Raw genomic sequence first — 54,595 nt, 5'->3', positions numbered from 1 at the left:
GGGTCGGACACGTCACGGGCGGGTGGCCCCGGCCTCCCTGTCCACCCGGCACCTGCGACGCAGTGTCCTGCGGATGTGCTTCGCTTCCGCCCACCGGCTCGGCCTCGCCGACACCGACCCCACCCGGGACATCGACCTGCCTCCCCGGGTGACGGGCGAAACCCGCCCTCTGGACGAGGCCGAGGCCGTCGAACTACGGGCAGCAGCCGAGTTCACCCACCACGCCACGCGCCACGCCGCCGCTGCCGCACTCGCCCTTGCCGGCGGATTCAGCGGCGAGATCGGCCACGTCACACCCGCCGACCTCGACCTCACGGGCGCGCGGGTATGGATGCACGGCTCGACCAAGACGAGGCCTCGCTGGTGTCCGCTGGACACCTGGGCCGCCCACGTCCTTGCGGCCCGCGCCCATCACGTCCAGGCCGCAGCCCCGCCGGGGCACGAGCCCGGCTGCCTGAAACTCGCCGTCTCCTCGCGCAACGGCAGCAACGAGCAGATCCAGGCCCGGGTCTGCGTCGCCCTGCGGGACCTGGTCAACCGGATCGGGCTGGGCGCCGACAGCACGGTCCGGCCCGCCTCCATCACCGCCTACGCCGGGTGGGAGACCTTCACCCGCACCCGTCATATCGAGGCCGCGGCCCGCCATCTCGGCATGAACTCTCTCGACAGCACCGCGGCGCTCATCGGACACGACTGGCAACCAGGAACCACCACTCACGACACCTCCCCACAGAAAGGAGACGGCCGGAATGCCTGACGACCTCTTCGGCGACCGCGCCCAGCGCAAGAGGACCGCCCGCCGTGCCTGCGAATCCGACCTGCGCACGGTCTCTCGCCGCGTCAGGGACGTCGCACGGTTCGAAGACCTCTACCGTCTCGCCGCAGCCCTCGAAGACGAACCCGGCCCCCGCCGGGGCCGCCCGCCCCACTACCCGCCCTACGTCTACGTCCTCTTCCTCGCCCTGCGCGGCATCCACGGCTCCGCCCGCTACTGCGCCGGCGACCTCCAGGACGCGACGGTCTGGAACACCGTCCGCGAGGGCGTCGCCCACCACCTGGGCAGCGACGAGGCCAGACGCCTGCCCCAAGCAGGTCCCTCACGCCATCAGTGGCAGCACGCCCAGCGCAAGCTCCTCGTCCCGCGCCTCGAGGCTCTCAACGCGTCCTTCGCCGAACTCGCCCTCACCCAGGCCCTGCGCCAGGGCCTGCTCCCCGCCGACGCCCGCCGCTGCTGGAGCGGCCCGCGACGCCACCAGCTCATCGCCGGCGACGGCACCGTCGCCAAGTCCCCCACCCTCTCCACCACCCCCTACAGCGTCGACCCCACCACCGGCGAGATCCGCCGTCACCGCGTCGACCCCGCCTCCTCCTGGCAGAAGGAGGGCGGCGCCGACCGCAAGCACGCCCCCGGCCAGCAAACCGGCCGGGGCGAGACCTCCCACCAGAACGAACCGGACGGGAGGGAGGAGAAGGAGGAGAAGGACGAGGCGATGGTCCTGGGTACCAAGTTCGTCGTCTTCTCCACCCGTCACCGCGGCTACTTCCGACGCGTCTTCCTCAACTACTCCCACGTCCCCCACGACCAGGAAGGCGGCGAGGCCGCCGTCGCCCTCGAGCTCGCCTGCGGCATCCTGGACGCCGCCGACGGCTGCATGGGCGTCCTGTACGACGGCGCCTTCCGCGGTATGCACCGCGACGTGATCGCCCGCCGCGGCCGGCTCCTCATCAACAAGCAGCACAAGGGCACCAAGCCCCGCTACATCCGCACCGTCGGTTACCGCCGTTGCCGGCACGAACTGTGGTCCTCGGCAGGGCGCGTCCACGAACGCGCCTACCTCGACGACGGCACCAGCGCCCTCGTGCCCCTGCCGGTTCGCAAGCTCGAACGCCGCGCCAGCGCCCACACCCACCGCTGGTACCACCTGCTCACCATCCCCTGCCCCCGCGGCCCGCACGTACACCGCGAGCCCGTCGGCGTCACCACCGCACCGGGCGAACGCGGCGACGGGCAGAGCGACGCCGAGACCGGCTTCCACCGCGCCGAGCACTTGCTGCAGATCCCCGACGACACCGCCGTCCACCAGCAGCTCTACGGTGGCCGCGAAGACACCGAGGCGGGCTTCTCGCAGTTCGACCGCTCGCTGTGGAACCGCCGCATGATCGCCTTCGGCGCCGAGGCCCAGAGCCTCGTCGTCCTCAGCTTCCTCCTTGCCCAGAACGCCACGAGCGCCGCCCGCTACCAAGAAGACCCCACGTACGCCGACGCCGACGCGGAAGCCACCGACACCGGCGACACCACAGCCCGCCCCCGATGACCAACAAGAGCTGACGCCACAGCCCACCGCCCCCACCCGATCCGCTAACCTGTCAGGGACCGCCCTCAGCGGCGGTCCCACTCCTTGCCACGGCACGGCTGTCTGCTCACGCAGAGTATTCAGCCACGTTGTACGCAAGGCCCCGCCTTCGTAGCTCAGGGGATAGAGCACCGCTCTCCTAAAGCGGGTGTCGCAGGTTCGAATCCTGCCGGGGGCACAAGCACAAAGGGCAGGTACGAAGATTCCGTACCTGCCCTTTGACATCTACAGGTGACATCACCGGCGGCGATCACACGACCGGGCCGCCTCCTGAGAAGCCTGTCCATGTGGCTGATCGCCTCGCGCTGCGTGTCCTGGACAACGTGCGTGTACACGTCCATCGTGATGCTGATCTGGCTGTGACCGAGGATCTCCATCCCTACCCGGGGTGCGACGCCTGCGGCGGTGAGTAGCGTCGCCGTACCGTGTCGGGCGTCGTGAAGCTGGATCACGCGGAGGCCGGCGGATGCGGCGACGCGGGTGAAGGAGCAGTACACGTTGCGCGGCTCTACCGGACGGCCGGTGCTTGTGGTGAAGACGTAGCCGCCCTCCTGCCACTTCTCCCCTGCCTTGGCTCGTGATCGTTCTGCTTCATCCGGTCCCACCGGAGGGGCGCGATGCACAGGGCGGGCAGCGGTACGACCCGCCGACGGCGTCCCTTGGGATCGTCGTCGTACAGGACCCCGCGTCGACGCTGGGTCTGCTGGCGGATGTAGAGGACCCGCTTGTCGAAGTCGACGTCCGCGCGGTCGAGTGGATCACCCCGGAAGAGATCACCGAGCGCATGACCGAGGTCTACGCGATCCGCCTCCTGGACGCCCTGGACGACGCGGGCCCTCACCTCCGCAGCCACGCGGCCGCCAGCCGGCCGCACAGCGGTAGGCGTGGAACCGGTGATGATGAGCCGCGAGGAAGCCATCTCCCTGGTGCAACGCCTCATGACGGCCGAGGGAATCAGCGAGGCAGAGCAGGACGAGATGCTGGAGGCCCTTGAGAACGGCCTGGTCTGCCCGCACATCAGCGACTACATCTTCTGGAACCCCACCGAGCTGACCGCCGAGCAGGTCGTGGACAAGGCTTTGACCTACCGCCCGATCGCCCTGTGAGCCCCACAGGACCACTGCGGTAAGAGTTTCCCTACTTCATCAAGCACCCGGCTGCGCTACCGCTCCGCCGGGCGGGCTTCCCGGCTCTGCTCCGCGCGACGCTCCTGCCTTCGGCCCGCTCCGCGCGCGCTGCGCCGACGCCCGCCCCTGCAAGACGGGATAGGCCCAAGGGCATGAGTCGAGCCCCAACGGCCCGTGGTTCTGTCTGTCACCGACATGCCTCCGGCGGGGGCCTCAGTCTCCGGGATGGAGGGGGCGCCGTGCGCGGGTGCTGGCCGGTGGGATGTGGCGGTAGGGAACTCCCATCCCGTCTGCCATCGACCCAGGACAAGCCGAGCAGACACGGCACCGGGCCCGCTCCACATACGTGTGGGCCGACGGCAGACGGGATGGGAGTTGGAGGGGTACACAGGAGTGGTCACGGTTTACGCAAAAAGCGGCGCCCCCGATCGACTGATAGAGGACGCCGCCGCTCAGAGCCCTATCAACTCAGAGCAATTGCGATCTCAGCTTCGGTGCTTGCTGAGGAGAAAGTACGCCAGCGGCAGCAGGGCGGACAGAAGGATGAGACCGGCCTGGAGCTGCCACGGCATCCCCGGCGACACCTGGTGCAATCCACGCGCCATGAGATAGGGGGCGAAAGTCGACCCCCCGATCCCAGTTCCAGCCGCGATGACCCGCATCAGTGTTTGCGAGTGCTCCGCCGGCACCCCCACGGCGAGCGCGGGGCCGTCAGGGAGCGTCGAAAACGTGACGTGGGCCGAGGTGCTCGGCTGATTGTCGTTCTCGGCGGTGCCATTGCCTTGAATTTGCATTTTTTGCCTTAGAGACGGGATTGCCTCTGGCTGCTACTGCTACTCGGACCCAGGAGGCCACATCGGGCCCCAAGGGAGGAGGACCTTCTCACTCGGGCCATCCCCCGTTTGTCCCACACGGATCCGGCCCTACCTCAACAGGTGACTCAGTGATGCGACTAAGCCGGCCGAGGTTGTACAGCGCGACATGACTCGGCTGCGAGGATAGTATCCCTGGTGGTGCGTCCAAGCACCAGATTTCACGCATATGTGATGCGCCGCTCCCAAGGGGAGGACAAGATGCCTGATGCTGGGAGTGAACCTCAGCGTGCATCCAGCGAGCGCTACTCGGTGACGTTCGTTCCGCCCGCCGTCGAGGCTATCGCCGACCTGACCGAGATCACGGGGCTCTCCAAGGCTGACGTGATCAACCGCGCCGTGCAGATCTATGCCTACCTGGAGTCGCAGAAGCAGCAGGGCGCCCACCTCCTGCTACGCGGAGTGGATGGGAACACCGAGCGACTGCACATCGTCTAGCCCTCGGAGTACAGAGCGTCAGAGCCGAGTCGTCCGTTAGGCGTGATCAAGAGTAGGCAACGCATACGAGCCTGCAGCCTCTTGAGTTGATGGCATCCGTGGCCGAACGAGAACCCGCAGCTGGGGCGCCGCAACTCCCGGTGCGCACCCCGCCAAGCCAGTTAGCGGCGAGGTGCGCGCCCGGAGAGTCTCGTTCGAGGTTCAGTCCTCCATTTGGGAGATCGTGCCAGGTCCGAGCCGCAGCGCGGCCGCCGTCCGCCGCAACCCAGATCGCTCCATCTGCTCCAGCACGTCATCCACCGATTCTGGGGGGTTCCGGCGCGACTCCGCGATCTGCTGCACACAGGCATAGACGATGCGGTCGTCCAGGCCGAGCAAATCAAGCAGGAACGAGTCCGCCGACTTCGCCTCGATGTCCCATGGCGTGAGGGCTGCAGCCGGGAAGTGCTTTCGGTTGTCGGTCACAATCACCTGAGCTTGCGCTTTGATCGCAGCAGCCAGAACATGCCTGTCCCCTGCGTCAGGGAGCTTCAGACCTTCCATGAGCGACTCATGACCTGTGACGCGAACATCACGAATCGAATCATTCATGAGCTCCCTCAGGCGTTCCAGCTTGTCGAGATCAGTGCCTCGCTGCTCGTGGAGAGCGCGAACCATCTCGTCCAAGATCTGATCAGACCACTTGGCCTGCACCATGCCACCGAGCGCCACGCGTATCAGCAGGTCCCTCACCACGTTCGGGTAGAGCACGCAGGCGTCGTACACAACGACGAAAGCCATTGATCAGTCCAGCCCTAGTTCCTGTCCAAGCTGCGCCAGCCTGTTGGCTGCATCATGCCTGCGCTGATCATCCTCACGCTTGTAGCGCATGAGGTCCTCGAAGCGGATGCGCCGATGACGTCCTACTCGGCGGTAGGGGATCTTCTCATCGTCAAGCAGACCGATGAGGTAGGGGCGAGAAACATCGAGCACATCAGCCGCTTGTTGCGTTGTGAGCTCCGCGTCGACGGGCATGACCCGCACACCCTTGCCGCTGGCGAGTGCTGCAAGCAGAGCAGCGAACATCTCAGCGACAGGTCGAGGGAGCACCAAAGCCTCCCCTTGTGCGCCGGCCTCCAGGTGCACCCGGATGTCGTCGCTAGCCCCCTCAGTGTGCTCCAGGTAGCTGTTCAGGCGGCGCAGCGCTCGCTCCGCATCCTGGGCCTTGATGACTCCTGGCTCTAGCTTGCGCCCTTGTGCAGCAGTGGCCATCGCAGCCTCTCCCTTCCATAGACCTAAGTGAAGTATTCGCAACAAACGAAGCCAACGCAAGCGGTGTGAGCAAAGAATCAGCCAACCAACTGCGGTTCCAGGCGTGACCAGGACGCCAGCTCACGCCATGATCAGCGTGAGTCCACCCAGCTTCCTTCGGCGATCCAGTATCCGACTCCGACCAGACCGTTTGGCCCGGGTTTGCGCACCTGGCACAGGCCTCGATTGCGTCTCCACGCTGCCGCTACCAGTGGAGGCTTGCTCCACACCAGGCGGCAGACAAGCCGCGGCCCATTCGTGGACCAGCGCACCCAAGTAGGCGGCCATCCGGCTCCTGACCTGCTAAGACGCCTTGGACGCACGCGCCCTCCGGAGCCGTGTGCCGTGCGCGGCATCATGGTCTCCATGACTTCCGAACCCATCTATGCCCCAATTGAGAGCACCCACGTCACGGCAACGGATGGTGCTGCACTCGTCTTCACGTGGGATGCGAACTCACGGATCGAGGTGCGGAACCTCGGGGGCGAGGTTGTCATCGAGGCGAATGCCGCGGGCCTCAGGTCGCTGGCCGCACACCTGCTCGTCCTGGCCGGCGACGGTGTACCCGACGGAGCGCACCTGCACCTCGAAGACGGCAACGGCTTGGAGGACGGTTCTGTCGGTTTGGTCCTGGAGCGAAGCAACGAGCAGTAGATCCGCCGGCGCAAAGGCCCCTGGTTCGTGCCGGGAGGGCTCGGGCTGCGCTGCGAGATGCGGCGCCAAATAGGGTGCCAAGCATGACCGCTTCTCCTGATCACGTCGACAGCAGGGAGGATCTGGCGTCCTTCGTCAGATCTCTGCAGCGCAGTTATGTCGACCGCGGTGAGTCGTGGGACAACGCGGACCTTGCAGGGTTCCTGGATGCCTTGGCGGCGTGGATTGACGACGCTGACGGCTGGTACAACAACACCGGCCTGGAGCTGCCAGCCAACGGTGACTGGCGCTTCTTCGCCCGAGCGCTCCGAGCGGCGACCGTGTACGAGTAGTCGCGGATCAAGCAGGCTCAGGGCACTACCAGAAGAGCAGAGCAGCCCCGGACGTAAGCCGAGGCTGCTCTGTCGTTCTGGTGCGCTGCCGCTATCCGAAGGCCGCTGCTGGCAATCGCGGCTTGTCGTCGCCTCCCTGAGCGTAGGGCAGCGGGGGCGACAGGCGTTGGCCCCGGCTTGTCGCTACACGGAGTGCATCCCGTAGGGCTCCGACCAGCTCTGCGGACAAGTTTCGAAGTTCCTCCGGATCCATCTCCTCACGGTGGAGCACTTCCAGCGCGTGCGACACGAGGTTGGCAGCCAGGTGGAGTTGCGTCGCTTCAGTGCTGTCAGCCAGGGGACAGGTGGCTGTTGTGTCGTCGGTGCTCAGGTAGCAGGGGTTGCCGTCGGGGGTTGTCCACGGGAGGAGGCGGAGGCCGTTGTGGGCCGTCATCCCTCTGCACCTCCTTCCTGGGTCGTGTGGTGGGCGGTGAAGAGGGCTTCGGCGCGGTCGCCGGGGAGGACCAGGCGGGCCGCCTCGATGACGCGGCCGGTGGGGCCGGTCGAGACACGGGTGATGGCGAGGACGGCCAGGGTCGGGGTGATGCGGAGGGTTGCGGCTTCCGCCGGGGTCGGGAGGCGCGCAGTGACCCTGTCCTGGACTTCCGCCGGCCGCTGGCGGCACCAAGGCGGCTCGGCCGCGGCGAGGTCCCGAGGGATGTAGATGCGGGCCAGGCTGTGCGGGGACTCGCCCTCGTGGCCGATGCAGAGGAATTCCGTCAGCGGAGTGCGTGAGGGGACCTTGAGCAGGATGGCCAGCAGGCCCTCGGCGCGGAGTTGAGTTGTGCGGACGGTCACGTGGAGGGTGGGCGTAAGGACGCCGCCCTCGTACGTCAGCCGGCTCAGGGCTCGGCGGACGTAGTTGCCCTTGCCGTGGTGCTTTTCGATCACGCCCTCGGCCTGGAGGAGGGCGAGGGCGTTGCGGAGGGTTGCCGTGCTGACCTTGTAGCGGGCGGCCAGTTGAGGTTCCGAGGCGAGGCGTTCGCCGGGCTTCAGTTGGCCGGTGGCGATCTGAGCGCGGAGGTCTTCGGCGATGGTGTCGCGTAGGGAAGGCACGGGCCGGATCACCACCTTCTGAGGACTCGGAGGGCGACGAGTCGGGTTCGGGGGTGCATGGTCAGCTGCTCGCCCGTCTCGAAGAGAAGACGCCTGGCGCCGCGGGGCAGTTGGCGGAGGTCGGCGACGCGGCAGGGATGGCCGCCGATCTGGATGACGTCGCCGCGCTGCACGTTGGTCGAGGTAATCTCGACGGGGCCAGCCACGGCGCCATCGAGGGTCCGGGTCATCACGCCGTCGCCTCCGTCGGGGCGGGCTGCACGGCCGGCTCGTGACACGGGCAGGCACACGCCTCGTAGATGACCGGGATGCCGACCGGGGCCACTGTCGGGGAGGAGTGGGCGCACTCGTAGTGCGTGCCGATGCGGCAGGGGGTCGAGCGGTACGGGGTGGCTTTCGTAGGCGCCATCAGAAGACCTCCGTCGGCGCCAGGAGGTCCTCGACGGCCGGGACGTACGGGCGGACCAAGATGGTCTCCTCGCCCCGAATGGTGCCCGTACGGAACAGGCAGGCGGACCGTAAGGCCGGTTGAGGGCGAGGTGTTCGGGAGTACCGCTCTCTGGTGCGCGCGATGGCGCGGCGGATACGGTTGAGCACGCTGATCAGCTCCTAACGCTGGTGGCCAGGTCCCCGGACATCGCCCGTCGCGGGGACCGCTTTGCGTACGACGGCCCACAGGGTGCGGCCGCCCAGGCTGGTGGCGAGGAGTCCGAACCGGTCTGCCTTCGCCATGACTTCCAGGACCTCCCGCCATGTCTCGGCAGGGAGGGCTTCCGGTACCTCCGCTTCGATCGATGTGTGTCGGGCGTGCTCCTGCGTGCGCGTGGTGAGCCCGACGGCTGACAGCCGGCCGGCGATGGCCTCCGCGCTTACTTCTGGAGCAGGCACAGGACAGCCTCCGTCACCGGCGATCACTTTCAGTGAAGCTAGTTAACTAGATTAGAGCTAGTGGACTAGATTTTCCATATGCCTGAGCAGCCGCCCTACCTCCGCATCGCCGACGAACTGCGGCGGCGGATCGCGGAGCACGAGTGGACACCTGGAGACCGGCTGCCCTCTCGGGCACAGATCGGCCAGGAGTGCGGAGTAGGCGAGAACGTCGTCCGTCGGGCCCAAGAGCTCCTGATCTCCCAGGGCGTGTTGGAGGGGCGGGCCGGCTCCGGAACCTACGTGGCCGAGCCCCGGCAGCGCGTGCGGATGGTTCGCTCCGCGGCACGTGAGCAGCCCGACGGGTCGCCGTTCCGCGCGGACATGAAGGCCGTGGGCAGAAATGGCGGCTGGGAGAGCCGGACCGACGCCAAGGTGCCGGCGCCCGCAGAGATCGCGGCTCGGCTCGGCATCGCCGAAGGGGCCCTGTGCGTCCGCACCGTGTACGAGTTCCTCGCCGACGGTCGGCCCGTGCAGCTGTCGACGAGTTGGGAGCCGTACGACCTCACTGGCGGCACCCTTGTCATCCTTCCCGAGGGCGGGCCGCATGCCGGGGCCGGCGTCGTGAACCGGATGGCTGAAATCGGCGTCATCGTCAGCCATGCCGTCGAGCAGCCCGAGCCGCGGCAGGCCACCGCCGAGGAGGCGTCGCTTCTCGGGATCCAGAAGGCCGCGCTCGTCACGCACATCCGGCGGACGTACTACAGCGACCAGGGGCGGCCTGTCGAGACGGCGGACATCGTCGTCCCCGCAACCCTGTGCGAGATCGTCTACGAGATTCCGATCAACCGGTAGCCGGGGGCGACATGCACAACGAGCAGCACGACGAGCGGCTATCGGACGACGAGCTGAAGCTCTTCATCCAGTACCTGCATCGGTACGCGAACCACGACCTGGACCTCTTCCAGCTCCTGGAGGTCGGCGACCCCGAGCACCCCGTCTACGTGGTGTTCAGCAGGGACTATCCCCCGGTCGCGGAGGCCTCTGACTACCAGCGGCCGTTCGCGGAACGGCGACCGCCGACGTCCACACCTGACATCAACGACGGTGGATGACAGCAGTCCACGACGGCTCCGCAGGGCAGACGCGAGCAGCGGTCCGCCCCCACGGACGACGCCCCGACCGAACTCCTAAAGCGGGTGTCGCAGGTTCGAATCCTGCCGGGGGCACCGGGGAACACAGATCAGGGGCTCTTCCGTCCAGCGGACGGAAGAGCCCCTGATTGCGTCAGTGCCCCCTTTTTCCCTGTGCGACCGACGGCCGACGGGTATATTCGTCGGTCGAGTCACAGGGGAGGCTTTTCATGTCCAAAGCTGCGCAGCCCGTTTCCAACGAGGTGATGCTCCTGACGGAGCGGCTGAAGCAGAGCAAGGCCGAAACGTATCCGGACATCTCCGACCAGGATTACTTCCTGATCAGTTCCACGGACACCGTTCTCCGGCACAAAGGCCTCTCCTCGCGGCAGATCGAGGACGGAATCACCGACGGCACCAACGACGGGGGGATCGACGCCGTCTACCTGTTCGTCGACGGGCAGATCGTCGAGGACGCGTCCGAGGCCACCCACGGCACGAACACGCCGCAGCTCGAGCTCGAGATCATCCAGACGAAGGACGAGAGCGGATTCAAGGAGATTCCGCTCCAGCTCTTAATCGACCATCTTCCGGTACTGCTCCGGCTCGACAGGCCGGACGGTCTCGAGGAGGAATTCAATCCGCGACTCCTGGAGCGGTTCGACTCGTTCCGGGACATCTATCTGGCCGCCTCCAGCCGTTTTCCGGCGCTGTCCATCAGCATTCGGTACGTGACGCGGTCATCGGAGATTCCGCACACGAAGGTGAAACGCAAGGCCGCCCGTCTCGAGAAGAGCATCGCGGAGCTCTTTCCGGACGCCAAGGTCGCCGTGGACCTCATCGGGGCGGGTGACCTGAACACCCTGGCGCGGCAGCGGAAGTCGAACACGCTGACGCTCCGGCTGTCGGAGAGCCCCATGTCGCCCGAGAAGGGCGGATTCGTCTCCCTGGTGCGCCTCGAGGACTACAACAGCTTCATCACCGACGAGAACGGCCGCCTGCGGGACGAGATCTTCGAGGAGAACGTCCGCGGCTACGAGGGCGCCACGGTGATCAACCGCGGCATCGCGGAGTCCCTGCGGCAGGGGGACGACGCCGACGCCGACTTCTGGTGGCTCAACAACGGGGTCACCGTGATCGGCAAGCGGGTGCAGCCCTCGGGGAAGATGCTGCACATCGAGGATCCGCAGATCGTCAACGGCTTCCAGACGTCCCGGAACGTCCACGAGTACTTCCGCCCGCACCGGCCGTCGCCGGAGAGCGTGGGCACCCGTCCCGAGGGGCGGATGCGGCAGATCCTCGTGCGCGTCGTCGAGACCAGGGACGAGGCCATCACCGCGCAGGTCATCAAGGCCACGAACAGCCAGAACCGCGTCTCGGCGGCCTCGCTCCGGTCCGGGGACCCCTTCCAGCGCAGCATCGAGGAGTACTTCCAGCGCCAGGGCTTCTACTACGAGCGGAAGCGGAACCACTACAAGAACCTCGGAAAGCCGCGCACCCAGATCGTCGAGGTCCTCGAACTCGCCCAGGCCGTAGGGGCGATCCTGCTCCAGCAGCCGCACATCGCCCGGGGCGCGCCGTCCTCCCTCGTGCGCGGGAAGTACGAGCGGGTCTTCAAGAACACGACTCCCCTGGAGGCGTACCTCCGCAGCGTCCTCGTGATGCGCGCGATCGACGACTTCCTCCCCTCGGTGGCCGGCCTGAGCGGTGCGTACGACCGGTCGAACGTCCGCTTCCACCTGGCGAGGGCGGCCACCGCGTTCGCGCTCAGGTCGTCCCGCCCGCAGGGCAAGGCCGTGGCCGGCCTCGACATCTCCCTCCTCGACGCCGCGTTCCTGGAGCGCGTGTACGAGTGGGTGGTCGAGCGCAGGGACGCCGCCGCGAAGGCCACCGACGTGCACGACCTGGGCGTCCTCGCCAAGGGCGGCGAGTGGGCGACCGAGATCGACAAGCGGCTGAGCAAGTACACCGACAAGACGCGCTGGCCGGTGACACTGACGCCTCCGCGTTCCGCCTGAGGCGTCGTCAGCGGGCGGCGCCGAGGCCCGGCTGGTCGAAGGTCTCCGGGACCGGGAGGGTGGACCAGTGGGGCACCGGCCAGGCGACGACCACCGCGCGGCCCACCACGTCCGCCTCGGGGACCATGCCGCCGTGCGGGTCGTCGCGGTGGTAGCGGGAGTCCAGTGAGGCCTGGCGGTGGTCGCCCATCACCCAGAGGTGGCCGGCCGGGACGGTGACCTTGAACTGGCCGGCCGGGTCGGGGCTGCAGGCCGTGTTGCCGGGGTAGACGTACGGCTCGGCGAGCGGCTTGCCGTTCACCTTCAGGGGGCCGTCGCCCTTGCACTCGACGGTGTCGCCCGCGACGCCGATGACCCGCTTGATCAGGTGCTTCTCCCCGACCGCCGGCATCAGGCCGATGAAGCCCATGAACCGCTGCGCCGCGTTGGGCTCCTCCGTCGGCAGGTTCGACAGCCAGTCGGCGGGGTCGCGGAAGACCACGACCTCGCCCCGGGCGGGCTCCGAGCCGAACCACGGGGTGAGCTTGTCGACCAGGACCCGGTCGTCCTCCTGCAGGGTGTTCTGCATGGAGCCCGAGGGGATCAGGAACGCCTGGAGCAGGAAGGTCTTGATCAGGAAGGCGAGGACCAGCGCGATGACGACGAGGAACGGGAGCTCCACCCAGAACGGGCGGCGCCGCTTCGGGGCCGCCGCGCCGGGGTTCTCCCGGTTGCCGGTGTTCTCCCTGTCCTCCTTGTCGTCCGCACCCGATCGTGCGTCCACCACCATGTCGCCCACTGCCACCGCCGACCTCGTCACGTACGTGCTGTCCGCAAGGAGCCTATGCCCGACGGGGCGCCGCCCGGCCGTCACCGGCCGCCCCGCACCCCGTACGGGTGACCCCGCCGGGGCTAGGCCGTCTCTTCCGGATCTTGGCCGGGTCCGCGACGCCTGGCACGGCACCTCGCCGCGTTGCCAGAGCGCCCCGATAGCTCCGCTATCGCGACACTCCGGCGCCTTGCGATGCTTCCCCTCGGCCCTGGCGGGCCTGGGGAGACCCCATGCACCAGACGCCGCGGCCTATCCGGCCCTGATCCGAAAGAAACGGCCTAGCGGGGGAGGTCAGCGGAGTTCCTCCGGGCAGGTCGTGCCGCGCGGGAAGAGCTTGTAGGGCGCGGCGAGACGGTAGGTGCCGGCCTTCGGGGCGAGGAGTTCGGTCCACTCGTCGCCCTCCGCGTCCGGCTCGGCCTTCAGGAGGCAGCCCTCCTCGTTGGCGAACACCTTCGGGATCTCGGTCTCGGAGGCCTCGCGGGCCTCCTTCGACGCCTCCGTCTCCTGCGGCGGCTCGATCTTGCCGCCGTTCTCGTCGACGAGCGCGAGCCACGGCGAGTAGGGCACCCGGATCCTGACGCGCGCGGGCCGGTCGAGCTGCAGCACGACCTCGTTGGCCTCGGCGCGCTGGACCCGTGCCGGCGGGTCGGCGAGCGGTGTGGGGTCGGTGACCTCGTACAGCCGCCAGTTGGCGTCGGACCACACCTGCTTCAGGTACGGCAGCCCGCCGTCGACCAGCTCGGCCTCGGCCTCGGCGCCCGAGTCGGGCGCGCCGGTCGGCAGGACCACGTAGCGCACGGCCCAGCGGCCGAGCCAGTCGTGGTAGTTCACCGCGTTGAGGGTGTCGTCGTAGAAGAGCGGGTTGCGCTCGATGTCGGCCTGCCGGTTCCAGCCGCGCGCCAGGTTGATGTACGGGGCGAGCGCGGAGGACTCGCGGTGGCTGGAGGCCGGCACGACCTCCACCCGGGCCTGCTCGGCGCCCCGCTCCTGGAGCTGGTTGATCAGCGGCGCCACCTCGCGGGCCCAGGACGCGTCCGGGGCGGTGCGGATGACGTCGTCGACGCCCTTGAAGCCGATCCACGCGTTCAGCCCGGCGAAGGCCAGCACGATCGCGTACCAGCGGCGCGAGCGCGGCCGCGCGTACGGCAGGGCCGCGAGCAGCACCACACCGGCGAAGAGCATCACCAGGCGGGAGACGTTCGAGCCGATCTGGGAGTCGACGAGCCAGGTGAGCAGCGTGCCCGCCGCGTACACGGCCGCCGCCGTCCGCACCGTCCGCCAGTCCTTCGGGACGAGGACGAGGACGAGGACGCCGAACAGGAACGGCAGGCTCGTCGACGCCAGCGACATCGGCTGCGTACCGGAGAACGGGAACAGCCAGGCCGAGAGCGCCACGACCGCGACCGGCGCGAGCCCGACCGCGTATGCGCCGGGGCGCCGCTTGTTGAGGAAGAGCGCCGCCGCGACCACGCCCAGGAACAGTCCGGCGACCGGGCTGCACGCGGTCGCCAGCGCGGCGAGCGGCGCTGCCACGGCCGCCTTCGCCCAGCGGTGGTAGCGCCAGCGGTGCGGCCAGCAGAAGACCGCCGCGACCGAACCGAGCGCGAACATCATGCCGAGGCCGAAGGTGACGCGCCCCGACAGCGCGTTGCACAGGAAGGCGAAGACACCGGCGAGCGCGCACGCCATCGGATTGCGCACCGCCCGCACCCGCACCAGGATCAGCGCGGTCAGGGCGGCCGAGAGCGTGCCGGCGATCATCATCGTCGTACGGACGCCGAGCACGGACATGACGTACGGGGAGACGACGCTGTACGAGACCGGGTGCATCCCGCCGTACCAGGCGAGGTTGTACGCCGAGTCCGGGTGCCGGCCGACGAACTCGGCCCATGCGTCCTGCGCCGCCAGGTCCCCGCCGCTGTTGGCGAAGAAGAAGAACCACAGGACGTGGGTGAGGGCGGCCACCGCGGTGGCGACCAGGACGGGGTAGCGCCGTTTGCGGCGGCGCGGGGCGGCGCCCGCGCCGTCGGCGCCCCGGGAGGCGCCGTCGGTGGTGGCGGTGGGCCGGTCGGGTGCCGGCCGCTGCCCCGGGAGTTCTATTCGCGAAGGTGAAGACACGTCGGGTTGGCCTCCGGCCTCACGGGTCCCCTCGGCGGTGCTCAATGCGGCCCTTTCCCGTGCTGCCCTTCTTCTCGTTCCCCGGGGGAACGCTAACAGGAGGGCGCCCGGGGAGCTCCCGGGCGCCCGTCCGATCAGCCCAGTCGGGTCAGCTTCTCGCCGAAGCCGGGCTCCACCAGGTCGTCCTTCAGGGCCACCGGCGCGCTGACCTCACCGGTGCCGGTGCCGATCGACACCTCGCCGACGACGTCCCCGGCCTTGGCGGCGTGCGGGGGCTTCTTCCCGCCGTCGCCGAGCCGCAGGTCCACCTTCAGGCCCGGCCAGCCGACCGCCTTGAGGTCCTTGGTGGACACGACCGGCGTACGGCCGCCGAGCCCGTCGTCCACGTAGCCGACGACCTGGCCCTTCTTCACCACCGCGGCGGAGGTGACGTCCTGCTGCGCCTTCTGGATGAGCTTGAGGCTGTTCTGGATCGCCAGCTCCAGCTTCTGCCACAGCTGCGGGGCGTCCTTGGCTCCCATGACGATGCCGAGGATGCGGCGCTTCTGGCCGTCGACGACCGTGTACGCCGACCACAGCAGGTTGCCGCCGGCCGGGGTCGACGAACCCGTCTTGATGCCGGCCACACCCGGCTGGAGCAGGATGTTGTTGTTGTTCTCGATCTGGCCGGGGATGCCGTCGACCGTCACGTTCGGCATGTCCACGATCTCGCGGAACACGTCGTACTGCATGACCGCCTTCGCCAGCTTCAGCTGGTCGAGCGGCGTCGACACGGTGGTCGCCTGGAGACCGGACGGGTCCGTGTACGTCGAGCCGGTCATGCCGAGCTCCTTGGCGGCGGCGTTCATCTTCTCGACGAACGCGGCCTCGGAACCGGCGTCCCAGCGGGCGAGCAGCCGGGCCACGTTGTTGCCCGACGGGATCATGAGGAGCTGGAGCAGCTCCTTCTCCGAGTAGGTCTGGCCCTCCTTGATGGGGGCCGTCGACTCGTCCTTCGCCTTCGCCTGCTCGCCCGCGGTCTTGTCGACCTCGATCTCCGGGCCGTTGCCGTTCCCCTTGATGGGGTGGTCGCGGAGGATCACGTACGCCGTCATGGTCTTGGCGACGCTCGCGATCGGCGCGGGCTTCTGCGGCCCGTACGTGCCGAGCGAACCCACGCCCTCGACCTCGGCGGCGCCCTGGCCCTCGTTCGGCCACGGCATCTGCAGCGGGCCGCCCTCGAAGGTGTACGTGGGCGACGCGGAGAGCACCAGCCTGGGGTCCGGCAGCGGGCGCACGAACTGTACGACCGCAAAGACGACGAGGAGCAGGACCACCAGCGGGGTCCAGATCTTCAGCCGGCGGACGGTGGTGCGCAGCGGCGTCGGCGCGGGCGGCGGCGTGTTGGTCAGCTCCGCCAGGATCTCCAGCGGCGGGCGGGGCGGCATCGGCTGCTGCCTGGTCCGCTCCGCCTCGGCGAGCGACGGCGGTACGGGAGCCTCCGCCTGCGCCGCGGCGGGCGCGGGCGCGGCGGCGGGGGCCGCGGCGGGCGCGGGCGCCGACGTGGGCGTGGGCTGCTGCTGCGGCTTCGACTGCGGCTTGGGCTGCTCCTGGGTGATGTCGCCCTGGAGCGGCCGGAACAGGGACGGCGGCAGCTTGAGCGCGGTCGTCGGCTGGTCGACGGGCTGGGACTTCGGCGTCTCCGCCGCCGTCGTCCCGGCCTCGCTCTCGGCCTCGGGCCCGGCCCCGAGCCCGGACTGCGACTCGGCCTCGGCCCGGGCCTTCGGCTCCTCGGCGGGCTTGAACGCCTTGAAGACCGCGGTCGGCTGATCGACCGGCCCGGCCGCGGGCCGGGCCGCCTTGGGCTCCTCGGGCCGCTTCACCGACGGCTCCTCGGGCTTCGGCTCGTCGTCGGCCGCAGCCTCCGGCTCCTCCTCCGCCCGGGGCGCGGCGGGCTTGCGCGCGGCGAACCACGACTCGGCCGGAGCCGCGGACTCGGCGGCGGCAGCGGCCTGGTCCGTCGCGTCGGCCTCGGCATCGGCCTTGGTCTCGTCCGTCACGTCGGCCTCGGCCTTGGCCTTGGTCTCGTCCGTCACGTCGGCCTCGGCCTTGGCCTCGTCGTCCGCCTCGGCGGTGGCCTTCGTGTCGACGTCCGCCACGGCGTCAGCGGTCGGCTGGGCCTCGGCGTCGGCCGGCTCGGCGTCCGCCCGCACCCGGGACTCCGCCTCGGGAGCCTCCGGCTCCGTCTCGGACTCCGGCGCCGTCTCGGCCCGCGCCTCGGTCTCCTCCGCAACCGGCTCCGTCTCGGACGCGTCCTCCGTCACGGAAGACTCGGCCGACGGCGACTCCGTCTCCGAAGGCGCCGAGGACTCCGACTGCTCAGCGGCCCGTACGGGCGCCGGCTCCGCCGGCTCCCCGGGCTCGTCCTCCGGCGCCGTCCGCGGTGCCAGGGCCCGGAAGACGGCCGTCGGCTCGTCGACCCGGTCCCGGAGGACGGACAGTCGCGGGTCCTTGCCGTCGCCGCCGACCGCGCTCTCCCGCTGCTCCGCCTTGTCGGGGGACTCGCCCGCCACCGTGCCTCCTCCATCGCTCATGCGTACGTCCGAACCATCTACCAGTGTCCTGTGTGAACCCCTTGGCCCCCGTGCTAGACGAGAACGACATACCTGCCGGTTCCCGTACGAACCACCCAGGCACTCTCGACAGATGAATGTGAGAGGGGTCACCCTGTCATTCATCCACGCGGGGAGGCATGGATGGGCAGGAGCCGCAGAACTATTCCGGAGGAGCTTCTGCTGCTCGCTCTGGACCCGGCCACGGGTACCACAGCGCAGCCGCAGTCGCTCGACCTCGGCCTGGCCGGAGCACAGCTAGTGGAGCTGGCTCTGGCAGGACGGATAGCCCCTGACGGGGATCGTATCGCCGTGGTGATGCCACGGCCGACCGGAGATCCGACTCTGGACTCCGCACTGGAACTGCTGCGCAGGCGCGGCAGTCCGGTCCGGGCCGTCCACTGGATCGGCGGGCCCCGACTGGGGCTGCGCCAGACGTATCTCTCGCATCTGGAGCGCTGCGGCATGGTCCATGCCGTGGAGGGCCAGATGTGCGGGGTGCTGCCGACGACTCGCTACCAGGCGACGGACACGGCCATCAGCCGGGAGATCAGGGCCCGGCTGGACAGTGCGATCCGCACCGGCGTACCGCCGGACCCGCGGACCGCGGCGCTCGCCGCGCTGGCCCACGCGGTCGGTCTCGGCAAGCACCTGTACCCGGGCAACGAAGGACGGTCGTCGCGGTCCCGGCTGCGCGATCTGATCCGGCACGACCCCATGGGCGGTCTCGTGGCGCACGCCGTGATGGACGTCCAGAACGGCGTGGGCGCCCAGCCCCGTCGGAGCGCCACGGCCGGCGGGGTGCCGTCCCAGCCGCGCCGCGGCACCATGGCGCGCGCCGCCATGTGACCGCCTCCGTGTGCGGGCGGGCCGTCCTCACGGCCCGCCCGCACACGTCGCGTTGTGGTCATTTCCCAGCGCACACCACACCTTTGGTGGCAGTCTGCCAAGCGGTAGATACTCACAGCTACGCAGCAGACAGCCGGAGGTGCAGTTTCCGTGGCGTCCAATGTCAACCCCACCGTCAGGCGACGCCGATTGGGCCAGGAGCTGCGTCGGCTCCGGGAGGCGAAGGGCATGACGGCCGAGCAGGTGGCCGACCGCCTGCTCGTCTCCCAGTCCAAGATCAGCCGTCTCGAGAACGGCCGGCGCTCGATCAGCCAGCGTGACGTCCGTGACCTGTGCGGGGTGTACGAGGTCGAGGACGACCGCGTGGTCGACTCGCTCATGCAGATGGCCAAGGACTCGCGCCAGCAGGGCTGGTGGCACGCCTTCGGCGACATCCCGTACAGCGTCTACATCGGTCTGGAGACGGACGCGGAGAGCCTGCGCGTCTACGAGCCGCAGATCATCCCGGGACTGCTGCAGACCCACGGCTACGCGGAGGCCGTGATCGCCGGCGCGCTGCCCGAGTCGACTCCGGCCGACATCGACAAGCGGGTCACGGTCCGCACCCGCCGCCAGGACCGCATCAAGGACGACGAGCGTCCGCTGCGGCTGTGGGCGGTCATCGACGAGGGCGCGCTGCGCCGGCTGGTCGGCAACCGGCAGCTGATGGTGGAGCAGTTGGAGCACCTGATCGAGCAGTCGCACCTGCCGCACGTGACCGTTCAGGTGCTGCCGTTCCACATGGGCGCGCACCCGGGCATCAGCGGGCATTACGCGATTTTGGAATTCCCGGACACTTCCGACTCCTCCGTGGTCTACATCGAGGGCGTGACGAGCGACCTCTATCTGGAGAAGGCGCAGGACGTCGCGAAGTACAGCGTGATGTACGAGCACCTGCGGGCCCAGGCGCTGAATGTCGAGGACACCCGGGAGTTCGTGACGGAGATTGCGAAGCAGTACGCCGCCGGAAAATAGGGGCGTCGCGGGCTGAATGCCGACATTCGGCCGGGGCGCGGGGGAAGAGGCCGGTACGGTACACCCCCGACTCGCTCCGGCGGAAGGCCACTTGGAATATGCCATCCGGTCGGGTGAACGCCGGTGCCACACGACGGGGCCGGGCGCTAGCGTCGATCACGCCAGAGCACAGCAACGTTGGCGTGACTCCTACTGGCAGCACCCAGCACTCGAGAAAACCGGAGCAGAGAACAATGGCGATTATTCAGGGCGGCACGGACAGCTGGACGAAGTCCTCGTATTCCGGTGGCAACGGCGCCTGCGTCGAGGTCAAGTCGCCGGTCGTGAACGCGATCGCGGTGCGGGACTCGAAGGCTCCCGAGGGCCCTTCCCTCTCTTTCGGACCGGGCACGTGGAACACGTTCGTGGGCGAGGTGAGCGCCGGGGTCCTGTGACCCCGCGCGCGTTTCCCGCCGCGTCAAGGAATGAGCCCTCTCGACCGGTCCGCCGTCCTGGCCGAGGGGGCTCGGCCTTGCCCGCGCACAGCCCCGCGTACGGGCCTCAGCGCAGCTCGTCCACGTAGCGGTCCGTACCGGGCACCGTCGGGACGAAGGGCGCCGCCAGTTCGAGCTTCCCGCCCCACTCCCCCGCCGCCGTCTCCAGGTCGGCGAAGTGCGCCGCCCAGCACTCGCGCGGGTCGCACTCCAGGAACCACAGCAGGGTGAGGCGCGTGTCGACGCCCTCGACCTGCTTCACGTAGGTCATCCGGTCGCCGGGCAGCGGCGTGGGCCGGAAGAGCGTCACCATCGCCGCGGGCGAGCCGGCGAGCCGCCGCGGGAGTTCGCGCGAGCGCAGCCGCTCGACGAGCGCCGCCCGCGCGCCCGGGCCCTCGGCGTCGACGACCTGGAGGACCAGGCCCGCGTAGGGGTGGTCGAGCGCGTGGAGGTCCCGGGGCCCGGCGGCCCCGTCGCGGTAGACGGTCACCTCGTGGTCCTGGAAGGACGTGAAGACGTGCGTCCGGTCGTGGTAGACCCGGGCGTCGCGGTTGAGCCGCTTGTTGATGGCGACGGTCCACTTCATGTGGTCGTCGTAGCGGCCGTCGGTGATCCAGTACGTGGAGAGGTAGCAGCCGGCGGTGACCGGCTGGGCGACGGCGGACTTCTCCGGGGCGCGCAGCTCCTGGAGGTCGCGGGTGGCGACCCAGCGGCGGCCGGCGAACATCCAGGGCATGGCCATGGCCCCGGCGTAGTAGTGGTCGTCCTCGTACCAGCGGTTGTAGGCGTACTCGTGGCCCGGGTGCGGTTCCACCATGGTGATCAGGGCGTGACCGGGACGCGTGCCGTACGGGCCGACCGCGGCCAGCTCCGCGTAGGTGTCGCTCCTCGTCTCCTCGCTCATGCTCGTTCCCCTTCCCTTGTGGTTGACCCGGCCCTACTCTGACGGCCCGTCAGATCAATGGCCAGGGTCAGGGAGGCGTCGGATGGCATTCCAGGGGCTGCTCCACGGGAAGACGGTCGTCGTGTCGGGCGTGGGCGCAGGGCTCGGCCACCGGATCGCCGAGACGGTGGTGCGGGACGGGGGCCGGGCGGTCCTCGGGGCACGCACCGAGGCCAATCTGGCGAAGTCGGCGGCCGAGGTCGACCCGGACGGGACGAGGACCGCCTTCCGGGCCACGGACATCACGGACGAGGCGCAGTGCGAGGCGCTGGCCGCGCTCGCGGTGGAGCGCTTCGGCGGGATCGACGCGGTGGTCCACGTGGCGGCCTGGGACTCGTACTTCGGCGGTCTGGAGGACGCGGACTTCGCGACCTGGCAGGGCGTGCTCGACGTGAACCTGCTCGGCACGCTGCGGATGACCCGGGCCTGCCTGCCGGCGCTGAAGGAGCGGGGCGGTTCGGTCGTCCTGATCGGCACCCAGTCGGCGGTCGCCGCGCCCTCGCAGGTGCGCCAGGCGGCGTACGCGGCGTCGAAGGGAGCGCTGACGTCGGCGATGTACTCGCTGGCGCGCGAGCTCGGCCCGTACCGGATCCGGGTCAACACGGTGCTGCCCGGCTGGATGTGGGGGCCGCCGGTGCAGGCGTACGTGCAGTTCACGGCGCACACCGAGCAGGTGCCGGAAGAGCGGGTGCTGGCCCGGCTGACGGAGCGGATGGCGCTGCCCGAGCTCGCGACGGACGGCGACGTGGCGGAGGCGGCGGCCTTCCTCGCCTCGGACCGGGCGCGGGCGATCACGGGCCAGTCGCTGCTCGTCAACGCGGGCGAGCTGATGCGCTGAGCGTTGTTCCGGGACCTCCGTCCATGCGCACCCGGCGCTCGTCAGCGAACACCGGGTTCCGGTGTCCGTGACGGAAATCGCCTGGATGCGAAGAGGTTCACGGATTCTGCGCGTTCCGCCCTCGTCGTCGCGCCGCTCAGCCCCTCGGGTAGCGGCTCAGCCAGCCCGACGCCAGATCCGCGGGGCCGTGCAGCGCGGCCCCCTGGGTCATCTCCATCGCGAAGTCGTCCGCCAGCTCCAGCACCGTGGAACGGCCCTCCAGTTCGGCAACCCAGGCCGGCGGGAGGGCCGTCTCGCCGTGCAGGGCGCCGAGCAGCGCCCCGGTGAGCGCGCCGGTCGCCGCCGACGGGCCGTCGTGGTTGACCGCGAGGCGCAGCCCGTGCCGGATGTCCTCGGCGACCAGGGCGCAGTACAGGGCGGCCGCCAGCTGTCCCTCGGCCCGGTCCTCGGCCGCCCCGAGCGCCGTCACCCGTTCCGCGTCCGGCACTCCCTGCCGTACGGCGGCGAGCGCGGCGTCCAGGGCCCCGGTCACCGGCTCGTGGCCCGGGCGCGGGGTGAGCTGCTCGACGGCGACGCGGACGGCGGCCTCGATGCCGCCGCCGCGGGCCAGGCCGTGCACGACGACCGCGAGCGCGCCGGCCGCGAGGTACGCGGCGGGATCGCCGTGCGTCTGCGCCGCGCACTCGACCGCGAGCTGGCAGACCAGCTGGGGCTCCCAGCCGACGAGCAGCCCGAAGGGCGCCGAGCGGACCAGGGCGCCGCTGTCGGCGGCCTGCGGGTTCTTGGGCCGGTCCGGGGTGCCCAGGATCTCGTCGCCGAAGCCCGTGAGACAGGCCCGGGCCGGGTCCCGGCGTGCGTACAGCCACTCCTGGCGGGCCAGCCAGCCGAGGTCCGCCCGCCGCTCGTCGGGGCCCCAGTCGCGCTGGGTGGCCGCCCAGCGCAGATGGGCCCGGTGGACGTCGGTGGGCGGGTGCCAGGCGCCGGTGTCGCGGCGGACCTGGGCGCGGATGAGGCCGTCCACGGTGAACAGGGACATCTGGGTGGCGGCGGTGACGGCGCCACGGCGGCCGTAGGCGGGTGCCAGGTCGGTCAGGCCCTCGGGGCCGTGGGCCTCGCGCAGTGCCGCGAGGCCGCGGCCGGCCGCCGCGGCGCCGAGGGCGTCGCCGACCGCGCCGCCGAGCAGACAGCCGCGGACGCGCGACCGGAAGTCCTGCTGTTCGGTGCGGCCCCACACGGCCGCGGCTGTGGTGGTCACGACGTGCCTCCCCCGGTCAGCGGCTCCTGGTCCAGCACTGTAATAGACCGGATGCGCTCATTCGGGGGACGGAACGTTATGTGATCCGACGCCCTTCAGGCGGTTTTTGACCGCAGTTCGCCCGGGGTTCAGTCCTGGACGATCGGCAGCAGCTCCGGCAGGTGGCCGTCCGAGGCGCGGGCCGCGCGCTGCCGCTCCTCCGGGACCTCGCCGTACAGCGTGGTCCGCGGTCGGGCCGGGCGGCCCGCCGCCGCGGCGATGGCCTCCAGGTCGCGGATCGAGCGGTACGAGCCGTAACTCGAGCCGGCCATCCGGGAGATGGTCTCCTCCATCAGGGTGCCGCCGAGGTCGTTGGCGCCCGAGCGGAGCATCTCGGCGGCGCCCTCCGCGCCCAGCTTCACCCAGCTGGTCTGGATGTTGGGGATGTGCGGGTGGAGGAGGACCCGGGCCATCGCCGTCACGGCCCGGTTGTCGCGGACGGTCGGGCCCGGGCGGGCGATGCCCGCGAGGTAGACCGGGGCGTTGGTGTGGATGAACGGCAGTGTCACGAACTCCGTGAAGCCTCCCGTCTCCTGCTGGATCCGGGCCAGGGTGCGGAAGTGGCCGAGCCAGTGCCGGGGCTGGTCCACGTGCCCGTACATCATGGTCGACGACGACCGGATGCCCAGCTCGTGCGCGGTGGTGATCACCTCGATCCAGGTGGCGGTCGGCAGCTTGCCCTTCGTCAGTACCCAGCGGACCTCGTCGTCGAGGATCTCGGCGGCGGTGCCGGGGATCGAGTCGAGCCCGGCCTCCCTGGCCGCCGTCAGCCACTCGCGGATCGAGAGGCCGGTGCGGGAGGCCCCGTTGACGACCTCCATCGGCGAGAAGGCGTGCACGTGCATGCCGGGGACGCGTTCCTTCACCGCCCTGGCGATGTCGAAATAGGCCGTGCCCGGCAGGTCCGGGTGGATGCCGCCCTGCATGCAGACCTCGACGGCGCCGACGTCCCAGGCCTGCTGGGCGCGGTCGGCGACCTGGTCCAGGGACAGGGTGTAGGCGTCCGCGTCGGTACGGCGCTGGGCGAAGGCGCAGAAGCGGCAGCCGGTGTAGCAGACGTTGGTGAAGTTGATGTTCCGGGTGACGACGTACGTGACGTCGTCACCGTTCACCGTCCTGCGGATGTCGTCGGCGACCCGGCACAGGGCGTCGAGGGCCGGGCCGTCGGCGTGCAGCAGGGCGAGGGCCTGCGGGTCGGTGAGCCTCGTCGGGTCGTCGGCGGCCACCGCGAGGGCCTCGCGCACGTCGGCGTCGATCCGCTCCGGCGCCATGCCGGGGGCGGCGGCCTCGCGCAGCGCCTCCCAGTCGCCGTACACCTCGTCGAAGTCGGCGCGGCGGTCGCCGGTGCGGCCTTCGGTGTCGATGGTGCGGTGCAGGTCGGTGCGGCCGGTGCCGCCCGCGGCGGCGAAGGTCTCGTCCGGCTCCTGCCAGGGCAGTCCGCGCACCGGTGCGTCCGGGTTCGCGAGACCGGTCTCCGGGTCGGCGAGCGCCCGGACGTGCGGCAGCAGCCGCGGGTCCAGCCAGGGTTCGCCGCGCCGGACGAACTCGGGGTAGACGCAGAGCCGTTCGCGCAGCTCGAAGCCGGCGGCGCGGGAGCGGGCGGCCAGTTCGTCGATCTGCGGCCAGGGCCGCTCCGGGTTGACGTGGTCGATGGTGAGCGGCGAGACGCCGCCCCAGTCGTCGATGCCGGCGGCGATCAGCCGCTCGTACGCGGAGTCGACGAGGTTCGGCGGGGCCTGGAGGCAGGCGCTCGGGCCCATGATGAGCCGGGCGACGGCGACGGTGGCGACCAGGTCGTCGAGCTCGGCGTCCGGCATGCCGCGCATGGCCGTGTCCGGCTTGGCGCGGAAGTTCTGGATGATCAGCTCCTGGATGCCGTGGTAGGCCCGGGCGGTCCGGCGCAGCGCGAACAGCGACTCGGCGCGCTCCTCGGGCGTCTCGCCGATCCCGAGCAGCAGCCCGCTGGTGAACGGCACGGAGGAGCGCCCGGCGTCCTCCAGGACCCGCAGGCGCACGGCGGGCTCCTTGTCGGGCGAGCCGAAGTGCGGGCCGCCGGGCTCGGACCAGAGCCGGGTGGCGGTTGTCTCCAGCATCATGCCCATGCTCGGCGCGACGGGCTTGAGGCGCTGGAAGTCCGTCCAGGACATCACGCCGGGGTTGAGGTGCGGGAGCAGCCCCGTCTCCTCCAGGACGCGGATCGCCATGGCCCGCACGTACGCGATGGTGTCGTCGTAGCCGTGCGCGTCCAGCCACTCGCGGGCCTCGGGCCAGCGGTCCTCGGGCTTGTCGCCGAGGGTGATCAGCGCTTCCTTGCAACCGAGCGCGGCACCGCGGCGGGCGATGTCGAGGACCTCGTCCGGTGACATGAACATCCCGTGGCCCGCGCGGCGGAGCTTGCCGGGCACGGTCGCGAAGGTGCAGTAGTGGCACTTGTCCCGGCAGAGCCGCGTGAGCGGTATGAACACGCTCTTCGAGTAGGTGATGATCCCCGGCCGCCCGGCCGCCGCGAGCCCCGCGTCCCGCACCCGCCCGGCCGTCGCGACCAGGTCCGCCAGGTCGTCCCCGCGCGCCCGCAGCAGCACGGCGGCCTCACCGACGTCGAGCGCGACCCCGTCCCTGGCCCGCCTGAGCGCGCGTCGCATGGCGTTCACGGTGGGCGCGGAGACGCGGTTTTCCTGGTGATCCGTCATGGACCGAGCATACGAGCGGCCGAGGCCGCCGGGTCCCGGCCCTCCGCTAACGGACCGTTCAGTCGGTGTCCTTGGGATGCCGGGGCGCGGCATACACGAGGTGCACCGTCCTGCGCCGCTCGTCGACCAGGTACCGCACCCGGCCGCCGGCGGTGACTTCGTACTCCCACTGCGGATAGGCCTGGCCGCCGAGCGTGCCCACCGCGAGGCGACCGCGCAGCCGGTGCTGCCGGTCCGGGTCGTCCCGGCACAGCGGATCGCGGCGCAGGGCTTCGAAGCACCGCCGGGTGTTGCCGGGGGCTTCGGCCCCGAGCTCGCCCCGTCCCTCGGCCGCCTCGTTCGTCGCGAAGCGCAGCCGCCATTCGTCGCCGACCGGTGGTGGAGCGACGTCGTCGCCACGCTTCGGTGTCACGGAGCGGTCACCTCACCGTGGTCCTCGTCGGGGAGGGGCCGGGTGAGCTGGGCGGTGAGGGCCGGATCGGCGAGGACGCGGGCCGTCGCCCGCCATTCCACGATCGTGCGGTGCAGGGTGGCGTGGACATCCAGTTGCGCCGCGTCGTGCGTCGCGTCCACCAGGTCCTGCACGAATTCCCGCAGCTCCTCCTCCGACAGGTGACGCGCCCACGGGAACACCGCGGGAAGGGCGCGCCCTATCACTCGGGCGCCGTCGTCAGCGGCGAGGAGCGCCGCGAGGAGCCGAGCGGTGACGTCGGCCGTTTCCTCGCGCTCCTGGTCGTAGCTGGCCGTGGTGAGGTACAGGTCCTCTCCGTCGCGCCGGGTCACGAGCAGGCGGTGCGCCCGGAAAAGCCTCGCCGCGACCTGCTTCGAGTTCTTGGAGAGCTCGGAGAAGGCGACAGTGGGGGTCAGCATGCACCGACCCTACTTCGGAATGTATTCCGAAGTCGATCGCTCGCCGGAGCCTCCTGTCGGCCGGACCTCCTCGACCGGGCTCACAGATACCTCGCGTACTCGTCGAGGACCCGCAGCACCCCGGCCTCCGGCTCCGGGGGCAGCTGGAGGACGACCTCCTCGCAGCCGAGCTCCTCGTAGTGGGCGAGCTTGCCCGGGCTCGGGAGGACGGCGTACGGGACGACCTGGAGGGCCTTCGGGTCGCGGCCCGCCCGTTCCCAGACCTCCCGCAGGGCCGGGATCGTCTCCGTCAGGCCGCGGCCGCCGATGGGCATCCAGCCGTCGGCGTAGTCGGCGACGTGGTCGAAGAGGCGGGGGCCCGCGGCGCCGCCGACGAGGGTGCGGGGAGCGCCGGCGGCGGGCTTGGGCCAGGCGTGGGAGGCGCGGACGGAATAACCGAAGGCGCCGTCGTACGCGGTGGGTTCGGCGGCCCACAGGGCGCGCATCAGGTGCACGGCGTCGCGGGTGCGTGCGCGGCGGGTGCGCCAGTCGACGCCGTGGTCGGCGGCCTCCTCGCGGTTCCAGCCGAAGCCGACGCCGAGGGTGAAGCGGCCGCCGGAGAGGTGGTCGAGCGTGGCGATCTGCTTGGCGAGGGCGATCGGGTCGTGCTCGGCGACCAGCGTGATGCCCGTGCCGAGGCGGAGCCGCTCGGTGACGGCGGCGGCCTGGCCGAGGGCCACGAAGGGGTCGAGCGTGCGGCCGTACTCGCGGGGCAGTTCACCGCGGCCGGCCGGGTCGGGCGTGTCACGGGACACGGGGATGTGGGTGTGCTCGGGCAGGTAGAGCCCGGCGAAGCCGCGCTGTTCGAGTGCGCGGGCGAGCCGCACGGGGCCGATGGTCTCGTCGGTCAGGAAGATCGTGGTCGAGATCCGCATAGGCGGCACGGTAGGGGGTGCGGCGTGGATTTCCGAGGGGTGCGACGGAAGGCTGTCCGACGGACGTTGTTCCCTCGTTCACGGGCGGCGGGAAGAGTCGTGGACATGACCGAAGCGACGAACCACGCCGTGAACGACGCCGGCGGACACGCCCTGAACCACGCCGTGAGACACGCCACCCGGCGCGCGCTGCTCCTGACCGGTGCCGCGACCGCGCTTACCTTGGGGACCGTGAGCTTCGCACAGGCCGCCGAAGGGTCCGGAGGGTCCTCGGCCGACGTCCTCACCCGGACCGTGAGCGGCACCCTGCCGCCCGGCTGCCCCGACTTCGCGTACCTGCCGGTGGAGCTGCCGCACGGCGTGCGCGAGCTGCACGTCGCGTACGACTACGAGCGGCCCGCCGTCCCCGCCGGCACCCAGGGCAACGCCCTCGACATCGGGCTCTTCGACCAGCGCGGCACGGCCCTCGGCGGCCGGGGCTTCCGCGGCTGGTCGGGCGGCGCCCGCAAGGAGTTCTTCGTGCGCGCCGACGACGCCACGCCCGGCTACGTCGCCGGGCCGCTGCGCGCCGGAACCTGGTACGTCGCCCTCGGCCCGTACACCGTGGCGCCGCGCGGTCTGGCGTACACCGTGACGATCACCCTGCGGCTCGGCCCGTCCGCGCCCGCCGTCCGCCCGGCGTACCCGCCCGAGCGGGCGCGGGGCCGCGGCCGGGCCTGGTACCGGGGCGACTGCCACCTCCACACCGTGTACTCCGACGGCCGCCGCACGCCCGCCGAGGTCGCCGCGCTCGCCCGGGCCGCCGGGCTCGACTTCATCACCGGCACCGAGCACAACACCCACGCCGGACACGGCGCCTGGGCCGACAGCGCGGGCGACGACCTGCTGATCCTGCTCGGCGAGGAGGTCACGACCCGCAACGGCCACGTCCTCGCCCTCGGCACCGACCCCGGCACGTTCGTCGACTGGCGCTACCGGGCGCGGGAGAACCGGTTCGGGCACTTCGCCCGCGAGATCCGCCGCTCCGGCGGCCTGGTCGTGCCCGCGCACCCGCAGGCCACCTGCATCGGCTGCGCCTGGAAGTTCGGCTTCGGCGACGCGGACGCGGTCGAGGTCTGGAACGGCCCCTACACGCCGGACGACGAGGTCGCCCTCGCCGGCTGGGACGCGGCACTGGCCAGGGGGCGCTGGACCCCGGCCATGGGCAACAGCGACGCGCACCGGGACCCGGACCGCGTCGGCGGGCCGCAGACGGTGGTCCTCGCCGAGGAGCTGAGCCGGGCGGCGGTCCTGGACGGACTGCGGGCCGGGCGCTCGTACGTCGCCGAATCCTCCGCCGTGTCCGTGGAGTTCACGCTCGGCGACACCCGCGGCCGCTCGGCCGGGCTCGGCGAGCGCCTGCCCGTCCGCGCCGACGAGCCGGTCACCGCCCGGCTCCGCGTCACCGGCGCCCCGCAGGGCGGCACCCTCCGCCTCGTCACGGACCAGGGCGTGCTGCACACGGTCCCGGCGTCGGCCGAACCGGTGGAGTGGACGACGTCGGCCGCCCGTTCCGCGTACGTACGGGCGGAAGTCCGCCACCCGGCCGCCACACCACCCCTGCCGGGCGCCCTGGCGGCGTTCACCAACCCGGTGTTCCTGGAAGCGCGTTAGGGCCTGTCCGCGCGCTGGTGGACCCCTAACCCACCGCCCGCTGGTGCGCCGCCAGGTCGCCGTAGCCGCCCCGCTCCCACACCCGTTCGCGGAAGCGCTGGAGGGTGAGCGGGGCGGTGTCCTCGCCGGGTAGGCCGGCGAAGTGGACGGTGCCGCAGCGGTGGCAGTACCAGCCGTGCGACCACAGTTCCTCGGCCAGGTGCCGGCCCCGGGTCCGGCGTGCGAAGGCCGTCTTGCGGCGGACGAGGACGGCGACGACCAGGGCGGCGACGCACAGGGCGAGCGCCGATATCCAGCCCAGGAAGGAGAGGTCGGGCCCCGGGTCCTCCAGCAGGGGCGAGGTCCCGAAGTACGGGCCGTCCGGCAGCTCCGGCTCGTCCTCGAAGGCACCCCCGACGAACACCCAGCCGAGGAACGTGCCGACGGCCACGACCCCGGCGAAGAGGCCGAGGCAGCCGATGCCGTACGTGGGCTCCTTCGGCACGGGCGCGAGCGCCTCGGACAGCGCGGTGGTCACGCGGCGCGTCACCGTCCGCATGTCCCCGTCGGAGTTCCGCTCCCGGCCGGTGACGGCGTCCTGCCCGCCGAGGTACACGGCGGGCACCGCCTGCACCTGGTCGTCCCGCCCGCACCCCGGGCAGCCGTGGCTCGTCGTATTCATGTTTCCCCCTGTCATCGGTGCTGCGTACGGTAACCCGCATGCTGACGCGCCTAGAGACCTACTACGACTCCGTGCCCCGATCCGCAGCCCGCGCCGAGGAGTTCGGGCCCCTCACCCTCTTCGTACGGGAGGGCGGCGGCTGGCCCTACTACGCGCGGCCCGCGCTCGGGCACACCGGCGAGGTGCCGCTCGCGGCCGTGGAGAAGGTCCGGGCGCGGCAGCGCGAGCTGGGGGTGCCCGAGGCCTTCGAGTGGGTCGCGGAGACGACGCCGGGGCTGCGGGCGGCCGTGGAGGAGAGCGGGCTCGTGGTGCACGAGCACCCGCTGATGGTGCTGACGGTGCAGGCCGAGGCGCTGCCCGTGCCGCCGGACGACGTGACCGTACGGATGGTCGGCGCCGCCGATCCGGACCTGGAGAGTGCGGTCGCCGCCCAGTACGCCGCGTTCGGCGCCACGCCCGCCCCCGGCGCCGCCGCCCAGGTCGCGGCCCGCGTCGAGGCGGGCCTCACCCGGCTCGCCGCCGCCTTCGGCCCGGACGGCGTCGCGCTCGCGGCTGGCCAGCACCAGCCGGTCGGTCCGGTCACCGAGGTGGTCGGCGTCGCCACCCGCCCGGAGGCCCGCCGCCGCGGCCTGGGCCTCGCGGTCACCTCCGCCCTGGTCGCGGACGCCCGCGCGCAGGGCGCCGAGACGGTCTTCCTGACCGCCACGGACGACACCGTCGCCCGCCTCTACGCCCGCCTCGGATTCCGCACGATCGCGACGGCCCTGATCGCGGAGCCGGCGGAGACGGAACCGACCGCGGAAACGGAGCCGGCGGACGCGGAGGCGTAGGCGTGGGCCTGGGTGCTGGGGCGTGGGCGGAGGGGATCGGCGGTCAGCCGGCCCGTAGGACCGGCTCCCGCACCATCCACACGTCCACCGGGTCCTCCGACTCGACCGTGAACCCGGCCCGCTCGTAGAGGCGGCGGGCCGCGCTGCCCTGGAGCACCTGGAGGCGGACCGGGGCCGACTGGGCGTCGGCGCGCTCAAGGAGGGTGCGCAGCACGGCGCCGCCGAGGCCGCGGCCCTGCAGGGCGGGGGTCAGGTAGAAGTGCTCCAGGCAGAGGCCTTCGGCGTCCTCGTGCGGGCGGAGGGTGACGCAGCCCGCGAAGGCGCCGTCGACCTCGATGACGGAGGTGTACGCGGGCGAGAAGCCCTCCCGTATGCGCCGGCGCACCCGGTGTGCGTCGTAGCGGCCGAGTCGTTCCAGGTCCGCGCGCATGACCTCGGCCCGCAGTTCGGCGACGACCTCCACGTCCTCGGCCCCGCCCGGGCGCAGTGTCCAGTCGTTCGTGGGAGAAGGCATGGGCGCATCGTAGGGACGGTGCGCGTAACCCCGGCGCCCGGGGCGGCGTTCACGCGGCATGAAGAAGATCCTCACCGCAGTCGCCCTGACCTCCTTCGCCGTGACCGGCGGCCTCGCCGCCGCCGGGACCGCCGCCGCCGACACCGCGGGCGCGAACCTGCCTTCGGTGGTGCCGCTGAGCGGCGTCCTGGCGCCGAAGCCGAAGCCCGCCTCCGCGGACCAGATGCCGGCCGCCAACAAGATGGTGGAGGGGCTGCTTCCCGGGCAGCACTGACGGCGCCCGGACGCGGAACGGCGGAAAAGACGAGGCGGCGGGACCCCCCACGGGCCCGCCACCTCGCCGCTGTCCATCACCGATCGGTCGGTCAGTCCTCCACGACCAGTGACGGGGTCTCCTTGGTGAGCACCTCGCCGCGGAAGAACGCGGGGCTCTTGGCGCGCATCACCAGCATGATCACCACGCCGAGCAGCAGCAGCCCGACGCCGATCACGAACACCGACCCGACGCCGAGGACCGCGGAGCCGGAGCCGTAGGCCGGGTCCCACATGTCGTAGAGCGTCTTGCCGAAGACGGCGGTCAGCATCAGGCCGCCGAGGAGCGGCATGAGGCCCTTGTAGGCCAGGTCGCGGCCGGAGCGGAAGAGCTCGGCGCGGAAGTACCAGACGCAGGCGAAGGCCGTCAGGGCGTAGTAGAAGCAGATCATCAGGCCGAGCGCGTAGATCGTGTCGACCAGGACGTTCTCGCTGAGCAGGGTCATCACGGTGTAGAAGGCGCCCGTGGCGACACCGGCCACGACGGTGGCCTTGCCGGGGGTCTTGAAGACCGGGTGGACCTTGGTGAAGGACTTCGGCAGGGCCTCGTAGGTGGCCATGGCGAGGACCGTGCGGGCCACCGGGATGAAGGTGGTCTGGAGGCTCGCGGCGGCCGAGGCGAGGACGGCGACGAAGAGCAGGATGCCGAGGGCGGGGCCCATGACGGGGCCGGCGAGGGCGGCGAAGACGTTGTCGGAGGTCTCCGGGTTGGCGAGGCCGAGGCCCTTGTCGCCGGAGCCGACGGCCATCTGGGCGGCGACGCCGGTGGCCAGGTAGGAGCCGACCAGGACGACCATGGCGATCAGCGCGGCGCGGCCGGGGGTCTTCTGGCTGCCGGTGGTCTCCTCGTTGGTCGCCATGCAGGCGTCCCAGCCCCAGTACATGAAGATCGACAGGGAGAGTCCGGCGGTGAACGCGGCGAAGGACTGCACCGCGAAGGGGTTCATCCAGGACCAGGAGAAGTCGACGGAGGTCTCGAAGGAGCCGGCCTTCGACAGCGCCATCGCGACGAACACGGCGAGGACGACCAGCTGGAGGCCGACGAGGGCGTACTGCACGCCCTTGGTGGCGGTCATGCCGCGGTAGCTGATCGCGGTGGCGACGGCGATCAGGGTCAGGCAGGTGAGGATGTGGACGGCCTTGTTGTCGTCCAGGGCGGCGATCGACGGATCACCGGTGACCTCTCCGGCGAGGAGCCAGAAGTACGAGGTGGCGACGCCGGCCAGGTTGGAGAGCACGATGATCGTGGCGATCACCAGGCCCCAGCCGCACATCCAGCCGAGCTTCGGGCCGAAGGCCTTCACCGTCCAGGTGAAGGAGGTGCCGCAGTCCGGCATGGCCTTGTTGAGCTCGCGGTACGCGAACGCGACGAGCAGCATCGGCAGGAAGCCCGCGAGGAAGACGGCCGGCATCTGCAGGCCGACCTCGCCGGCCGTGGAGCCGAGTGTCGAGGTCAGGCAGTAGACGGGGGCGACAGTGGAGATGCCGATGACGGCACTGCCGAGCAGGCCCACGGAGTTCCCGCCGAGGCCCTTGGTACGTACACCGTGGCTGTCGCCCGCGGCGACGCCCCTTACCGTGTCTCCGGCCTGGGGCCGCACATCCACCTGAGTCATGAACAGGACGTTAAGTGCTGCGGTTTCCACATCCGGAAGATCGAACTCCGGCCGACCGGTCGATCTTTGCCTTGCATTGAGCGGGTCGAATCGGACGCGCACCAATGATTGAAAGATCGACTACTGCGACGGACCGACCAACCGGTAGGCCCGTCGCCGGGTGTCCGATATGCGGGAACCGCAGCCGTGCCCTAAATGTCCGTTTCCAAATTTTCCCGAGGAATTTTCGAGGCGCTCGTCACCCGGTCTTGCGGGGCGTGCCCACCCCGGGGCACGGGGGCGGGCACGCCCCGGGGCACGAGGCGGCCCGCGCGGCTCCCCGCCGGGCTCAGCCCGGCCAGACGACCGCCTGCAGCTCGCTGTACGCGTGCAGCGCGTACGAGCCGACGTCCCTGCCGACACCGCTCTTCTTGAAGCCGCCGAACGGCGCCTCCATGTTCCGGCCGACGGTGTTGATCCCGACCCCGCCGGCCCTCAGCCGCGCCGCGACACGGAATGCGCGGGCCACGTTCCCGGACCACACGTAGTCGATCAGCCCGTAGTCGCTGTCGTTCGCGAGCGCGACGCCCTCCTCCTCGTCGTCGAAGGGCACCACCACGACCACCGGGCCGAAGATCTCCTCGCGCACCACCCGCATGTCGTTGGTGCAGTCCGCGAGCAGGGTCGGCGCCACGTAGAAACCGCGGTCGAGCCCCGGTCCGGCCGGCCGCTCGCCGCCCGCGACCACCCGCGCGCCCTCCTTCCTGCCCAGCTCGACGTACGACTCCACGCGGTCGCGGTGCGCCGCCGAGATCACCGGGCCGACGACCGTGCCCGGCGCCGCCGGGTCGCCGACCGTGAGGTGGCCGAGGTAGCCGGTCAGCTTCGCGAGCAGCCGCTCGTAGATCCCGCGCTGGGCGAGCACCCGGGTCGGGGCCGTGCAGATCTGCCCGCTGTAGAAGGAGAAGGTCGTCCCGATGCCCGTCACGGCGGCGGCGAGCCCGTCGTCGTCCACGTCGTCGAAGACCAGCGCCGCGCCCTTGCCGCCCAGCTCCATGAGCTGCCGCTTCAGCTGCCGCCCGCACACCTCGCCGATCGCCTGGCCGACGGCCGTGGAGCCGGTGAAGGAGACCATGTCGACCGCCGGCGAGTCCACGGCCGCCTCGCCCACGGCGGGCGCCGACCCGGTGACGACGTTGACCACTCCGGCCGGGACGCCCGCCTCCGCCAGGGCGCGGGTCATGGCGAACACCGACAGCGGGTCCTGCGGGGCCGGCTTCACCACGACCGTGTTGCCCATGGCGAGCGCCGGGGCGATCTTCCCGGCCGGATTGGCCCAGGGGTTGTTGTACGAGGTGATGCAGGTGACCACGCCCACCGGGCGCCGTACCGCCACCGCCCCGAACACCCCGGCCTTCCCCATCGGCCCGGCCTCGTTGATCTGCGGCGGCAGCGCCTGTTCGACCGGCTCCAGGGCGCCGCGCGCGTACCGCCGGAAGCGGGCGGAGCCCACGGCCACCTGCATGCCGCGCGCGGTGGCGGTGGTGGCGCCGGTCTCGGCGCGCGCGAGCAGCGTGTTCGCCCCGGCGTCCCGAGCCATGAGGTCCGCGGCCCGGTCCAGGATCGCCGCCCGCTCCTCCGGCTTCGTACGGGACCAGGTGGCGAACGCCTCGCGGGCCGCCTCGGCCGCCGCGTACACCTGGGCGCGGGAGGCCTCGGGGGCGTATCCGACGGTCTCCTCGGTGGCGGGGTTGATCACGGCGTAATGACCGCCGTCGGGCTCGACCCACTCCCCTCCTATGTAGAGCCGCTCCGTGATCTCGCCGGTCCCCGTGTCCGTCATCGCGTGCTCACCGTCCTCGTGTCGCGGCCCGAGCGCAGGACGCGCCCCGGGATCGCGCCCGTCACCTCGTCGTCCCGTACCGTCTCCACGCCGTTGACCCGCACGGACACGATCCCGGTCGCGCGCGAGTCCAGGCGCGGGCTGTCGCCCGGCAGGTCGTGGACGAGGGTCGCCGGGCCCGCGTCGATCCGCTCGGGGTCGAAGAGGACGAGGTCGGCGTGGTGGCCCTCGGCGATCCGGCCCCGCTCGCGCAGCCCGAAGAGCCGGGCCGGGTCGTCGCTCAGCATCTTCACGGCCTGCTCCAGCGGCACCAGCTTCCGGCCGCGCAGGCAGTCGCCGAGGAAGCGGGTGGTGTACGGCGCCCCGCACATCCGGTCCAGGTGGGCGCCCGCGTCGGAGCCGCCGAGCAGGACGTCCTCGTGCTGCCAGGTCTCGGCGCGCAGCGCCCAGGAGGCGGGGTCGTTGTCGGTGGGCATGGGCCACAGGACGGTGCGCAGGTCGTCGTTGGCGCAGATCTCGACGAGGCACTGGAAGGGGTCCTGCCCGCGTTCGGCGGCGATGTCCCGCACGACGCGCCCGGTGAGGCCGGCGTTCTCCCGGGAGTACGTGTCGCCGATGACGTACCGGCCGAAGTTCGTGAGGCGCCGGAAGACGCCGGCTTCCTTTGAGTCGGCGCGGCGCAGCATCCCGGCGCGGACCTCCGGGTCGCGGAGCCTGGCGATCCGCTCGGGGACGGGGAGGGAGAGGATCTCGCCCCAGCCCGGGATGAGGTTGAGGGCGCAGAAGGTGCCGAGCGACATGTTCATGGGCGTGAGGATCGGCATGGTGAGGGCGACGATCCGGCCGCCGGACTTGCGGGCCCGCTCGGAGGCGAGGAGCTGGCGCGGGACGCGTTCGGGGACGGTGGCGTCGATGGTGAGGACGTTCCAGTTGAGGGGCCGGCCGGCGGCGGCGCTCATCTCGACGAAGAGGTCGATCTCGGCGTCCGAGAACTGGTCGAGGCAGCCGGCCACGATCGCCTCCAGCTGGGTGCCGTCGTGCTCGCCGACCGCCCTGGACAGGGCGATCAGTTCGGCGGGCTCCGCGTGGCGGGAGGCGACGGGGGCGCCGTCGCCGTCGGAGTGGGTGGAGGACTGGGTGGTGGACAGGCCCCAGGCGCCGGCGTCCATGGCCTGCTTGAGCAGGTCGACCATCTGCCGCAGCTGCTGGGCGGTCGGCTGTCCGCCGACGGCGTCGGCGCCCATGACGTACCGCCGCAGGGCGCAGTGCCCGACCATGAACCCGGCGTTGACGGCGATCCGCCCTTCGAGGGCGTCCAGGTACTCGCCGAAGGAGGACCAGGTCCAGTCGACGCCCTCTTCCAGCGCGGCGAGGGCCATGCCCTCGACCTTGGACATCATGCGGCGCGTGTAGTCGGCGTCGGCGGGCCGGCCGGGGTGGAGCGGGGCGAGGGTGAAGCCGCAGTTGCCGCCGGCGACGGTGGTGACGCCGTGGTTCATGGAGGGCGTGGCGTACGGGTCCCAGAAGAGCTGGGCGTCGTAGTGGGTGTGCGGGTCGACGAAGCCGGGCGCGAGGACGAGGCCGGAGGCGTCCTCCTGCGTGCGGGCCTCCTCGCCGGCCGTCCCCGCCCGGGCGATGACGGCGATCCGCCCGTCCCGTATCCCGACGTCGGCGGTGAAGGCGGGGGCGCCGGTGCCGTCCACGACGGTGGCGCCCTTGATGAGGTGATCGAGCATGGCGTTCCCTTTCTGCACCTGGACACGGGTGTGCCCCGGACCGGGGCCGCCGCGGAACGGCCTCCGGCCGGGGCCGGTACGGGGCGGCGGTCCGGGAAGACACCGCCCCGCGCTGGGTGGGGCCCGTCAGTTGCCGGCCGACTGCCGGAAGCGGGTGGTGCGGTGGACGGGGTCCGTGTCGATCTCCGGGATCACGTGCTCGCCGATCAGCTTGATCGTGTTCATCGTGTCCTCGTAGGAGATGCCGATCGGCAGGCCGAAGGACAGCTGGTCGGCGCCCGCCTGTTCCCAGCGCTTGCACTGGGCGAGGACCTCGCTCGGGTCGCCGCAGATCATCAGCTCCTCCTGGATGAGGAGTTCGATGATCTCGGCGGAGTACTCGGGAAGCAGCTCGGGCCACTCGGGGACGCCCTCGGGGCGCGGGAAGGTGTCGTGGTAGCGGAAGAGCAGCGACTGGAGGTAGTTGAGGCCCCCGCCGACGGCGATCTCGACGGCCTTGTCGTGGGTCTCGGCGCAGATCGCCGTGGAGGTCACCATGACGTTGTCGTTGACGAAGTCGCCGACCGCCCTGGCCTCCTTGACCGCGGTCTTGTACGACTCGACGACCCACTCCATGTCGGAGACCTTCTGCACGCTGAAGCCGAGGACGCCGAGGCCCTTCTTCCCGGCCATGGCGTACGAGGACGGGGAGCCCGCCGCGTACCACATGGCCGGGTGCGACCTGCCGTACGGCTTGGGCAGGACCTTGCGCGGCGGGAGCGACCAGTGCTTGCCCTGGAACCCCTCGTACTCCTCCTGGAGCCACATCTTGGGGAACTCGGCGATCGTCTCCTCCCAGATCTCCTTGGTGTGGTTCATGTCCGTGATGCCCGGAAAGAACCCGAGGATCTCGTGGGAGCCGGCGCCCCGGCCGGAGCCGAACTCGAAGCGTCCGCCGGAGAGGTGGTCGAGCATGGCGACCTTCTCGGCGACCTTCACCGGGTGGTTGACCGGGGCGAGCGGGTTGAAGATGCCGGAACCGAGGTGGATGCGCTCGGTGGCGTGGGCGAGGTAACCGAGGTAGACGTCGTTGGCGGAGAGGTGCGAGTACTCCTCCAGGAAGTGGTGCTCGGAGGCCCAGGCGTACTTGAACCCGGACCTGTCCGCCTGGATGACGTACTCGGTCTCCTCCATGAGGGCCTTGTGCTCGGCTTCGGGATCGGTCTCGGCGCGCTTGCCGACGTATCCCTGTACGAAGATCCCGAATTCCAAGGAAGTTCACCGTCCTCGTGAGTTTCTGACGTGTCGTCAGATTCTTTGATGTGCCCCGGCCTGTCAATACCTGATGGATCGTCAGACGGGCTCGGCGGCAGGGTTCCGGAGGAGGTCCGGAGGCGGTCAGAAGAGCTTGACGCCGGCGAGCCAGCCGCCGTCGATCACGAACGGCTGGCCGGTGATGTACGAGGAGTCCTCGGCCGTCAGGAAGAGCGCGAGGGCCGCCACCTCCTCCGGGCGGCCGATCCGCCCCAGCGGCACGAGGTTCCGGTAGAGCTCGGCGGTGGCCGCCGGGTCCACGCCCTCCGGGTTGCTCATCGCGGTGTCGATCGCGCCCGGGCAGACCGCGTTGACGCGGATGCCCTTCGCCGCCAGCTCCACGGCCGCGACCCGGGTGAGCCCGAGGACGGCGTGCTTGGTGGCGGCGTAGGCGCCGACCCCGGCCATCCCGGTCACGCCGGTGTACGAGGCGGTGTTGACGATCGTGCCGCCGCCGGCCGCCTCGATCTCGGGCGCGACCGTACGGATCCCCAGGAAGCAGCCCACCTGGTTGACCTGCACGATCGCCTGGAACTCGGCCAGAGGCGTGGACACCAGCTCGTTGAAGCGCAGGATGCCCGCGTTGTTCACCAGGCCGTCGACGCGGCCGAAGCGGTCCTTCGCGACGGCCACGGCGCCGGACCAGTCCTCCTCCCTCGTCACGTCGAGGCGGACGTACGCCGCACGCTCCTCCCCCAGCTCCTTGGCGAGCGCCTCGCCCTGCTCGTCGAGCACGTCCCCGAGGACGACCCTCGCCCCCTCGGCGGCGAAGAGTCGCGCCTCCTGTTCGCCCTGCCCGCGCGCCGCGCCCGTGATGACGACGACGCGCCCGTCCAGCTTGCCCATGACACCGGCTCCTCAGTTCAGGTGGGGGGCGACCTCCGTCGCGAACGCCGCCATCTGGTCGGTGAGTTCGGTACGGCTCCGGGAGCGGAACCGCACCTGGATCTGGTGCACGCCCATCTCGCCGTAGGCGCGCAGGGATTCGGCGAGCGCCTGCGGCTTGCCGCTCAGGGTGCGCCGGCCGGTGTCCCAGCCGGGTTCGCCCACGTACAGCGCCTCGGTGATGGCGCCGACCGTGAGCGGCGCCTCGATCCCGGCCTCCTCGCGCAGCCGCCGCAGCGTGCCGATCTGCTCGGCGAGCCGGCCGCGCGGGTCGCCCTGCGGCAGCCAGCCGTCCCCCTTGAGGGCGGCCCGGCGCACGGCGGCGGGCGAGGAGCCGCCGACCCAGACGGGCACGCGCGCCTGCGCGGGCCGGGGCCGCTGGCCCAGGTCCCGGAAGGAGAAGCGCGGGCCGTCGTGCTCCGGGAACTCCTCGGGCCCGAGCGCCGCCCGCAGCGCGTCGACGGTCTCGTCGAGCACGCCGCCGCGCCCGGCGAAGTCCGCCCCGACCGCCTCGAACTCCTCCTGGACGTGCCCGGCCCCGACCCCGAGGACCAGCCGGCCCCCGGAGAGGTGGTCGAGCGTCGCGTACGCCTTGGCGGTGACGAGCGGGTGGCGCAGTCCCACGACGGCGACGTGGGAGAGCAGCCGGACCCGCTCGGTGGCCGCGGCGAGGTAGGCGAGCGTGGCCACCGGGTCGTACCAGACGGTGCTCATCGCACCGGCGAGCCGGCGCGGGATGGCGACGTGGTCGCAGCACGCGACGTAGTCGAAGCCGTGCGCGTCGGCGGCCCGGGCGACCGCGAGCAGGTCGGCGGGGCCGGCGGCGGCCTCCCAGGACTCGGCGTAGAGGGTGCTCTGGGACTGGACGGGCAGCTGGATCCCGTAGACGACGGCCACGAGGACTCCCTATCTGACGTTCCGTCAGTTCTGGTCGAGGGCCCATGCTGTCCGCTGACGCCTCGTCAGGCAAGAGGTGCGGGCGAAGGGGGCGGCAAATAACAATAGGATTAACAATCGGCTGCTATCATTCACTCCGTGAGCGAGCAGCCCGGCCCCGGCGAGGGCCCGACCCGACCCGTCTCCGTCTCCCTGCACGAGGGGACGATCGCCGCGCTCAAGGAGCGCACCGGCAGGCGCGGCATGTCCGCGTACATCGAGTCCCTCATCCAGCGCCAGCTGGAGCGGGAGCGGCTGCGTGAGCTGATCGAGGATGCCGAGGCGGAACTCGGCCCGGCCGACGCCGCCGCCGTCGAGGCGAAGCGCGCCATGCTCCGCGCCGAGACCGCGAGGCCGGCGGACGCCGCGTGAGCGGGACACTCGTTCTGGACTGCGAGGGCCTGTCCCTGCTGGTACGGCGCTCCACCGACCTCCTTGAATGGCTCGTCGCGGCCGAGGCCGAGGACATCCGGGTCGTGACCAGTTCCGTCACCCTCGTCGAGGCCCGGGACGCCCGGGTCCCCCAGGCCCGCTTCGACTACGCCGTCTCGCGCGTGAACGTGATTCCCCCCAGCGAGACCGTCGCCCGCCTGGCCTGCAAGCTCCTGGCGGGTGCCGGTCTGCACGGCCACAAGTACGCCCTCGACGCCCTCGTGGCCGCGACGGCGCTGTCCTCTCCGGCTCCGGTGACGGTCCTGACCTCGAACCCGGAGGATCTGGCCGCTCTGTGCGGGTCCGGCATCCGCGTGATCAAGGTCTGAGCGACGACGGCCCGGATCGACATGGACGAGGAGCCGGAGCCGCTGAAGCGCGCGGCACGCATCGGCCGCCACTTCGAGCGCGCACGCCAGTGGCAAGCGGTGGAGGACGCCGGGCTCCGGCACCAGGCCGAGAAGCGGTCCGTCCGTGACGCCGTGGGGTACGCGGACCTCGCCGACTCCCAGGACGAGGACCGCGCCTACGCCGCCGCGCAGCGGACGCGCGACAGGAGGCGTACCGGCCCGGCCGGGTGACTTCGAAGAACCGGGCCCGGCCGGTGGACGCCGCCCGTCACGGCACCCAGAGGCCGTCCGGGGTCAGGCCCAGCAGGTCGATCGCGTTGCCGCGGACGATCCGCTCGACGACGTCCGGTGCCAGGTGGCCCATCTGGGCCTCGCCGACCTCCCTCGACTTGGGCCAGGTGGAGTCCGAGTGCGGGTAGTCCGTCTCGTACAGCACGTTGCCCACCCCGATGGCGTCGAGGTTGCGCAGCCCGAAGGCGTCGTCGAAGAAGCAGCCGTAGACGTGCTCGGCGAACAGCTCCGACGGCGGTCGCAGCACCTTCTCCGCCACCCCGCCCCAGCCGCGGTTCTCCTCCCACACCACGTCGGCGCGCTCCAGGACGTACGGGATCCACCCGATCTGGCCCTCGGCGTACATGATCCGCAGGTTCGGGAAGCGCTCGAACTTGCCGCTCATCAGCCAGTCGACCATCGAGAAGCAGCAGTTGGCGAAGGTGATGGTGGAGCCGACCGCGGGCGGCGCGTCGGCGGACGTGGACGGCATCCGGCTGGACGAGCCGATGTGCATGGCGACGACGGTGCCGGTCTCGTCGCAGGCCCGCAGGAACGGGTCCCAGTGGTCGGTGTGGATCGAGGGCAGCCCCAGGTGCGGCGGGATCTCGGAGAAGGCGACGGCGCGGACGCCGCGCGCGGCGTTGCGGCGCACCTCGGCCGCGGCGAGCTCCGGATCCCAGAGCGGGATCAGGATGAGCGGGATCAGCCGGCCCCGCGCCTCGGGGCCGCACCACTCCTCGACCATCCAGTCGTTGTAGGCGCGGACGCCGAGGAGACCGAGTTCACGATCGGCGGCTTCGGTGAAGGTCTGTCCACAGAAGCGGGGGAAGGTGGGGAAGCAGAGGGCGGACTGGACGTGGTTGACGTCCATGTCGGCGAGGCGGTCGGGGACGCTGTACGAGCCCGGGCGCATCTGCTCGTACGTGATGACCTCGAGCCGTATCTCGTCGCGGTCGTAGCCGACGGCGGTGTCGAGCCGGGTGAGGGGCCGGTGGAGGTCCTCGTAGACCCACCAGTCGCCGATGGGGCCTTCGTCCCCTTTGGCGCCCATCACGGGGGCGAACTTTCCGCCCAGGAAGGACATTTCCTTCAGCGGGGCGCGGACGATCCGGGGGCCGGTGTCGCGGTAACGGGACGGGAGCCGGTCCTGCCAGACGTGCGGGGGCTCCACGGTGTGGTCGTCCACCGAGATGATCTTGGGGAAGCTCTCCATGTGTTTCACGGTAGCGCCGATCTGACGATCCGTCAGCTAACTGGTACGGGAGGAACGCCGCACGACCGGTCCGCGCCCGCCCGGATCGACCGACCCGATGCTGACGCACCCCCTCCGGACAAGGCAGACTGTCTCGGGCGAAACCAGCTGTACGGGCAGGGGGACATATGGACCGTGAGAACGGGCCGCGCGTTCCGGAACAGCGGACTCCGGCACCGGGTTCCGCCAGGACCGGCACCGGGCCTGCCGACGACCCGCGCTCCGGCGCACCCGAGGAGACCGGAGCGGGCGGAGCGGCCGGCGCGCCGGGCGTGGCCGGGGCGGCCGGCAAGCCCGGCGTCGCGGCGACGGACGGCGCGCCCGCCGTGACCGGCGCGGAGGCCGCCGGTGACGGGCTCAGCTTCGCCGTGCTCGGGCCCGTGCGGGCCGCCCGGGGCGGCGCGCCGCTGCCCACCGGGTCGCCGCAGCAGCGCGCCCTGCTCGCCGCCCTGCTCCTGCGGGACGGGCGCACCGCCACCGCCTCCGAGCTGATCGACGCCATCTGGGGCGAGGACCCGCCGTCGCAGGCGCTCGCCGCCGTCCGTACGTACGCCTCCCGGCTGCGCAAGGCGCTCGACCCGGGCGTCCTCGTCAGCGAGTCCGGCGGCTACGCCCTGCGCACCACCGCCCTCGACCTCACCCGGGCCCACGACCTCGCCGCCGAGGCGGAGAAGCTGCGCGCGGCCGGACGCCGCGGCGCCGCCCGCGACCGGCTGAACGAGGCGCTCGCCCTGTGGGACGGCGAGGCGCTGGCCTCCGTCCCCGGCCCGTACGCCGAGACCCAGCGCACCCGCCTGGAGGAGTGGCGGCTCCAGCTCCTGGAGAGCCGGCTCGACCTCGACCTGGAGGTCGGCGCGCACGCCGAGGCCGTCTCGGAGCTCACCGCGCTGACCGCCGCCCACCCGCTGCGCGAGCGCCTGCGGGAACTCCTCATGCTCGCCCTCTACCGCTCCGGCCGGCAGGCCGAGGCGCTCGCCGTCTACGCCGACACCCGGCGGCTACTCGCCGACGAACTGGGCGTCGACCCCAACCCGGAACTCTCCCGGCTCCAGCAGCGCATCCTGCAGGCCGACGCCGAACTGGCCCGGCCCGTGGAGGAGTCGGCGCCGGCCGCCACGCCCGTCGCGCGCCCCGCCCAGCTGCCCGCCACGGTCCCGGACTTCACGGGCCGCGCCGCGTTCGTACGGGAACTGGGCGCCCGGCTCGCGACCGCCGAGGGCTCGGTCATGGCCGTGTCCGCGCTCGCCGGCATCGGCGGCGTCGGCAAGACGACGCTCGCCGTGCACGTCGCCCACGAGGCCCGGCCGCACTTCCCGGACGGGCAGCTGTACGTCGACCTCCAGGGGGCCGGGGCGCGGTCGGCGGCCCCGGAGGCCGTGCTCGGCGCGTTCCTGCGCGCCCTCGGCACGCCCGACTCGGCGATCCCGGACTCGCTCGACGAGCGGGCGGCGCTCTACCGCTCGACGCTCGACGGCCGCCGGGTCCTGGTCCTGCTCGACAACGCGCGCGACGCCGCGCAGATCCGTCCGCTGCTGCCCGGCACGGCGGGCTGCGCGGCCCTCGTGACCAGCCGGATCCGCATGGTCGACCTGGCGGGCGCGCATCTGGTGGACCTGGACGTCATGTCGCCCGAGGAGGCGCTGGAGCTCTTCACCCGGATCGTGGGCGAGGAGCGGGTGCGGGCGGAGCGGGAGGCAGCCCTCGACGTGGTCGCGGCCTGCGGTTTCCTGCCCCTCGCGATCCGCATCGCCGCGTCGCGCCTCGCGGCGCGGCGCACCTGGACGGTCTCGGTCCTGGCGGCGAAGCTCGCGGACGAGCGGCGCCGGCTGGACGAGCTGCAGGCCGGCGACCTGGCCGTGAAGGCCACCTTCGAGCTCGGCTACGGCCAGCTGGAGCCGGCCCAGGCCCGCGCCTTCCGCCTCCTGGGCCTCGCCGACGGCCCGGACATCTCGCTGGCGGCGGCCGCGGCGGTCCTGGACCTCCCGGAGTGGGAGACCGAGGACCTCCTGGAGGCCCTGGTCGACACCTCCCTCGTGGAGTCCGCGGCCCCCGGCCGCTACCGCTACCACGACCTGGTCCGCCTCTACGCGCGTGCGTGCGCGGAACGCGACGAACACCCGCCGGTGGAACGGGAGCTGGCGCTGTCGCGGCTGCTGGACTTCTACCTGGCGACGGCGGCGCAGGTGTACGCGATCGAGCGGCCGGGGGACCGGACGGTGGACCATCTCGAGACCACCGACCGTGCCGGGCTCTCGTTCGCCGACGCGGGGCAGGCACTGGACTGGCTGCACGCCGAGGCGGACTGCGTGCTCGCGTGCGCCCAGCAGTCGCTGGCCCGGCCGTTCGTGCGCCGGGCCGTCGACCTCCTGATGGCCGCCAAGGACCTCGCCGAGTCGGGGGCCAACGCGCACCGCTACGAGACCGCGGCGAAGGCGGTCCGTGACGCCGCCCGCGCCTTCGGCGACGCCCACTCCGAAGGTCGGGCCCGCACCACCCTCAGCCAGCTGTACAGCACGGCAGGCCGGTTCGAGGAGGCCGCGGAGGAAGCGGGTGCCGCCGACGCGCTGAGCCGGGTGTCCGGGGACCCCTGGACGCTGGCGAACGCGCCGAACGAGCGGGGCATCCTGGCGCTCTACGAGAACCGCCACGCCGACGCCGAGGCCCATCTGTCCAAGGCGCGCGAGGCGTTCCGCGCCGACGCGAACCGGCCGGGCGAGGCGAGCGCGCTCTGCAACCTGTCGCGGGTGCACCTGGCGACAGGCCGGGTGGCGGGTGCGGTGGATCTGGCGAAGCAGGGCATCGCGATCTACGAATCCGCGGACGCCGGCCTGGCGCTGCGGCTCGCGAACGGCAAGTACGCCCTGGGTCTGGCGCTCACGGCGGCCGGGCAGACCGCCCGCGCGGGCGAGGTGCTGACCGAGGCACTGGCCGTGTTCCAGGAGAGCCGGCAGCAGCTCTGGCACGGCATGACCCTGTTCCGGATCGCCGAGGTCCACCTCGCCGACCGCAGGCACGCGTCGGCCGCGTCCTGCGCCGAGCAGGCCCTCTCCGTGCTCCACGGCATCGGCGGCGACTGGCGGCGGGCGAACGTCCTGACCGTCCTGGGCCGTAGCCTGGCCGGGCTCGGACAGATCGGCCGGGCGCAGGCCTGCTGGGGTGACGCCCTCGCGGTCTTCGAGCAGCTGGACTCCCCCGAGGCCGAGGCCGTCCGGGCCCTGCTCCACCCGGCCGCCGCGGCGTGACCTGTGCGCGGCCGGGACCCCGGGCGCGCGGCCGCCGGGGTCTGGACTGGGCGTTCATCGTTCGTTTATCGCCACGCGCCATCCTCGGAGTTGTCGATCCGTCGCGTCGGGGGGCAGGCGAATCGGCACGAGGCCCCACCGTTAAGGTGATCGGCTTTGGACGTCGTCCGCCCGGCGACTCACGGGGGAGTTGCCGGGCGGACGGCTCTACTATCCGCCTTTCGACGATTTCAGGAGTCGACTCCATGGCCGACAACCTCAAGCCCGCTGACTCGCACGCCACCGGCGAGGACATCACCACGCTGGACTCGCACGCCACCAGCGAGCCGATCAAGCCGCTCGACACGCAGGCCGGCGACGTCACGACGCTGGACTCGCACGCCACCAGCGAGCCGATCAAGCCGCTGGACTCCCACGCGACCGGCGGGACGATCTGACGGTACGGCCACGAGCTGTTCCACCACGGGGGACGGTTCCGGCGGCGCCATCGGGGGAGTCGCCGGGGCCGAGCGGGAGCCGTACGGAGCGCGGGCTCGGGGGACGCCCGAGGGGACCGGGGGGAAACCTGGGGCAGGGCCCGCACGCTTCGTACGGAGCCGATGAGGAGGGGCCGGGCAGCAGCCCGGCCCCTCCTTCGCGCGCCGGGCACGGATCTTCGCCGCACCCGCGCGCGCGACCTGACGGATTCAGCCAACCTGGCTCGCACCCGCGTTCGATCTGTCTGATGATCGCTCGTGTCCGGCACGGCAGGTGGTGGGGACCACCGACCGTGCGGGGCGAGGCACGCCACGCGCGCGCAAAGGGGGGAGGGCCCGGACCGGTGACACCGGTCCGGGCCCTTGGCGTACTGCCGCCGTGCGCCGGGGCGTACGCCTCTTCCACTCCATCGGGCGACGTCCGTCCGCTTCCCGGCCGGCCGGGACCGGCCCGCTTCTAGCCTCCGGACCATGGAGCAGGAGAGCAGGGGAGTCGTCGACCAGGCCGCGCTGTGGTCGGCCTCCCTCGCCGCGGTCATCACGCTGTCACTGGGCGAGGGGCGCTACGACTGGCTGAGCTTCGCGCTCGGGGTGACGCTGGCACTGCAGATCGCCACCTTCTACCGGCCCGCGCGGCACGAGCCGGGCAGCCGGGGTGCGCGGGGCGTCGCGGCGGCCGGGTTCGGGGCGGTCGGCGGGCTCGTGGGGACGATGGTGCTGGCGTGGCCGGTGCAGATCGTCGTGGGGACGCCGAGCCTGTGCCACCGCATGGACGCGGCCGGGGAGGCGGACCTGGCGGACTGCGCGGGGGACGCGGCCTATCCCTGGCTGGGCGTGGTGTGGCTGACGTCCGCGCTGGCGCTCGGCTGCTGGCACTGGTTCGGCGTGGTGGAACGGCAACCGTCCCCCGACCGCACGGGCCCCGAGCCCACCGGCCCGGAACCCGCGGCGCTCTGAGCCCACCGGCCCGGAACCCGCGGCGCCCTGAGCCCACCGGCCCGGAACCCGCAACAGCTTGCGCCCACCGGGCCCCGCGCTCAGCGCGCCCGTTGCGCCCGCAGCTCCCCCTTCACCACCTTCCCGCTCGCGTTCCTCGGGAGCTCCGTGACGAACTCGACCTCCCTCGGGACCTTGTAGTTCGCCATCTCGCGGCGCGACCACGCGATCAGGTCGTCCGCGGTCACCCGCGCCCCCGGTCGCCGTACCGCGAAGGCCTTGCCGACCTCGCCGAGCCTCGGGTCCGGGATGCCGATGACGGCGACGTCGGCGATGTCGGGGTGGAGGCCCAGGAGCTGTTCGATCTCCGCCGGGTAGGCGTTGAAGCCGCCGACGATGAACATGTCCTTGATCCGGTCCGTGATGCGGAGGTTTCCCGCCTCGTCCAGGACGCCCACGTCACCCGTGTGCAGCCAGCCGTCCCCGTCGACCGCCGCCGCCGTCGCCTCCTCGTCCTCGAAGTAGCCGCGCATCACGTGGAAGCCGCGCACCAGCACCTCGCCGGTCTCCGAGAGGCGGACCTCCGTTCCGGGGATCGCCCGGCCCGACGTCGTCGCGATCACCTCCGCCGGGTCGCCGCGCCGGCACATCGTCACGATGCCGCTCGCCTCGGAGAGGCCGTACGCCGTGAGGACGGTGGCGACGCCGAGTTCCGCGCGGAGTCGCTCGACGAGCCGGAGCGGGACGACCGCCGCGCCGGTGACGACCAGGCGGAGGGTGGACAGGTCGTGGGCGGCGCGGGACGGGTGGTCGAGGAGCGACTGGTGGAGGGTCGGCGGGCCCGGCAGTACCGAGATCCGCTCCGCCGCGATGTTCGCCAGGACCGTGTCCACGTTGAAGACGGGCTGCGGGACCATCACCGCCCCGCGCAGCAGACAGGCGATGATCCCGGCCTTGTAGCCGAAGGTGTGGAAGAAGGGGTTCACGATCAGATAGCGGTCGCCCTCGCGGAGCCCCGCCAGCTCGCTCCACACCTCGTAGCAGCGCAGGGTCTGCTCGTGGGTGATGACGGCGCCCTTCGGGCGGCCCGTCGTGCCCGAGGTGTAGACGATGTCCGAGGGGGACGACGGCGCGACGGCGGCGGCCCGAGCCCGCACCTCCTCCGGCGCCACGCCGTCGCCCTCCGCGAGGAAGGACTTCCAGGTGGTGTAGGCCGGATCGTCCGGCACCGTGTCGCTGAAGACCACCACCCGTTCCAGGTCCGGGAGTTCGACCTCCGCGCGCCGCAGGGAGGCCACGTACGAGGTGCCCAGGAAGGTGCCCGTGACGAACAGCAGCCGGGCCCGCGAACGGGCCAGCACGTCCGCCGCCTCCGTGCCCTTGAAGCGGGTGTTCAGCGGGACCAGCACCGCGCCCGCCGTGACCGCGCCGAGCGCCGAGACGATCCAGTCGAGCGTGTTGGGCGCCCAGACCGCGACCCGGTCCCCCGCGCGTACGCCGGCCGCGAGGCACGCGGCCGCCGCCCTTTCGACGCGGGCCCCGAGTTCGGCGTACGAGACGCGGGTGCGTCCCTCGACGACCGCCTCACGCGGCCCGTACCGCTCGGCCGCCCCGCGCACCAACTCCGGTATCGAGCCGTACTCCATCGCCGTCCACCCTCCCGTAGCTGACTATCCGTCAGATTAGCTGTAGCCTGACGCGCTGTCAGCAACGACGACACCGAGGGGGTTGCCGTGCTCAAGGACCGCACAGCCATCGTCGGCATAGGCCAGACCGCCTTCGCCAAACGCCTCCCCGAGTCCGAGAAGACCCTCGCCTGCCGGGCGATCCTCGCCGCCCTCGACGACGCCGGCATCGCGCCCGCCGAGGTCGACGCCTTCGCCTCGTACACGATGGAGGAGACCGACGAGGTCGAGGTCGCCAAGGCGATCGGCGCCGGCGACGTCACCTTCTTCTCCAAGGTCGGGTACGGCGGCGGCGGCTCCTGCGCCACCGTCGCCCACCTCGCCGCCGCCGTCGCCACCGGGCAGGCGAGCGTCGGCGTCGCCTGGCGCTCGCGCAAGCGCGGCAGCGGCCCCCGACCCTGGAAGAACACCGCCGTCCAGCTGCCCACGCCCGGGCAGTGGACCCGGCCCTTCGGGCTGCTGCGGCCCGCCGACGAGATCGGCATGCTCGCCCGCCGCTACATGCACGAGTACGGCGCCACCCGCGACCACCTCTTCAACGTCGCCCTCGCCTGCCGCAACCGGGCCAACCAGAACCCGGACGCGATCATGTACGAGCGACCGCTGACCCGCGAGATGTACATGACCTCCCGCTGGATCAGCGAACCCCTCTGCCTCTACGACAACTGCCTGGAGACGGACGGCGCCCTGGCCTGCGTGATCGTCTCCGCCGAGCGCGCCCGCGACTGCCGGCGAAAGCCCGTCTACGTCCACTCCGCCGCCCAGGGCCTGCCCGCCCAGCACCACGGCATGGTCAACTACTGGAACGACGACCCGCTCTCCGGCCCCGCCTGGACCGCCGCCCGCCACCTGTGGAAACAGGCCGACTTCGGGCCCGCGGACGTCGACGTCGCCCAGATCTACGACGCCTTCACCCCGCTCGTCCCGCTCTCCCTGGAGGGCTACGGCTTCTGCGGGAGGGGCGAAGGCGGCGCGTTCACCGAAGGCGGCGCACTGGAGACCGGCGGCCGGCTGCCGCTCAACACCGGCGGCGGCGGGCTCTCCGAGGCGTACGTCCACGGCTTCAACCTCATCAACGAGGGCGTGAAGCAGCTCCGCGGCACCTCCACCGCCCAGGTCCCGGACGCGAGCACCTGCCTCGTCACCGCCGGCGAGGGCGTCCCCACATCCGCGATCCTGCTCAGGAGTTGAGATGCTCACACCCGTCATCGACGAGGACGGCGCCCCCTTCTGGGAGTACGCCGCCCGAGGCGAACTCCGGATCCAGGCCTGCGCGGCCGACGGCTGCGGCGAACTCCGCTTCCCGCCCCGCCCCTGCTGCCCGCACTGCCAGTCCTTCGACAGCGAGTGGCGGCTCATGTCCGGGCGCGGCCGGATCTGGTCCTTCGTCCTGCCCCACCCGCCGCTCCTGCCCGACTACGCCGCCCAGGCCCCGTACAACGCGGTCCTCGTCGAACTCGCCGACGCCCCGCGCGTCCGCCTCGCCGGCAACGTCGTCAGCGCGCCCGACGCGCCCCTGAACTCCGTCGACCCCGCCCGGCTGCGCATCGGCGCCGCCGTGAAGGCCGTCTTCACCGAGATCGACGGCGTCACCGTGCCCCGCTGGATCCTGGAGCGCGGATGAGCACGCGCGACGGCACCGGCATCTCGCTGGAACGCGACAAGGAACGCGGGATCGCCGTCGTCACCCTCGACCGGGCCCGCAAGCACAACGCGATCACCCTCGACATGGCCCGCGAGCTCGGCGAGACCTGGCGGCGGCTGCGGTACGAGGACGAGGTCAGGGCCGTCGTCGTCACCGGCGCCGGCGGGCGCGCGTTCTGCACCGGGATCGACCGGGACGACGCCGGACGCGTGCCCCAGCCCTCCTCGCCCTACGCGATCGACGACCCGCTCGTCGCCATCGGCCCCAAGGCCAACGACCTGTGGAAACCCGTCATCGCCGCGGTCGAGGGCATGGCCTGCGGCGGGGCGTTCTACCTGCTCGGCGAGGCCGAGTTCCTGATCGCGGGCGAGGGCGCCGAGTTCTTCGACCCGCACACCACCTACGGCATGGTCAGCGCCTTCGAGACCATCCACATGGCGCAGAAGATGCCCTACGGGGAGGTCGCCCGGATGGCCCTGATGGGCACCGCGGAGCGGATCTCGGCGCGGCGCGCGTACGAGACGGGCCTGGTCAGCGAGCTGACCCCGGCGGGAGAGGCACTGGACGCCGCCGTCCGCGCCGCCGCCGTCATCGCCGCCTGCCCGACCCGCGCCGTGCAGGGCACCGTGCGGGCCCTGTGGTCGGCCAAGGAGGCCGCCCGCGCCCAGGCCCTCGCCCACGCGCCGCACCTGGTGACGCTCGGCAACCTGCCGGCGGACCGGCAGGCGGAGCTGTTCGGGGCGCGGGGCGGGGGCGGGGCCGGGAGCAAGGGCTTCCGTCTGCGCTGAGGCGGCGCCGCCGGGCCGAAGCCGCGGCGCCGTGCCGGTACGGCTCGTCAGCCGATGGTGCGGTCGGCGAAGGAGACCTCGCAGCGGGTGTACTCGGAGCCGTTGCCGGAGCCGGTGTACGGGGTGGTGGCCTCGGTGGACTTCGACGCGCCGCCCTCGACCCGCAGGTCGCTGACCTGCGCCAGCGCGAGGTCGACGGTCTTGCCGGCGTCGCCCTTGAACTGCATGGTGACGTCGTAGAGGTACGCCGAGGAGTCGCTGTTGGTGATGGTCAGCTTGGCGACCAGGTTCTTGCCGTCCGCGCTCAGCGCGCACTCGTCGATCTTGACGTCACGCGAGGCGCGGTCCTTCGACGAGCCGCCGACACCGCTGACGCTGCCGGAGGAGCTGCTGGAGTTGCCGTCGGAGCCGCTGCTGGAGTGGCTGGAGTTGTTGCTGGAACCGTGGCTGCCGCCGCAGCTGCCGCCGTGGGAGCCGCGGGCGCCGGTGAGGGCGACCAGGGCGATACCGAAGACGGCGATGGCACGGACATGACGAAGCTTCACGCTTCAACCCCCGTTGAGAATGTGTGCGAGTGCACAGGCAGAGTGACGGTGCCCGTCCACGAAGACCGTTGACAGGCGCACGACACCCTACTGGACTCCGGGACCCTCTCTTGCCAAGCGTCTCAGGAGGCGCTCGCCGTCGGGCTCGGCGTCACCCCGGAGAGCCGCACCGCCCCGAGCAGGGTGCACCTCTTCACCTGTGCGACGGTCCGCGGGTGCATCATCGCAACGTCGTAGATCCGGGAATCCGGGGACGCCACGTCGATCACGATCTCCCCCCGGTCGACCGGCGAGCCGTCGCCGCGCTCGAACTCCAGGACGACGCGGTAGGTACCGGACACGTCGTACCCCGGCGTGACCCGGATCGACGCGGTGGTGTCGGCCGCACGGGCCGGCTTGCCCTTGCGCTTCTTCTCGGCGGGCCGCACGCACTGGAAGACCTCCACCTTGAGGTCCGCCGGCCCGCTGGTCGGCGACGGCGTGTACACGGGGTCGCCCGAGGCGCCGGAGCTGCCCGAGCTCCCCGAACCGCTGGAGGCGTTGTCGTAGTCGTCGTTCTTCTTCTCGGAACTGGAGCAGCCGCCACCACCGCCGCTGCTGCTGCTCCTGCTCTTCCCGCTCTTGCTCTTGCCACCGCCGTGGCCACCGCTGCTGCTCGTCTGGAAGCCCGTCAGCGCGAGCACGACCACCGTGAGCGTCGCGGCCAGCTTCAGCCTGGTGCGGACCATCGCCGCTCCCCCCGTCCGTCCTCCTGCCGTTTCGGCGTGTGCGCGTCACCCTAGCGCCGGAGCGCCCGGTCGCCTGGCGGGGCCCCCGCACCCGGCGTAGCGTCGACAGCGAGAGCCCGACCGAAGGAGGCCGATCGGTGATCCGCAACATCGTCGGCTCGGTACTGGCGCTCGCCGGAGCGACGGCCGCCGTCTGGAGCCCCTTCCGTGCCTGGTACGACGGCCGTCACGGGCGCGACTATCCGATCGAGGACCTGTTCACCGGCATCACCGACGCCAAGGCCGACGCGATCGCCTCGATCCTGCTGCCCTTCCTCTTCGCCGCCCTCCTCACGCTGGCCGGCGTCGTCTTCCGCAGCCGCTGGCTGGTCGCCCTCGCCGGCGTCGTCGTCCTCGGCTTCACGATCCTCTGGATGGTGCGGGTCGGGCAGGCCGAGGGCAGCCTGACCGTCGACTCCGGCGGCGGGGGCCTCGGCGACGGCGTCGCCAACGCGCTGGGCGGCGGCGTGCTGCTGCTCATCGGCGCGGTGGTCATGTCCGGGCGCCCGCGGCCGCACGCCACCCGCGTGGACCGGCCCCACCGGCCGAGCCGTCCGACGCTCGACGAGCCGTCGCCCGACCACCGGCCGTACGCGCCCGAGCACCCGTACACGGCACCGCCGGACGAACAGCAGACCTGGACGGACCACGGCCGACCGCCCGTCGCACCACCGCCGGAGTCGGCACCGCCCCGCGAGGGCACACCGCCGCCGTCCTCCGGCGCACCCCGATGGGACCCGGGACGCGACGACACGCCGCCGCCCCCGGAACGCCGGGCATGACAGCGACGGACGTGACAGCGCAGGTCCGACAGCACAGGTCCGACAGCCCCGGGCGGGACAGCCCCGGGCTGACAGCCCCGGGCGTGACCTCTTCGCTGTCGCGCCGAGGCCTTACGCGCCCCGGTTCGTCGCCGTCCCCTTCACCGCGTCGAGCGCGTACACGCACCGGTCCTTGCTGCACGCGTACACGACGCCGTTCCTGGCCACCGGCGAGCCGGTGATCTCGCCACCGGTCGCCAGCTTCCAGCGCAGCTGCCCGCCGCTCGCGTCCAGCGTGTAGAGCACGTGGTCGGCGGAGCCGAAGTGCACCCGGCCGTCGGCGACCACCGGGGTGCCGATCAGCTCGCCGCCCGCCGCGAACCGCCACTTCGGGGTGCCGGTGACCGCGTCGAGGGTGTACAGCGCGCTGCCGCTGCCGACGTGGATGTTGCCCGCGGCGATCAGCACCGGCTCGGTCGACTGCCGCGGCTCGGTCGCGATCCGCCAGCGGTCCTTGCCGGTCGTCGCGTCGAGCGCGTACACCGTGCCGAGGTGGTCGGCCAGGTACACCCCGCCGCCCGTGACCGCCGGTCCCGGGGCGAACGCGGGCGGCGACAGGAACACGGCCGGCGCCTCGAAGTGCCAGCGCACGTGCCCGGTCGCGATGTCCACGGACAGCACGCGCGTCCCGGCCGCGACGTACACGCAGCCGTCCTCGGCCGGCGCGACCCGCACCGGAACCTGGGCGCAGGAGGCGGCGTCGCCGATCGGGTACGACCAGCGCTCGGCACCCGTACGGGCGTCGAGCGCGAGCAGCCGGGCGTCGCGCCACACGTAGACGGTGTCGCCGTGCACGGCGGGCCCGCCCTCGACCGTCTCGAAGTCGGTCTGGGCGCCGGTGATCTCCCACAGCTTGGCGCCGTTGGAGGCCTCCCACGCCTGGACGCCGCCGCCGCGGGTGCCGGTGACGACGGTGCCCCGGTCCACCTGAAGGGAGTACACCCAGGCGTCCGTGTGCAGCCGCCAGCGCTCGCTGCCGTCGAGCGCGTCGAGCGCGTACAGGGTCGGCCCGTCGGAGGCGTGGATACGGCCGCCGGCCACCGCCATCGACCAGGCCACGTCACGGGTCTTGAACTGGCGCCGGCCGCTCGCCGTGTCGAGGGCGTGCACCTCGAAGGAGGTGACGTACAGCAGGTCGCCGTCGACGACGGGGGTGCCCCACACGTCGTTCGACATGCGGAAACGCCAGGGACGCCAGTGGCCGGGCGCCTCCGGGGCCGGGGTCCGCGCCTCGGGGGCACGGGACGGTGCCGGCAGCGGACGGGAGCCGGGCGGCGGGCCGGGCTCGGCGCCGTTCGGGCCGCCGCCGGGCGGGCGGATCCAGCCGGTGGCCGTACCGGCCGCGGCGCCCGGGGCGAGGGCGACGGCCGCGCGGGTGTCGGCCACCCGGGGGCCGGGGCCGATGGGCACGGCGGCGCCGGCGAGCCGTACCGGACCGGCGTCGGACTCGGCGGGACCGGCGTGCCGGCCGCCGGCCGGACGGTCGCCCGTCGGTTGATATTATGATGGCCGGCCGCGGGAGAGGTTTTAGGGTGTGTAG

At 71.8% G+C, this 54,595-nt stretch carries 54 protein-coding genes, 1 tRNA gene and 3 pseudogenes (1 of these 58 cut by a window edge); 28 read left to right on the top strand and 30 right to left on the bottom strand.

Features of this window, described 5'->3' with window-relative positions:
* The 3 genes from ACFVGS_RS07125 to ACFVGS_RS07115 all read left to right on the top strand — a co-directional run.
* Positions 1-757: the 3' portion of a hypothetical protein gene (locus ACFVGS_RS07125; RefSeq protein WP_385691248.1), read on the top strand. The gene continues 206 nt to the left of window position 1, outside the view; only the last 757 of its 963 coding nucleotides appear in the window; its start codon lies beyond the left edge, outside the window; its stop codon occupies positions 755-757.
* A complete protein-coding gene (locus ACFVGS_RS07120; RefSeq protein ID WP_385691246.1) occupies positions 750-2,315 on the top strand; it encodes a hypothetical protein in 1,566 nt (521 codons plus the stop codon). Before ACFVGS_RS07125 ends, ACFVGS_RS07120 begins: the two co-directional genes overlap by 8 nt.
* Before the next feature lie 144 nt (positions 2,316-2,459).
* A tRNA-Arg gene (locus ACFVGS_RS07115) sits at positions 2,460-2,532 on the top strand.
* A gap of 76 nt (positions 2,533-2,608) precedes the next feature.
* Here the strand turns inward: ACFVGS_RS07115 and ACFVGS_RS07110 are convergent.
* Positions 2,609-3,099: pseudogene (locus ACFVGS_RS07110) on the bottom strand (tyrosine-type recombinase/integrase); the annotation flags it as partial.
* On the opposite strand from ACFVGS_RS07110, the pseudogene ACFVGS_RS07105 reads away from it, so the two are divergent.
* A pseudogene (locus tag ACFVGS_RS07105) lies at positions 3,100-3,207 on the top strand (NUDIX hydrolase); the annotation flags it as partial.
* 46 nt (positions 3,208-3,253) lie between these two features.
* Positions 3,254-3,460 carry an e9imm peptide gene (locus ACFVGS_RS07100; protein ID WP_385691243.1) on the top strand — a complete coding sequence of 69 codons (207 nt, stop codon included), beginning with the start codon at positions 3,254-3,256 and terminating at the stop codon, positions 3,458-3,460.
* 506 nt (positions 3,461-3,966) lie between these two features.
* Here ACFVGS_RS07100 and ACFVGS_RS07095 read toward each other — a convergent pair.
* Positions 3,967-4,275, bottom strand: coding sequence for a hypothetical protein (locus ACFVGS_RS07095; protein WP_385691241.1), 309 nt, complete (start codon positions 4,273-4,275; stop codon positions 3,967-3,969).
* Between the two features lie 330 nt (positions 4,276-4,605).
* On the opposite strand from ACFVGS_RS07095, the gene ACFVGS_RS07090 reads away from it, so the two are divergent.
* On the top strand, positions 4,606-4,791 hold the full coding sequence (locus ACFVGS_RS07090; RefSeq protein ID WP_385691238.1) for a hypothetical protein: 186 nt from the start codon (positions 4,606-4,608) through the stop codon (positions 4,789-4,791).
* 201 nt (positions 4,792-4,992) lie between these two features.
* On the opposite strand, the gene ACFVGS_RS07085 is transcribed toward ACFVGS_RS07090, so the two are convergent.
* Together ACFVGS_RS07085 and ACFVGS_RS07080 are read right to left on the bottom strand one after the other, a co-directional pair.
* Complete coding sequence (locus ACFVGS_RS07085) at positions 4,993-5,571, bottom strand: PIN domain-containing protein (protein WP_385691235.1); 579 nt, start codon at positions 5,569-5,571, stop codon at positions 4,993-4,995.
* A 3-nt stretch (positions 5,572-5,574) separates the two neighbouring features.
* Positions 5,575-6,042: an excisionase family DNA-binding protein gene (locus ACFVGS_RS07080; RefSeq protein WP_385691232.1), complete on the bottom strand. Its 468-nt coding sequence runs from the start codon at positions 6,040-6,042 to the stop codon at positions 5,575-5,577.
* A gap of 405 nt (positions 6,043-6,447) precedes the next feature.
* Here ACFVGS_RS07080 and ACFVGS_RS07075 point away from each other — a divergent pair, with 405 nt between their 5' ends.
* Together ACFVGS_RS07075 and ACFVGS_RS07070 are read left to right on the top strand one after the other, a co-directional pair.
* Positions 6,448-6,735, top strand: coding sequence for a hypothetical protein (locus ACFVGS_RS07075; protein ID WP_385691230.1), 288 nt, complete (start codon positions 6,448-6,450; stop codon positions 6,733-6,735).
* Between the two features lie 83 nt (positions 6,736-6,818).
* Positions 6,819-7,067, top strand: coding sequence for a hypothetical protein (locus ACFVGS_RS07070; RefSeq protein ID WP_385691227.1), 249 nt, complete (start codon positions 6,819-6,821; stop codon positions 7,065-7,067).
* Positions 7,068-7,496: 429 nt separating this feature from the next.
* Here ACFVGS_RS07070 and ACFVGS_RS07065 read toward each other — a convergent pair whose 3' ends face one another.
* The 4 genes from ACFVGS_RS07065 to ACFVGS_RS07050 all read right to left on the bottom strand — a co-directional run bounded on the left by ACFVGS_RS07065 (position 7,497) and on the right by ACFVGS_RS07050 (position 9,050).
* Positions 7,497-8,162: a GntR family transcriptional regulator gene (locus ACFVGS_RS07065; RefSeq protein ID WP_385691225.1), complete on the bottom strand. Its 666-nt coding sequence runs from the start codon at positions 8,160-8,162 to the stop codon at positions 7,497-7,499.
* 8 nt (positions 8,163-8,170) lie between these two features.
* Positions 8,171-8,392: a hypothetical protein gene (locus ACFVGS_RS07060; protein WP_385691222.1), complete on the bottom strand. Its 222-nt coding sequence runs from the start codon at positions 8,390-8,392 to the stop codon at positions 8,171-8,173.
* A complete protein-coding gene (locus ACFVGS_RS07055) occupies positions 8,392-8,571 on the bottom strand; it encodes a hypothetical protein (protein WP_385691221.1) in 180 nt (59 codons plus the stop codon). The genes ACFVGS_RS07060 and ACFVGS_RS07055 overlap by 1 nt, the downstream gene beginning before the upstream one ends.
* 200 nt (positions 8,572-8,771) lie before the next feature.
* The gene (locus tag ACFVGS_RS07050) at positions 8,772-9,050 is read right to left on the bottom strand and encodes a hypothetical protein (RefSeq protein ID WP_385691508.1); all 279 of its coding nucleotides are present in this window, start codon (positions 9,048-9,050) and stop codon (positions 8,772-8,774) included.
* Positions 9,051-9,128: 78 nt separating this feature from the next.
* Between ACFVGS_RS07050 and ACFVGS_RS07045 the strand changes: the two genes are divergently transcribed.
* The 3 genes from ACFVGS_RS07045 (at position 9,129) to ACFVGS_RS07035 (ending at position 12,180) form a co-directional block, all read left to right on the top strand.
* Positions 9,129-9,884 carry a GntR family transcriptional regulator gene (locus tag ACFVGS_RS07045; protein ID WP_385691218.1) on the top strand — a complete coding sequence of 252 codons (756 nt, stop codon included), beginning with the start codon at positions 9,129-9,131 and terminating at the stop codon, positions 9,882-9,884.
* A gap of 11 nt (positions 9,885-9,895) precedes the next feature.
* Complete coding sequence (locus ACFVGS_RS07040) at positions 9,896-10,144, top strand: hypothetical protein (protein WP_385691216.1); 249 nt, start codon at positions 9,896-9,898, stop codon at positions 10,142-10,144.
* A 248-nt stretch (positions 10,145-10,392) separates the two neighbouring features.
* A complete protein-coding gene (locus ACFVGS_RS07035; RefSeq protein ID WP_385691213.1) occupies positions 10,393-12,180 on the top strand; it encodes an AIPR family protein in 1,788 nt (595 codons plus the stop codon).
* A gap of 7 nt (positions 12,181-12,187) precedes the next feature.
* Here ACFVGS_RS07035 and lepB read toward each other — a convergent pair whose 3' ends face one another.
* The 3 genes from lepB to ACFVGS_RS07020 all read right to left on the bottom strand — a co-directional run bounded on the left by lepB (position 12,188) and on the right by ACFVGS_RS07020 (position 17,682).
* Entirely contained in the window at positions 12,188-12,949 is a 762-nt protein-coding gene (gene lepB, locus ACFVGS_RS07030; protein ID WP_385691505.1) for a signal peptidase I, read from the bottom strand.
* Between the two features lie 333 nt (positions 12,950-13,282).
* Positions 13,283-15,154, bottom strand: coding sequence for an MFS transporter (locus ACFVGS_RS07025; protein ID WP_385691212.1), 1,872 nt, complete (start codon positions 15,152-15,154; stop codon positions 13,283-13,285).
* An 89-nt stretch (positions 15,155-15,243) separates the two neighbouring features.
* On the bottom strand, positions 15,244-17,682 hold the full coding sequence (locus tag ACFVGS_RS07020) for a D-alanyl-D-alanine carboxypeptidase (protein WP_385691206.1): 2,439 nt from the start codon (positions 17,680-17,682) through the stop codon (positions 15,244-15,246).
* 162 nt (positions 17,683-17,844) lie between these two features.
* Here ACFVGS_RS07020 and ACFVGS_RS07015 point away from each other — a divergent pair, with 162 nt between their 5' ends.
* The 3 genes from ACFVGS_RS07015 to ACFVGS_RS07005 all read left to right on the top strand — a co-directional run bounded on the left by ACFVGS_RS07015 (position 17,845) and on the right by ACFVGS_RS07005 (position 19,997).
* A complete protein-coding gene (locus tag ACFVGS_RS07015; protein ID WP_356074051.1) occupies positions 17,845-18,549 on the top strand; it encodes a GPP34 family phosphoprotein in 705 nt (234 codons plus the stop codon).
* A 150-nt stretch (positions 18,550-18,699) separates the two neighbouring features.
* Positions 18,700-19,563 (top strand): helix-turn-helix domain-containing protein, encoded by an 864-nt coding sequence (locus ACFVGS_RS07010; protein ID WP_384421807.1) that lies wholly within the window; start codon positions 18,700-18,702, stop codon positions 19,561-19,563.
* A gap of 233 nt (positions 19,564-19,796) precedes the next feature.
* Entirely contained in the window at positions 19,797-19,997 is a 201-nt protein-coding gene (locus ACFVGS_RS07005) for a DUF397 domain-containing protein (RefSeq protein ID WP_384421805.1), read from the top strand.
* A gap of 106 nt (positions 19,998-20,103) precedes the next feature.
* On the opposite strand, the gene ACFVGS_RS07000 is transcribed toward ACFVGS_RS07005, so the two are convergent.
* Entirely contained in the window at positions 20,104-20,940 is an 837-nt protein-coding gene (locus ACFVGS_RS07000) for a hypothetical protein (protein WP_385691203.1), read from the bottom strand.
* An 82-nt stretch (positions 20,941-21,022) separates the two neighbouring features.
* Here ACFVGS_RS07000 and ACFVGS_RS06995 point away from each other — a divergent pair, with 82 nt between their 5' ends.
* Positions 21,023-21,817 carry an SDR family oxidoreductase gene (locus tag ACFVGS_RS06995; RefSeq protein ID WP_384421802.1) on the top strand — a complete coding sequence of 265 codons (795 nt, stop codon included), beginning with the start codon at positions 21,023-21,025 and terminating at the stop codon, positions 21,815-21,817.
* Between the two features lie 136 nt (positions 21,818-21,953).
* Here ACFVGS_RS06995 and ACFVGS_RS06990 read toward each other — a convergent pair whose 3' ends face one another.
* From ACFVGS_RS06990 to ACFVGS_RS06970, 5 genes are all read right to left on the bottom strand, one after another.
* Positions 21,954-23,072: an ADP-ribosylglycohydrolase family protein gene (locus tag ACFVGS_RS06990; RefSeq protein WP_385691200.1), complete on the bottom strand. Its 1,119-nt coding sequence runs from the start codon at positions 23,070-23,072 to the stop codon at positions 21,954-21,956.
* Between the two features lie 128 nt (positions 23,073-23,200).
* Positions 23,201-25,801 carry a bifunctional FO biosynthesis protein CofGH gene (locus ACFVGS_RS06985; RefSeq protein ID WP_385691197.1) on the bottom strand — a complete coding sequence of 867 codons (2,601 nt, stop codon included), beginning with the start codon at positions 25,799-25,801 and terminating at the stop codon, positions 23,201-23,203.
* Between the two features lie 58 nt (positions 25,802-25,859).
* Entirely contained in the window at positions 25,860-26,213 is a 354-nt protein-coding gene (locus ACFVGS_RS06980) for a hypothetical protein (protein ID WP_384421797.1), read from the bottom strand.
* On the bottom strand, positions 26,210-26,671 hold the full coding sequence (locus ACFVGS_RS06975; RefSeq protein ID WP_384421795.1) for a prevent-host-death family protein: 462 nt from the start codon (positions 26,669-26,671) through the stop codon (positions 26,210-26,212). Before ACFVGS_RS06975 ends, ACFVGS_RS06980 begins: the two co-directional genes overlap by 4 nt.
* Before the next feature lie 80 nt (positions 26,672-26,751).
* Positions 26,752-27,585, bottom strand: a complete 834-nt coding sequence (locus tag ACFVGS_RS06970) for a TIGR03619 family F420-dependent LLM class oxidoreductase (RefSeq protein WP_384421794.1) — start codon at positions 27,583-27,585, stop codon at positions 26,752-26,754.
* A 231-nt stretch (positions 27,586-27,816) separates the two neighbouring features.
* Between ACFVGS_RS06970 and ACFVGS_RS06965 the strand changes: the two genes are divergently transcribed.
* On the top strand, positions 27,817-29,238 hold the full coding sequence (locus ACFVGS_RS06965; RefSeq protein ID WP_385691194.1) for a CehA/McbA family metallohydrolase: 1,422 nt from the start codon (positions 27,817-27,819) through the stop codon (positions 29,236-29,238).
* A gap of 25 nt (positions 29,239-29,263) precedes the next feature.
* Here the strand turns inward: ACFVGS_RS06965 and ACFVGS_RS06960 are convergent, their stop codons facing one another.
* The gene (locus ACFVGS_RS06960) at positions 29,264-29,899 is read right to left on the bottom strand and encodes a hypothetical protein (RefSeq protein WP_385691192.1); all 636 of its coding nucleotides are present in this window, start codon (positions 29,897-29,899) and stop codon (positions 29,264-29,266) included.
* A 38-nt stretch (positions 29,900-29,937) separates the two neighbouring features.
* Between ACFVGS_RS06960 and ACFVGS_RS06955 the strand changes: the two genes are divergently transcribed.
* Complete coding sequence (locus ACFVGS_RS06955) at positions 29,938-30,729, top strand: GNAT family N-acetyltransferase (protein ID WP_385691189.1); 792 nt, start codon at positions 29,938-29,940, stop codon at positions 30,727-30,729.
* 43 nt (positions 30,730-30,772) lie between these two features.
* On the opposite strand, the gene ACFVGS_RS06950 is transcribed toward ACFVGS_RS06955, so the two are convergent.
* Positions 30,773-31,243 carry a GNAT family N-acetyltransferase gene (locus tag ACFVGS_RS06950; RefSeq protein WP_384421785.1) on the bottom strand — a complete coding sequence of 157 codons (471 nt, stop codon included), beginning with the start codon at positions 31,241-31,243 and terminating at the stop codon, positions 30,773-30,775.
* 58 nt (positions 31,244-31,301) lie between these two features.
* Here ACFVGS_RS06950 and ACFVGS_RS06945 point away from each other — a divergent pair, with 58 nt between their 5' ends.
* Positions 31,302-31,517 carry a hypothetical protein gene (locus ACFVGS_RS06945; RefSeq protein WP_384421784.1) on the top strand — a complete coding sequence of 72 codons (216 nt, stop codon included), beginning with the start codon at positions 31,302-31,304 and terminating at the stop codon, positions 31,515-31,517.
* Positions 31,518-31,608: 91 nt separating this feature from the next.
* Here ACFVGS_RS06945 and ACFVGS_RS06940 read toward each other — a convergent pair whose 3' ends face one another.
* From ACFVGS_RS06940 to ACFVGS_RS06915, 6 genes are all read right to left on the bottom strand, one after another.
* Entirely contained in the window at positions 31,609-33,171 is a 1,563-nt protein-coding gene (locus ACFVGS_RS06940) for an APC family permease (protein WP_384421782.1), read from the bottom strand.
* A gap of 328 nt (positions 33,172-33,499) precedes the next feature.
* Positions 33,500-34,993 carry an aldehyde dehydrogenase family protein gene (locus ACFVGS_RS06935; RefSeq protein WP_385691186.1) on the bottom strand — a complete coding sequence of 498 codons (1,494 nt, stop codon included), beginning with the start codon at positions 34,991-34,993 and terminating at the stop codon, positions 33,500-33,502.
* Positions 34,990-36,747: an amidohydrolase family protein gene (locus ACFVGS_RS06930; RefSeq protein ID WP_385691184.1), complete on the bottom strand. Its 1,758-nt coding sequence runs from the start codon at positions 36,745-36,747 to the stop codon at positions 34,990-34,992. The genes ACFVGS_RS06935 and ACFVGS_RS06930 overlap by 4 nt, the downstream gene beginning before the upstream one ends.
* Positions 36,748-36,855: 108 nt before the next feature.
* On the bottom strand, positions 36,856-37,980 hold the full coding sequence (locus ACFVGS_RS06925; RefSeq protein ID WP_385691181.1) for an LLM class flavin-dependent oxidoreductase: 1,125 nt from the start codon (positions 37,978-37,980) through the stop codon (positions 36,856-36,858).
* A 126-nt stretch (positions 37,981-38,106) separates the two neighbouring features.
* Positions 38,107-38,868 (bottom strand): SDR family NAD(P)-dependent oxidoreductase, encoded by a 762-nt coding sequence (locus tag ACFVGS_RS06920; protein ID WP_385691179.1) that lies wholly within the window; start codon positions 38,866-38,868, stop codon positions 38,107-38,109.
* A gap of 12 nt (positions 38,869-38,880) precedes the next feature.
* Positions 38,881-39,804, bottom strand: a complete 924-nt coding sequence (locus ACFVGS_RS06915) for a TIGR03619 family F420-dependent LLM class oxidoreductase (protein ID WP_384421773.1) — start codon at positions 39,802-39,804, stop codon at positions 38,881-38,883.
* 138 nt (positions 39,805-39,942) lie between these two features.
* Between ACFVGS_RS06915 and ACFVGS_RS06910 the strand changes: the two genes are divergently transcribed.
* From ACFVGS_RS06910 to ACFVGS_RS06900, 3 genes are read left to right on the top strand one after another with little or no spacing between them, the layout of a single operon-like run.
* The gene (locus ACFVGS_RS06910) at positions 39,943-40,215 is read left to right on the top strand and encodes a hypothetical protein (RefSeq protein ID WP_384421771.1); all 273 of its coding nucleotides are present in this window, start codon (positions 39,943-39,945) and stop codon (positions 40,213-40,215) included.
* Positions 40,212-40,604: a type II toxin-antitoxin system VapC family toxin gene (locus ACFVGS_RS06905; RefSeq protein WP_384421769.1), complete on the top strand. Its 393-nt coding sequence runs from the start codon at positions 40,212-40,214 to the stop codon at positions 40,602-40,604. The genes ACFVGS_RS06910 and ACFVGS_RS06905 overlap by 4 nt, the downstream gene beginning before the upstream one ends.
* Positions 40,605-40,625: 21 nt before the next feature.
* A complete protein-coding gene (locus ACFVGS_RS06900) occupies positions 40,626-40,856 on the top strand; it encodes a hypothetical protein (protein ID WP_385691175.1) in 231 nt (76 codons plus the stop codon).
* A 37-nt stretch (positions 40,857-40,893) separates the two neighbouring features.
* Here the strand turns inward: ACFVGS_RS06900 and ACFVGS_RS06895 are convergent, their stop codons facing one another.
* A complete protein-coding gene (locus ACFVGS_RS06895; RefSeq protein ID WP_385691174.1) occupies positions 40,894-42,111 on the bottom strand; it encodes an amidohydrolase family protein in 1,218 nt (405 codons plus the stop codon).
* Between the two features lie 167 nt (positions 42,112-42,278).
* On the opposite strand from ACFVGS_RS06895, the gene ACFVGS_RS06890 reads away from it, so the two are divergent.
* The 3 genes from ACFVGS_RS06890 (at position 42,279) to ACFVGS_RS06880 (ending at position 46,825) form a co-directional block, all read left to right on the top strand.
* Positions 42,279-45,392, top strand: coding sequence for a BTAD domain-containing putative transcriptional regulator (locus ACFVGS_RS06890; protein WP_385691171.1), 3,114 nt, complete (start codon positions 42,279-42,281; stop codon positions 45,390-45,392).
* A gap of 245 nt (positions 45,393-45,637) precedes the next feature.
* Entirely contained in the window at positions 45,638-45,829 is a 192-nt protein-coding gene (locus ACFVGS_RS06885; protein ID WP_384421761.1) for a hypothetical protein, read from the top strand.
* A gap of 510 nt (positions 45,830-46,339) precedes the next feature.
* Positions 46,340-46,825 carry a hypothetical protein gene (locus ACFVGS_RS06880; protein ID WP_385691169.1) on the top strand — a complete coding sequence of 162 codons (486 nt, stop codon included), beginning with the start codon at positions 46,340-46,342 and terminating at the stop codon, positions 46,823-46,825.
* 80 nt (positions 46,826-46,905) lie between these two features.
* Here ACFVGS_RS06880 and ACFVGS_RS06875 read toward each other — a convergent pair whose 3' ends face one another.
* Positions 46,906-48,450, bottom strand: a complete 1,545-nt coding sequence (locus ACFVGS_RS06875; protein WP_385691166.1) for a FadD3 family acyl-CoA ligase — start codon at positions 48,448-48,450, stop codon at positions 46,906-46,908.
* An 87-nt stretch (positions 48,451-48,537) separates the two neighbouring features.
* Between ACFVGS_RS06875 and ACFVGS_RS06870 the strand changes: the two genes are divergently transcribed.
* Genes ACFVGS_RS06870 through ACFVGS_RS06860 form a run of 3 tightly spaced genes read left to right on the top strand, consistent with a single transcriptional unit; the run spans position 48,538 to position 50,922 of the window.
* Entirely contained in the window at positions 48,538-49,680 is a 1,143-nt protein-coding gene (locus ACFVGS_RS06870; RefSeq protein WP_385691164.1) for a lipid-transfer protein, read from the top strand.
* Position 49,681: 1 nt separating this feature from the next.
* Positions 49,682-50,113 carry a Zn-ribbon domain-containing OB-fold protein gene (locus tag ACFVGS_RS06865; protein ID WP_384421754.1) on the top strand — a complete coding sequence of 144 codons (432 nt, stop codon included), beginning with the start codon at positions 49,682-49,684 and terminating at the stop codon, positions 50,111-50,113.
* Entirely contained in the window at positions 50,110-50,922 is an 813-nt protein-coding gene (locus ACFVGS_RS06860; RefSeq protein WP_385691161.1) for an enoyl-CoA hydratase/isomerase family protein, read from the top strand. Before ACFVGS_RS06865 ends, ACFVGS_RS06860 begins: the two co-directional genes overlap by 4 nt.
* Positions 50,923-50,969: 47 nt before the next feature.
* Here the strand turns inward: ACFVGS_RS06860 and ACFVGS_RS06855 are convergent, their stop codons facing one another.
* Together ACFVGS_RS06855 and ACFVGS_RS06850 are read right to left on the bottom strand one after the other, a co-directional pair.
* Complete coding sequence (locus tag ACFVGS_RS06855; protein WP_384421750.1) at positions 50,970-51,467, bottom strand: hypothetical protein; 498 nt, start codon at positions 51,465-51,467, stop codon at positions 50,970-50,972.
* 122 nt (positions 51,468-51,589) lie between these two features.
* The gene (locus ACFVGS_RS06850) at positions 51,590-52,195 is read right to left on the bottom strand and encodes a hypothetical protein (RefSeq protein ID WP_385691159.1); all 606 of its coding nucleotides are present in this window, start codon (positions 52,193-52,195) and stop codon (positions 51,590-51,592) included.
* Between the two features lie 137 nt (positions 52,196-52,332).
* Here ACFVGS_RS06850 and ACFVGS_RS06845 point away from each other — a divergent pair, with 137 nt between their 5' ends.
* On the top strand, positions 52,333-53,016 hold the full coding sequence (locus ACFVGS_RS06845) for a hypothetical protein (RefSeq protein WP_385691157.1): 684 nt from the start codon (positions 52,333-52,335) through the stop codon (positions 53,014-53,016).
* A gap of 111 nt (positions 53,017-53,127) precedes the next feature.
* Here the strand turns inward: ACFVGS_RS06845 and ACFVGS_RS06840 are convergent.
* A pseudogene (locus tag ACFVGS_RS06840) lies at positions 53,128-54,528 on the bottom strand (PQQ-binding-like beta-propeller repeat protein); the annotation flags it as partial.
* Positions 54,529-54,595: the final 67 nt, after the last annotated feature.

The sequence above is a fragment of the Streptomyces sp. NPDC127114 genome, assembly GCF_042677525.1.
Classification (GTDB): Bacteria; Actinomycetota; Actinomycetes; order Streptomycetales; family Streptomycetaceae; genus Streptomyces.
The sequence above is the reverse complement of the archived record's forward strand: the minus strand, read 5'-3'. Positions and strand labels throughout refer to the sequence as shown.

Bases quoted from the DNA above. Each gene is read 5' to 3' on its own strand.
- ACFVGS_RS07120 (WP_385691246.1), top strand. From the start codon at position 750: ATGCCTGACGACCTCTTCGGCGACCGCGCCCAGCGCAAGAGGACCGCC.
- ACFVGS_RS07100 (WP_385691243.1), top strand. From the start codon at position 3,254: ATGAGCCGCGAGGAAGCCATCTCCCTGGTGCAACGCCTCATGACGGCC.
- ACFVGS_RS07095 (WP_385691241.1), bottom strand. From the start codon at position 4,275: ATGCAAATTCAAGGCAATGGCACCGCCGAGAACGACAATCAGCCGAGC.
- ACFVGS_RS07085 (WP_385691235.1), bottom strand. From the start codon at position 5,571: ATGGCTTTCGTCGTTGTGTACGACGCCTGCGTGCTCTACCCGAACGTG.
- ACFVGS_RS07080 (WP_385691232.1), bottom strand. From the start codon at position 6,042: ATGGCCACTGCTGCACAAGGGCGCAAGCTAGAGCCAGGAGTCATCAAG.
- ACFVGS_RS07075 (WP_385691230.1), top strand. From the start codon at position 6,448: ATGACTTCCGAACCCATCTATGCCCCAATTGAGAGCACCCACGTCACG.
- ACFVGS_RS07070 (WP_385691227.1), top strand. From the start codon at position 6,819: ATGACCGCTTCTCCTGATCACGTCGACAGCAGGGAGGATCTGGCGTCC.
- ACFVGS_RS07060 (WP_385691222.1), bottom strand. From the start codon at position 8,392: ATGACCCGGACCCTCGATGGCGCCGTGGCTGGCCCCGTCGAGATTACC.
- ACFVGS_RS07055 (WP_385691221.1), bottom strand. From the start codon at position 8,571: ATGGCGCCTACGAAAGCCACCCCGTACCGCTCGACCCCCTGCCGCATC.
- ACFVGS_RS07045 (WP_385691218.1), top strand. From the start codon at position 9,129: ATGCCTGAGCAGCCGCCCTACCTCCGCATCGCCGACGAACTGCGGCGG.
- ACFVGS_RS07040 (WP_385691216.1), top strand. From the start codon at position 9,896: ATGCACAACGAGCAGCACGACGAGCGGCTATCGGACGACGAGCTGAAG.
- ACFVGS_RS07035 (WP_385691213.1), top strand. From the start codon at position 10,393: ATGTCCAAAGCTGCGCAGCCCGTTTCCAACGAGGTGATGCTCCTGACG.
- lepB (WP_385691505.1), bottom strand. From the start codon at position 12,949: ATGGTGGTGGACGCACGATCGGGTGCGGACGACAAGGAGGACAGGGAG.
- ACFVGS_RS07020 (WP_385691206.1), bottom strand. From the start codon at position 17,682: ATGAGCGATGGAGGAGGCACGGTGGCGGGCGAGTCCCCCGACAAGGCG.
- ACFVGS_RS07015 (WP_356074051.1), top strand. From the start codon at position 17,845: ATGGGCAGGAGCCGCAGAACTATTCCGGAGGAGCTTCTGCTGCTCGCT.
- ACFVGS_RS07005 (WP_384421805.1), top strand. From the start codon at position 19,797: ATGGCGATTATTCAGGGCGGCACGGACAGCTGGACGAAGTCCTCGTAT.
- ACFVGS_RS07000 (WP_385691203.1), bottom strand. From the start codon at position 20,940: ATGAGCGAGGAGACGAGGAGCGACACCTACGCGGAGCTGGCCGCGGTC.
- ACFVGS_RS06995 (WP_384421802.1), top strand. From the start codon at position 21,023: ATGGCATTCCAGGGGCTGCTCCACGGGAAGACGGTCGTCGTGTCGGGC.
- ACFVGS_RS06985 (WP_385691197.1), bottom strand. From the start codon at position 25,801: ATGACGGATCACCAGGAAAACCGCGTCTCCGCGCCCACCGTGAACGCC.
- ACFVGS_RS06975 (WP_384421795.1), bottom strand. From the start codon at position 26,671: ATGCTGACCCCCACTGTCGCCTTCTCCGAGCTCTCCAAGAACTCGAAG.
- ACFVGS_RS06970 (WP_384421794.1), bottom strand. From the start codon at position 27,585: ATGCGGATCTCGACCACGATCTTCCTGACCGACGAGACCATCGGCCCC.
- ACFVGS_RS06960 (WP_385691192.1), bottom strand. From the start codon at position 29,899: ATGAATACGACGAGCCACGGCTGCCCGGGGTGCGGGCGGGACGACCAG.
- ACFVGS_RS06955 (WP_385691189.1), top strand. From the start codon at position 29,938: ATGCTGACGCGCCTAGAGACCTACTACGACTCCGTGCCCCGATCCGCA.
- ACFVGS_RS06950 (WP_384421785.1), bottom strand. From the start codon at position 31,243: ATGCCTTCTCCCACGAACGACTGGACACTGCGCCCGGGCGGGGCCGAG.
- ACFVGS_RS06945 (WP_384421784.1), top strand. From the start codon at position 31,302: ATGAAGAAGATCCTCACCGCAGTCGCCCTGACCTCCTTCGCCGTGACC.
- ACFVGS_RS06940 (WP_384421782.1), bottom strand. From the start codon at position 33,171: ATGACTCAGGTGGATGTGCGGCCCCAGGCCGGAGACACGGTAAGGGGC.
- ACFVGS_RS06935 (WP_385691186.1), bottom strand. From the start codon at position 34,993: ATGACGGACACGGGGACCGGCGAGATCACGGAGCGGCTCTACATAGGA.
- ACFVGS_RS06920 (WP_385691179.1), bottom strand. From the start codon at position 38,868: ATGGGCAAGCTGGACGGGCGCGTCGTCGTCATCACGGGCGCGGCGCGC.
- ACFVGS_RS06900 (WP_385691175.1), top strand. From the start codon at position 40,626: ATGGACGAGGAGCCGGAGCCGCTGAAGCGCGCGGCACGCATCGGCCGC.
- ACFVGS_RS06895 (WP_385691174.1), bottom strand. From the start codon at position 42,111: ATGGAGAGCTTCCCCAAGATCATCTCGGTGGACGACCACACCGTGGAG.
- ACFVGS_RS06890 (WP_385691171.1), top strand. From the start codon at position 42,279: ATGGACCGTGAGAACGGGCCGCGCGTTCCGGAACAGCGGACTCCGGCA.
- ACFVGS_RS06885 (WP_384421761.1), top strand. From the start codon at position 45,638: ATGGCCGACAACCTCAAGCCCGCTGACTCGCACGCCACCGGCGAGGAC.
- ACFVGS_RS06880 (WP_385691169.1), top strand. From the start codon at position 46,340: ATGGAGCAGGAGAGCAGGGGAGTCGTCGACCAGGCCGCGCTGTGGTCG.
- ACFVGS_RS06875 (WP_385691166.1), bottom strand. From the start codon at position 48,450: ATGGAGTACGGCTCGATACCGGAGTTGGTGCGCGGGGCGGCCGAGCGG.
- ACFVGS_RS06865 (WP_384421754.1), top strand. From the start codon at position 49,682: ATGCTCACACCCGTCATCGACGAGGACGGCGCCCCCTTCTGGGAGTAC.
- ACFVGS_RS06860 (WP_385691161.1), top strand. From the start codon at position 50,110: ATGAGCACGCGCGACGGCACCGGCATCTCGCTGGAACGCGACAAGGAA.
- ACFVGS_RS06850 (WP_385691159.1), bottom strand. From the start codon at position 52,195: ATGGTCCGCACCAGGCTGAAGCTGGCCGCGACGCTCACGGTGGTCGTG.